36 protein-coding genes and 1 riboswitch are annotated in these 40,444 nt (G+C 50.6%); of the genes, 9 read left to right on the top strand and 27 right to left on the bottom strand.

The window, feature by feature from the left end:
* Window positions 1-224: 224 nt before the first annotated feature.
* Entirely contained in the window at window positions 225-602 is a 378-nt protein-coding gene (locus BM124_RS16665) for a LysE family transporter (RefSeq protein WP_139217148.1), read from the bottom strand.
* A 105-nt stretch (window positions 603-707) separates the two neighbouring features.
* Between BM124_RS16665 and BM124_RS16670 the strand changes: the two genes are divergently transcribed.
* Entirely contained in the window at window positions 708-887 is a 180-nt protein-coding gene (locus BM124_RS16670; RefSeq protein ID WP_093339215.1) for a hypothetical protein, read from the top strand.
* Between the two features lie 36 nt (window positions 888-923).
* Here the strand turns inward: BM124_RS16670 and BM124_RS16675 are convergent, their stop codons facing one another.
* The 12 genes from BM124_RS16675 to BM124_RS16725 form a co-directional block, all read right to left on the bottom strand.
* Window positions 924-1,976, bottom strand: a complete 1,053-nt coding sequence (locus BM124_RS16675; RefSeq protein ID WP_342028647.1) for a galactitol-1-phosphate 5-dehydrogenase — start codon at window positions 1,974-1,976, stop codon at window positions 924-926.
* Window positions 1,973-2,137: a hypothetical protein gene (locus BM124_RS19065; RefSeq protein ID WP_170841197.1), complete on the bottom strand. Its 165-nt coding sequence runs from the start codon at window positions 2,135-2,137 to the stop codon at window positions 1,973-1,975. The genes BM124_RS16675 and BM124_RS19065 overlap by 4 nt, the downstream gene beginning before the upstream one ends.
* Window positions 2,134-3,189 carry a zinc-binding dehydrogenase gene (locus tag BM124_RS16680; RefSeq protein WP_093339217.1) on the bottom strand — a complete coding sequence of 352 codons (1,056 nt, stop codon included), beginning with the start codon at window positions 3,187-3,189 and terminating at the stop codon, window positions 2,134-2,136. Before BM124_RS16680 ends, BM124_RS19065 begins: the two co-directional genes overlap by 4 nt.
* 21 nt (window positions 3,190-3,210) lie before the next feature.
* Window positions 3,211-4,473, bottom strand: coding sequence for a PTS galactitol transporter subunit IIC (locus BM124_RS16685; protein WP_093339218.1), 1,263 nt, complete (start codon window positions 4,471-4,473; stop codon window positions 3,211-3,213).
* 115 nt (window positions 4,474-4,588) lie between these two features.
* Complete coding sequence (locus BM124_RS16690) at window positions 4,589-4,870, bottom strand: PTS sugar transporter subunit IIB (protein WP_093339220.1); 282 nt, start codon at window positions 4,868-4,870, stop codon at window positions 4,589-4,591.
* The gene (locus tag BM124_RS16695) at window positions 4,867-5,355 is read right to left on the bottom strand and encodes a PTS sugar transporter subunit IIA (protein ID WP_093339221.1); all 489 of its coding nucleotides are present in this window, start codon (window positions 5,353-5,355) and stop codon (window positions 4,867-4,869) included. The genes BM124_RS16690 and BM124_RS16695 overlap by 4 nt, the downstream gene beginning before the upstream one ends.
* A 26-nt stretch (window positions 5,356-5,381) precedes the next feature.
* Complete coding sequence (locus tag BM124_RS16700) at window positions 5,382-7,433, bottom strand: BglG family transcription antiterminator (protein WP_093339223.1); 2,052 nt, start codon at window positions 7,431-7,433, stop codon at window positions 5,382-5,384.
* A 173-nt stretch (window positions 7,434-7,606) separates the two neighbouring features.
* Window positions 7,607-8,602: a Gfo/Idh/MocA family protein gene (locus tag BM124_RS16705; protein ID WP_093339225.1), complete on the bottom strand. Its 996-nt coding sequence runs from the start codon at window positions 8,600-8,602 to the stop codon at window positions 7,607-7,609.
* 330 nt (window positions 8,603-8,932) lie between these two features.
* On the bottom strand, window positions 8,933-10,654 hold the full coding sequence (gene atzF / locus BM124_RS16710) for an allophanate hydrolase (protein WP_244504385.1): 1,722 nt from the start codon (window positions 10,652-10,654) through the stop codon (window positions 8,933-8,935).
* Window positions 10,655-10,668: 14 nt separating this feature from the next.
* A complete protein-coding gene (gene uca / locus BM124_RS16715) occupies window positions 10,669-14,304 on the bottom strand; it encodes an urea carboxylase (protein ID WP_093339229.1) in 3,636 nt (1,211 codons plus the stop codon).
* Between the two features lie 23 nt (window positions 14,305-14,327).
* On the bottom strand, window positions 14,328-14,975 hold the full coding sequence (locus tag BM124_RS16720; protein ID WP_093339231.1) for an urea amidolyase associated protein UAAP2: 648 nt from the start codon (window positions 14,973-14,975) through the stop codon (window positions 14,328-14,330).
* A gap of 22 nt (window positions 14,976-14,997) precedes the next feature.
* Window positions 14,998-15,705 carry an urea amidolyase associated protein UAAP1 gene (locus tag BM124_RS16725; protein ID WP_093339268.1) on the bottom strand — a complete coding sequence of 236 codons (708 nt, stop codon included), beginning with the start codon at window positions 15,703-15,705 and terminating at the stop codon, window positions 14,998-15,000.
* 55 nt (window positions 15,706-15,760) lie between these two features.
* Window positions 15,761-15,860, bottom strand: a riboswitch (guanidine-I (ykkC/yxkD leader).
* 329 nt (window positions 15,861-16,189) lie between these two features.
* Here BM124_RS16725 and BM124_RS16730 point away from each other — a divergent pair.
* Window positions 16,190-17,530 (top strand): APC family permease, encoded by a 1,341-nt coding sequence (locus tag BM124_RS16730; RefSeq protein WP_093339233.1) that lies wholly within the window; start codon window positions 16,190-16,192, stop codon window positions 17,528-17,530.
* A gap of 79 nt (window positions 17,531-17,609) precedes the next feature.
* Here the strand turns inward: BM124_RS16730 and BM124_RS16735 are convergent, their stop codons facing one another.
* Together BM124_RS16735 and BM124_RS16740 are read right to left on the bottom strand one after the other, a co-directional pair.
* Window positions 17,610-19,940, bottom strand: coding sequence for a CBM35 domain-containing protein (locus tag BM124_RS16735; protein WP_093339235.1), 2,331 nt, complete (start codon window positions 19,938-19,940; stop codon window positions 17,610-17,612).
* Between the two features lie 220 nt (window positions 19,941-20,160).
* Window positions 20,161-20,643, bottom strand: a complete 483-nt coding sequence (locus BM124_RS16740) for a metallophosphoesterase family protein (RefSeq protein ID WP_093339236.1) — start codon at window positions 20,641-20,643, stop codon at window positions 20,161-20,163.
* A 142-nt stretch (window positions 20,644-20,785) separates the two neighbouring features.
* Here BM124_RS16740 and BM124_RS16745 point away from each other — a divergent pair, with 142 nt between their 5' ends.
* Window positions 20,786-21,445 (top strand): type 1 glutamine amidotransferase domain-containing protein, encoded by a 660-nt coding sequence (locus BM124_RS16745; RefSeq protein ID WP_093339238.1) that lies wholly within the window; start codon window positions 20,786-20,788, stop codon window positions 21,443-21,445.
* 71 nt (window positions 21,446-21,516) lie between these two features.
* Here the strand turns inward: BM124_RS16745 and BM124_RS16750 are convergent, their stop codons facing one another.
* From BM124_RS16750 to BM124_RS16770, 5 genes are all read right to left on the bottom strand, one after another.
* Complete coding sequence (locus BM124_RS16750) at window positions 21,517-22,254, bottom strand: hypothetical protein (RefSeq protein ID WP_093339240.1); 738 nt, start codon at window positions 22,252-22,254, stop codon at window positions 21,517-21,519.
* Between the two features lie 14 nt (window positions 22,255-22,268).
* Window positions 22,269-23,087, bottom strand: coding sequence for a carbohydrate ABC transporter permease (locus tag BM124_RS16755; RefSeq protein ID WP_170841198.1), 819 nt, complete (start codon window positions 23,085-23,087; stop codon window positions 22,269-22,271).
* Window positions 23,088-23,100: 13 nt separating this feature from the next.
* Window positions 23,101-23,976: a carbohydrate ABC transporter permease gene (locus BM124_RS16760; RefSeq protein WP_093339243.1), complete on the bottom strand. Its 876-nt coding sequence runs from the start codon at window positions 23,974-23,976 to the stop codon at window positions 23,101-23,103.
* Between the two features lie 63 nt (window positions 23,977-24,039).
* Window positions 24,040-25,326, bottom strand: a complete 1,287-nt coding sequence (locus BM124_RS16765; protein ID WP_093339245.1) for an ABC transporter substrate-binding protein — start codon at window positions 25,324-25,326, stop codon at window positions 24,040-24,042.
* A 15-nt stretch (window positions 25,327-25,341) separates the two neighbouring features.
* Window positions 25,342-27,279 carry a glycoside hydrolase family 127 protein gene (locus tag BM124_RS16770; protein WP_093339246.1) on the bottom strand — a complete coding sequence of 646 codons (1,938 nt, stop codon included), beginning with the start codon at window positions 27,277-27,279 and terminating at the stop codon, window positions 25,342-25,344.
* 217 nt (window positions 27,280-27,496) lie between these two features.
* On the opposite strand from BM124_RS16770, the gene BM124_RS16775 reads away from it, so the two are divergent.
* Window positions 27,497-28,387 (top strand): helix-turn-helix domain-containing protein, encoded by an 891-nt coding sequence (locus BM124_RS16775; protein ID WP_093339248.1) that lies wholly within the window; start codon window positions 27,497-27,499, stop codon window positions 28,385-28,387.
* A 110-nt stretch (window positions 28,388-28,497) separates the two neighbouring features.
* Entirely contained in the window at window positions 28,498-29,607 is a 1,110-nt protein-coding gene (locus BM124_RS16780) for a 5-methyltetrahydropteroyltriglutamate--homocysteine S-methyltransferase (protein ID WP_093339249.1), read from the top strand.
* Between the two features lie 385 nt (window positions 29,608-29,992).
* On the opposite strand, the gene BM124_RS16785 is transcribed toward BM124_RS16780, so the two are convergent.
* On the bottom strand, window positions 29,993-30,415 hold the full coding sequence (locus BM124_RS16785; RefSeq protein ID WP_093339251.1) for a hypothetical protein: 423 nt from the start codon (window positions 30,413-30,415) through the stop codon (window positions 29,993-29,995).
* A gap of 380 nt (window positions 30,416-30,795) precedes the next feature.
* Between BM124_RS16785 and BM124_RS16790 the strand changes: the two genes are divergently transcribed.
* Window positions 30,796-32,190: an L-cystine transporter gene (locus tag BM124_RS16790; protein ID WP_093339252.1), complete on the top strand. Its 1,395-nt coding sequence runs from the start codon at window positions 30,796-30,798 to the stop codon at window positions 32,188-32,190.
* Window positions 32,191-32,522: 332 nt separating this feature from the next.
* Here BM124_RS16790 and gltC read toward each other — a convergent pair whose 3' ends face one another.
* Window positions 32,523-33,413, bottom strand: a complete 891-nt coding sequence (gene gltC, locus BM124_RS16795) for a glutamate biosynthesis transcriptional regulator GltC (protein ID WP_093339254.1) — start codon at window positions 33,411-33,413, stop codon at window positions 32,523-32,525.
* Window positions 33,414-33,558: 145 nt separating this feature from the next.
* On the opposite strand from gltC, the gene BM124_RS19070 reads away from it, so the two are divergent.
* The gene (locus tag BM124_RS19070; protein ID WP_170841199.1) at window positions 33,559-33,726 is read left to right on the top strand and encodes a hypothetical protein; all 168 of its coding nucleotides are present in this window, start codon (window positions 33,559-33,561) and stop codon (window positions 33,724-33,726) included.
* 201 nt (window positions 33,727-33,927) lie between these two features.
* Window positions 33,928-35,310, top strand: a complete 1,383-nt coding sequence (gene gdhA / locus BM124_RS16800; RefSeq protein WP_093339255.1) for an NADP-specific glutamate dehydrogenase — start codon at window positions 33,928-33,930, stop codon at window positions 35,308-35,310.
* 490 nt (window positions 35,311-35,800) lie between these two features.
* On the opposite strand, the gene BM124_RS16805 is transcribed toward gdhA (BM124_RS16800), so the two are convergent.
* Entirely contained in the window at window positions 35,801-36,679 is an 879-nt protein-coding gene (locus BM124_RS16805) for a TatD family hydrolase (protein ID WP_244504386.1), read from the bottom strand.
* A 29-nt stretch (window positions 36,680-36,708) separates the two neighbouring features.
* Here BM124_RS16805 and gdhA (BM124_RS16810) point away from each other — a divergent pair, with 29 nt between their 5' ends.
* Window positions 36,709-38,088, top strand: coding sequence for an NADP-specific glutamate dehydrogenase (gdhA, locus tag BM124_RS16810; RefSeq protein ID WP_093339257.1), 1,380 nt, complete (start codon window positions 36,709-36,711; stop codon window positions 38,086-38,088).
* A gap of 169 nt (window positions 38,089-38,257) precedes the next feature.
* On the opposite strand, the gene BM124_RS16815 is transcribed toward gdhA (BM124_RS16810), so the two are convergent.
* The 4 genes from BM124_RS16815 to BM124_RS16830 all read right to left on the bottom strand — a co-directional run bounded on the left by BM124_RS16815 (window position 38,258) and on the right by BM124_RS16830 (window position 40,051).
* The gene (locus BM124_RS16815; RefSeq protein ID WP_093339259.1) at window positions 38,258-38,527 is read right to left on the bottom strand and encodes a hypothetical protein; all 270 of its coding nucleotides are present in this window, start codon (window positions 38,525-38,527) and stop codon (window positions 38,258-38,260) included.
* A gap of 204 nt (window positions 38,528-38,731) precedes the next feature.
* Entirely contained in the window at window positions 38,732-39,052 is a 321-nt protein-coding gene (locus BM124_RS16820) for a nucleotidyltransferase domain-containing protein (protein WP_093339261.1), read from the bottom strand.
* Window positions 39,045-39,452: a nucleotidyltransferase substrate binding protein gene (locus BM124_RS16825; RefSeq protein WP_093339263.1), complete on the bottom strand. Its 408-nt coding sequence runs from the start codon at window positions 39,450-39,452 to the stop codon at window positions 39,045-39,047. The genes BM124_RS16820 and BM124_RS16825 overlap by 8 nt, the downstream gene beginning before the upstream one ends.
* A gap of 107 nt (window positions 39,453-39,559) precedes the next feature.
* A complete protein-coding gene (locus tag BM124_RS16830) occupies window positions 39,560-40,051 on the bottom strand; it encodes a hypothetical protein (RefSeq protein ID WP_093339264.1) in 492 nt (163 codons plus the stop codon).
* Between the last annotated feature and the right edge of the window lie 393 nt (window positions 40,052-40,444).

Here is a 40,444-nt window from a genome sequence, read left to right on the forward strand (position 1 = left end):
ATATCCCGCACCGCCGAAGACTGCATGTGGTTGACCCGTTTTGCAAAACCGTATTTCATGAGCGTTAGCCCCTTTGTCTTGGATTATTACGCTCACTTATTATAACACAGCTGCCCGCCGAATCCGATACGAAGACAGAATGTTCAGCCATCCACTCTCTCAATACCCTCTGTGCTGTATGTTTGGGAAAAGAATTTACTTTTCATTTTCAATATACGTTGACTTTATAAGAACTGTTTAAGTTCCACAATAAATAAATATCCAAAATAGGCACTGAATCCAATGAACAGAACCCCAGCTGTAATAGAGGTCCATTTTATAAAAATCTGATTAACAAATTTGCGGGTGTAACTGACAATTCCCATTAAAAGCAGATCGTGAGTTAATATACCTACTAAAATCCCCGAAGCTACAAGAAAGAATTGAAATCCGCTAACCTGATTTATAGCTGCTGTTAAGGCGGTTCCAAATACACCTATCCAGAACACAATGTTCGATGGGGTCACAGCCATGACAAGGCCTCTAGTATAAGATTTAGTCAATGATTTTTTTGCTTCCGGTTCATTGTTCATGGATAAAGGTTGATTCACCTCTCTACTCACAATTCGATTAACACCTCTATTCTTTGTAAATTTTTCACCGTCATCATTTAAGTTTATGCCACTTCAGAATGATGATATAATCGGTGGACGGAGGTTGAGAATATTATGAGAAATAAGTATACTGTTATGTTTTTAATGTTGTTTGCTGCATCCATTGCTGGTGGTTCCGCACTGAATCAAGTGTTTGAGTATGCCATGCTTGTCGGAATGGGGGCAGGAGTGATTTTTCTCCTATGTTCGGCATATACTCTAGGCAAAAATGAAAAGAAGGCAGAGCCGCAGTAGTAAAACGCTGCGGCTCTGTCTTTTTTATGAAGTGGTTCAGCCATTCGGATGCAGGATGACTTTGCTGAACGGCTCTTCCTGGTTGATGATGTTTTCAAAAACGGCGGGCCCTTCCTCGAGAGGCAGGCGGTGCGAGATGACCGGTTCCATTTCGATCGTCCCATCTGCCAGTGCCGCGGCGGTTGCGCTCCATTCACGGCCGGGAAACGGGGCAGAGACGGCGTTCCAGCCGCCGAGAACACGGAGTTCATTGCGTACAATGCGTTCAAAGTAGTAGCGTTCAAACGTGATATCATTGTACGGAATGCCCATGTAGATGACATCGCCGCCTTTCTTCGGCAGGGCGAGCACCTGAACGGATGTGGCAGGAGAGCCGGCCGATTCGACGGCGGCGTCCACCCCTTCCCCGTTGTATGCAAGCAGCGCTTCTTCCACGTTCTGTTCTTTTGGATTCAGGCAGACGTCGGCGCCGAGACGGGCGGCGCGTTCGAGCTTGGACGGATCGATATCGATCGCATAGACGTTATCTGCCCCGAATTGTTTCGCCCACTGGATGCTGAGCAGCCCGATGTTGCCGCAGCCAAGCACGGCAGCTGCTGCGCCCGGTTCCAGAGCCGAGCGGTACAGGGCGTGCAGGGCGACCGCGGACGGCTCCATCAGCGCCGCTGCGTCCATCGTTACTCCTTCCGGTACCGGCACGACGTTGGCAGCGGGTAGTTTCGTCTGTTCGGCAAAAGCGCCCGGCCGGAATGCACCGAGCACGGTCAGCTCCCGGCACCGGGCCGGATTTCCTTTTTCGCATTCCCGGCACACTCCGCACGGAAAGGCGGGGCAGCCGGCCACCCGGTCGCCCGGCTTCACGTGGATGACGCCTGTTCCGGTCGCAAGCACCGTACCTGCGAATTCATGGCCGAACGTCATGCCCTTCACATACGGGCCGAGCTTGGCGTACCGGGACAAATCCGACCCGCAGATGCCGGCGGCCGCCACCTGGATCACGACGTCATCCGGCGCGGTCACTTCCGGCAGCGGCACCTCTTCCATCCGGAGGTCCTTCTGCCCGTGCAGCGTCAACGCCTTCATCGTCATGACGATGATTCCTCCGTGTTCCCGCGGCCGAATCGGCGCCGGAAGATACCGACGGATGCCGCTGCTACGAGAATGGTGTTAATCCACGTCTGGTTGGCCGTATACATATCTAGCACCGGATTCAACGGACCGAGCATCGTTTCCACCATCGATTGAATCATGTGTTATCCCCTCTTTCTTCCATATTGACAGGCGTTAAGGATACTTTGATTCCTCCGCCGTTTTTAATGGCATCATACGCCTCGTCCCACTGGGTAATATCGAATTCGTGGGTGATCAGGGCCTTTGTATCAACGGTTCCGCTTCGGATCAGTTCCAGGCTCGGTTCCCAGTCCGCCGCCTTCTGGCTGCGGGTGCCGGTCACCTGGATTTCTTTTTGAATGATATCGCTTGCATTCAGCAAGACTTTCTCCTCCGGAAAAATACCGACCTGGACGTACTGTCCTTTTTTCGTCAGCAGATCGAGCCCCATATTGGCCGCCGGTGGAGCGCCGGTGCATTCGAAAACAAGATCGGCGCCGTATCCGGACGTACGCTCCAAAACGATTTCTTTCACGTCCTCTGTTTCAATGTTGACCTGCTCATCGATGCCGAGTTCCTCTGCCTTGGCAAGCCTCGTCTTGTCGTGGCTGAGGCCGGTGATGATGACCGATGCACCTCTCGCCTGGAGCACCTGCGCGGTCAAGAGTCCGATCGGGCCGGGACCGAGAACGACCGCAGTGTCCCCTTTTCTTACCTCTGCTTTTTCCATCGCGTGGTACGCGCAGGCGAGCGGTTCGGTTAACGAGGCTGCTTCATAATCGACTTCCTCCGGCAGCATGTGGATGCTTTCTTTGCGTGCGATGACGTAATTTGTCCAGCCGCCGTCCTGTTTGGAGCCGAGGCCGATGCGGCGGGGACAAAGGTTGTAGTCCCCGCTTCTGCAGTACCGGCACTCCCCGCAAATATCGTATGTCGTCTCGGTGGTCACCCGGTCTCCCGGGCGGCATTCGGTGACATTCTTTCCCGTCTCCACCACTTTTCCGGAAAATTCGTGCCCGAGGATGACCGGTGTTTTTACGTTATAATGCCCTTCATAGGCATGCAGATCCGACCCGCAGACGCCGGCATATTTCACTTCGATTTTCACCTGGTCCGGTCCGGGAGCAGGTTCCAGTACGTCCTTTACGATGAGATGGCCGTACCCTTTTTGTTCTTTCACAAGCGCCTTCATCACGCGTCCCTCCTTTTTTCATTAATTAAAGAGCGAGAAGAATTTGTAGATGACGTAGTTGATCATGTTGCCGCCCTGGTCGAGACTCGAAATCAGACTCGTTCCTTCCGGCATATCAAACTGGGCTGCTTCACCCATCTGTGTATGAATCTGGGCGACATCGGTAGCCATGTAGAGCGTGAGCGCGATCATGACGGTGCCGACAATGACGGAGTGAATGATATTGCCCCGTGCGGCTCCGACAATAAAAGCGACGATGAATGGAATCGTGGCAAGGTCCCCGAACGGCAGTACACTGTTCCCCGGCAGCACAATCGCAAGGGCCACTGTAATCGGGACGAGGATGAGCGCCGTCGCGATAACCGCCGGATGGCCGATCGCGACCGCCGCGTCGAGGCCGATGTAGATGTCTTTCGCTCCGAATCTGCGCTGCAGCAGGTCACGCGCCGACTGCGATATCGGCATGAGCCCTTCCATCAGAATCTTCACCATCCGCGGCATCAACAGCATAACCGCCGCCATCGTAATCCCGATGTTGAATACTTCTCCGAACGGGTAACCGGCCAGAATACCAAGCGCGATACCAAGGAACAGTCCGATGAAAATTGATTCGCCGAAGACGCCGAAGCGTTTCTGGATCGTATCCGGATCAGCGTGGAGCTTCTTGATCCCCGGAATCCGCTGCACCAGCCATACGAGCGGGATGCCAAGCGGCGCGTACGAAGCTGTGCTTCCGGTTGCGACTGATACGCCAGGCAGATCGAACTCGCGCTCGAGAATCGGTGCCGTCCAGTCCGCGATCTTGAGACATGCGATTTCAAACAGAATCGCCGCAATCAGACCTTGAATGATGCTGCCGCTCATCACATAAACCATGCCTGCCATAAACGCGAAGTGCCAGAAGTTCCAGATATCTACGTTCATCGTTTTCGTTGTTTTTGTAACAAGCATGATAACGTTTACAAGAAGGGCCAGCGGAATAATAAACGCGGCGATTGGAATCCCCCAGGAAATCGTGGACGCTGCCGGCCAGCCGATATCAATGACGTTCAGTTCGACCCCGAGCCGCTCCACCATTGCCTCTGCCGCCGGCCCGAGATTATCGACGAGCAGTCCGACGACGAGGTTGATGCCGACAAACGCCACCCCGATCGTCAACCCGGAACGAAAGGCTTTGCCGGGTTTCTGACCGAATCCAATACCGATGATAAAAATGACAACAGGCAGAATAACCGTTGGACCAATATCCAAAAATGCCTGAAATCCATCTATAAGTCCCTGCACTATTGTTTCCCCCTTTATTTTTATTAATTTCCTTTTATAGTAATAAATGTATAATTGATAAATAAAAGGTCACCCCTCCCGGACGCCGGCCGTTCCGGGAGGTTTTATTTCTGTTTTACTGCTTCAGCGCATGCAAAATTTCCTGCTCTGTTTCTTCGGTACCGATACCGGTTAAAAATGCGCGGGCGTTGATGACCGGAAACGGATAATCCTTTTTCGTCACGGTTGTTGTCACAAGCAGATCAGCTGAATCTTCATATCCTGCGATTTCGGAAATTTTGCATTGAATGATTTCTGCTTCAATGTTGTGGTTCTCACACATGTTTTCAATGGCATCGTTCACCACCGTTGACGTGGCGATTCCTGTACCGCATGCCACAAGCACTCTTTTTTTCATCTCGTTTCACCTCCTTGCCGGGATAATGAGAGCGCATCTATCAGCGCCTCTTTCTGTTTCGTTTTGTCGTTCGTATTTTTGAAAAACGATAACTGCTGTTCATCCTGAAAAATAGCCATCAACTGCTGCAGCATCGACAGCTGCGAGTGCTCATCATCCATCGCCAGCATGAACACCAGCTCCACCGGCACCGTTTCGCTTTCTTCTCCCATAATGCCAAATGGAACAGGGGTGGCCAGCACGCCGATGCTGAGTGTTTTTTGGTGGACATGTTCTTTGTTCGTATGCGGAATCGCCACAGCCGGTCCTTTCGTCGGCAGACCGGTCGCGAACTCCTGCTCCCGGTTGATGACTGCCTGAATATAGCTTTCTTTTACCAAGCCGTGGTCGTACAGATTCAAAGCCATCGTTCGAAGCGCCTCGTCGGCGTCTGCTGCGTGCAAATCATTCAGTATCAACGTTTCATCGATGTATAAATCGCTCAAGGCCGGCACTCCTTCTGCTCATAGTCTTAGAATGCATACTGCTGCAGAATAGTTTGGATTTCTCCGGAAGATTCTGCATTCCTTACTTTTTCAATATCTTTCGGGGTTTGTGACAGTTTCATAATCTGACGAAGTGCCTGCAGGTGGTCATGTTTATCCATCGCGGCAATCACGAAAATGAACTGCACATCGTGGCTTTCATCAAACGCGACGCACTGATCCAGTTTCAACAGGCTCATCCCCACCTGCTGCACGCCGTATTCCGGGCTGGCATGGGGAATGGCAGTCTGGTTGCCGAGCATGAAATACGGATCCTCCTGCCCCTCGGCCAGCATCGCGTTTACGTAATCTTCTGTGATGCTTCCGTCTTCCACAAGCGGTCGGGCCGCGGCTTGAAGCGCTTCTGTCCAGTTTGGTGCTTCCCGCTGAATCCGGATGCGGTCCGTGGTAACCATTTCATATAACTGGGGTTTACGCTGGACGGCGGGATCAGCGGCAACCGCCCCCGCGTCCCTGTGCACGTATTTTTCAAGCTCCTGCTGCAGCGTGTCTTCATCAGTCACAGATGCGTGTCTGCGCACGATATCCATCATCGTTTCGACATTCAAGTGTTCCGGGGTATACCCATGAAGTTCCGACATCACCTGCCGCCGCAGCCGTTTTTTCTCATCAGATTCCAGCACTTTGCCTACCAGAAACAACGTCGCATTCGTTTTGACAAAAACCGGGGAAAAAACAATATCGTAGTCCAGTTCATATTCGCGGAAATCCCGGACGGACAACGCGTCCAGAAAAACGAGTTCCGGAAACAGATCCCGAAGTTCTCCGAACAGAAGCCTCGATACCGAGACCCCGTGCGGACAGACGACGAGCGCTTTGGTTTTGTCATGGATGCTTTCTCCCTGTCTCGTGAGCCAGCCGCCGATCAGCATCGTGATGTAGGTCGTTTCGCTGTCGGGCACCGGGTCGCCGATCAGCGACTCCAGCGGCCCGATGGACTGCTTCACCAGGTGGTGCAGCTCCTGAAATTCCTCACTCAGCCCAAGCTCCCATTCATTGATTTCGGTCAGCTTGTATTTCACCCGGTAATAGGCGGGTTTCGCGTGAAGCATCAACCGATGCAGAAGCTGTTCTTTATGGTGCAGGTGAATACACGAATACGTTTCAAACAACCGCACCATCTCCTCGAGCGCCTCCAAAAGATCCGGAATGGCATCCTCGGTGAGATCGTCCGCCCAGTAGACGTTTGCCGTCAGCAGATGAAGGGTGATAAAGAGACGCTCCTCCACCGGCACATCGGTCCGCCCTTCGAGAATTTTTTCCGTCGCTTTCCACTCTTTCGTATCCATCACTTCTTCATAATGAATATAAAACGGATCAATACAATAGCCCTGGTTCACCCGGCGCAGAAGCAGCGACAGCACATACGGCATCGACTCCATTTTCTCGTCGGTGAATTTCAGCTGCAGGCTGTGCTCAATGTCCTGAATCACATGCTGAAAAAACGTCACCTCTTTTTCGCGAATGTCGGTCATTTCCAGAAACCGCGTCCCGGCCCCGGCATGTTCCATAAGGCGGGCCACGGTGTGGAGCAGCACCTGCCGGACGGCGAATTCCTTTCCGTCCAGTTCATAGCCGGACCGCCTGGAATAGGCGACACTGACATCATAAGGCTCGAGCCGCTCCTGTACTTTTTTCAGGTCGTTTAAAACTGTGTTTTTGCTGACATCCAGCGCGCTGGTGAAATGAATCAGCGACAGGTCTTCCGTTTTGCCAAGAAGCAGCAGAAGCAGAATATCTTCTCTTTCTTTTTCTGAAAGAATGCTGTCTTCATAATGGTTCCCGGCTTCACTTTCAAACAGCGTGGAAGAAACGACCGGATCAATCAGGAACAGCCCCTGCTTCGTCCGCTCGATACGGGGCAGGTTTTTCGTCTTCAGCCAGCCGTTGATTTTGTCAAAACTGTATTTCAGCTGGCGCCGGTTGAGGTTGTATTTGGTCTCCAGATCTTTGCTTTTCAGACCGGGGTTGACAGCCAATTCATTCAACAGTTCACTACTCCGCTGGTCAAGCTGCATCGTCTTCCCCCTTTCCTAATATTCATTCTATCACCTGCCAACGGCTTAATGTATACGCTTTCATCCCAGTCTCTTGCGTGTTCGATTGTCACACACTGTGACGTGTAGCAAAGGAGGGAGGCGTTTCCCGGGACAAAAAAAAGACAGCAGAGCGTGTCTGCTGCCGGGGTGCGTTATGCTTTGGTTTCGTCTTCCTGATTGGTAATTTCGACGACCTGGCCGGTTTTGGCGGATTGGAGGGCGGCGGCGGTGATCTGCTGAGTTTTCAACGCGTCACTGTAGTCCGACTGGATTTCGGAGGGGTCGCCCGTTTTCAAGGCTTCGATGAAGGTTTCGTTTTCTTTTTCATATGGATCGTCGCGGTCGTTGTATTCTTCCGTGACGGTGCCGCTGTCGTGTTCGACGCGGTCGGGCTGCCAGCTTAAGATGCCGTCATCGGTATAGAAGGTGATGCCGATGTCGTGCACATGCGGGGGCAAAACGCACGTGTTGGAGAGATTGGCGATAATACCGTTTTCAAGCGTCAGCGTGACGGTCCCGACATCGGCGATGGAGACATGGTCCTCCCTTTTTTCAAGCACCGTGTTGGCAAATACCGCATACACCTGTTTCACTTCCCCGGCGGTAAACCGCAGCAGATCCACAAGATGAATCGTCTGTTCATTGAACTGCCCGCCCGATTTATCCTGATCGGCCCACCACGCCGTCTGCGGAATGCCGCTCATCCAGCGTCCGGTAATCATGCCGATCTCCTGCAGTTCGAGAAAGTTCTTCATCGTCTGCGTGTTCTGCTTGTAACGGAAATGGTAGCCGACCGAGGTAATGAGCGATTTTTCCTCGATCTGCCGGGCAAAATCCGCCGGCATGTCTGCTTCATTGCTCAGTGGTTTTTCGACAAAAAACGGAATACCGCGGTCGATGAGCTCCTGTTCAATCGAGCCGTGCGACATCGGAGGCACGCAGATGTAGGCGGCGTCCAGCTTTTCAGTGTCGAGCATTTCCGTCAGATCGCCGTAACCGGCGGCTTCGTAAGGCTTGGCCATCCGCTCCGCCTTTTCCTGACTCGTCCCGTAAAACGCCGCGATGTTCACGTCACGACGGTTGGACAGAATATCGGCGTGCTTCTTGCTGAAATTCCCGGTTCCCATGAATCCAATATTTATTGTCATGTCCAGTCTCCTTTTCGTGCTTTATTCTTATTCTACCACTTCTGCCCCTGTCCCTTCATCTCCTTTGTAGATTCGTGATTTTTTACGAAGCAGATGCTGCGGTGGTTATGGACATGTCAAGCGGAAGAATGTCCAGTCTATGCCGGTTGCGGACATGTTGGATGGAAAAGTGTCCAGTATCCTGAGGTTACAGACATTTTCACGGCCTTCGTTTCTATTTTTGTCCGTAATATCTGCGTTACAGCCATTTTTCCCACCAATGTGTCCGCAAAAACCCGGTACATGACAAAAAAGCAGCGGACCATGCTATCCGCTGCTCTCTTTCCATCTCTATTTCAACGCAGACGCCCAGCTTCCTGCGTCCGTGATATCTTCTGATACATGTTCTGCGTACCCTTCGCAGACAAAACCGGGTACTTGTTCTCCGCTCTCAAGCTCCACATTCCCGATAGCAAGCGGGGCAGGGATGCCCGTTGTGAACGAACCCAGCTGGTCCAGCGGTATCTCCCATACTTCCACGTGAATGGACGCACCGCCCTGCTGCTTTCGTACCAAGCCCGGTTTTGCCGGATTACCCGGCAGTTTCAGCATTTGATACACCGGAGCGGTCCGGTCTTCCCGGAGAAAAGAAGCACCGTGTTCTCTCATCTGGGATTCGAGCTCAAAACCGCGCATGTGAAGACCGCAAACCGCAATCGGCGCTGCTTGGCGCAGGTTCTTCTTTTCTTTTGGTACCGGTGTACCGCTGAACGCAGCTGCTGCACCGGCAGCCAGCCCTTCCTTATCCGATCTGCCGAAAATGGTTATACCAAACGGCAGGTCTTCCGCTGCGTTCCCTGCCGGCACGGCAACGGCACTCAGATCCAGCAGATTGCAGTGATTCGTGAAACGGCCCATATCGCTGTTCGTCTGAATCGGATTCCTGCGTACGTCTTCGCGGTACCAGGTGCCTCCGCATGTCGGCAGTACGAGCACGGCCTGGTCCAGAATCTGTGCGGCCTGCTTTTTCAACCGCTGCAGACGGTGCATGGCGTGAAACACAGAAGCCGCGTCATAGCTGGTTCCGGCACCGGAACGAAGCACATCTTCAGTTACAGGAAACGTACTCCCCGGGTTCGATTCCACAAAATCTCCAAGCGCTGCCCATCGTTCAGCAATCCACGGCCCGCCGTAAAGAATGGCGGCTGCTTCGGAAAACAGGGAGGTGTCGATATAGGATACAGGAACGCCGCTTTTCTTCCATTGTTCCACCGCCGTATTCCAGGCCTGGCGGTAGGCGTCGGCGAACGGTCCGTAGAATGCCGGCTCTTCCTCGGGAAGCAGTATCGTCTCCGGTGTTTCAAGCACCGGCGATTCCCATGCTTTCGACCAGGGATCTTCTGCTTCTTCACCGCGCACCGCCTGATCTACGACCAGTGCCTCCGAAAGCGTGTGGGCAAAGACGGTGACGCAGTCAAGGCTCTCGCACGCCGGAACGACACCTTTGACGGGCCAGGCTCCACAGTTTGGTTTCCAGCCGGTGATTCCATTTAAAGCCGCGGGAACCCGCCCGGATCCTGCCGTGTCGGTGCCGAGGGCAAACACAACCTGCCCTCGTCCGACAGCTGCCGCCGACCCGGCACTGGACCCGCCGCTGATCAATTCCGGACGCAGGCTGTTATGCGTGTCCCCGTAAGGACTCCGCGTACCGACAAGCCCCGTCGCAAATTGATCCAGATTGGTCTTGCCGACCGGCACCGCCCCGGCCCGGATCAAGCGCTCCACGACCTGTGCGTGTTCCTTAGGGGTATAAGCGTAATCCGGGCAGCCGGCGGTTGTTGTCATACCGGCAGCGTCTATATTGTCTTTGATGGCAAAAGGTACACCCCACAGCGGGAGCTCTTCCTGCCCTATCTCGTTAAGCTTATCGAGATACGGACGGATCCTTTCCATTTTCGGCGGCGTGATCCAGATATTTTTTTCTTCTTCAGTCTTTGCCTGTCTGACCAAGTTTTCCATGACTTCTTCCGGTGTTGTGCGGCCGTCCCGGTACGCGGTTTGAAGCGAATCCATCGTCCATGCCTCCATCAGACCGACACCCCGCTTTGCTGCGCTTCCTGCACGCCGGCAACCAATTGGCCGGCCTGAACTTCATCACCTGGTTCCACCTGCACCGACGTAATATAACCAGTGCACGGCGCGTGCTGCGGAAATTCCATTTTCATGCTTTCTTCTATGAGAATGGTTTCGCCTTCTTCGACGTACTGCCCCGGCCCGACAAGCACTTTCCAGACACTTCCCGGCATCGAGGTACGCGCAGCCGTTTCTCCTTCCGGCAGTTCCTCTTCCATCACCGAAGCACCGCTGTTTTCTTCGCCGATATGTTCGGCGATGCCGAGCTCTTTCCACCGTTCGCGTTCCGCGTTGAAAGCGGCCAGCTGATTTCCTCTGAACGTCCGGGCGCTGTCTTTAATGGATTCCTGAAATTCAAGATAATCCCCGAGTTTAAATGTCGTTTCTTCCATGTCCGCTTCAAACCGGCCGCGCAGAAAATCTTCCCGTAATTCATTCAATTCTTCGTGCGATACCGGGTAAAACTGAATCTGGTCAAAAAAGCGGAGCAGCCAAGGTTTGCCGGGTTCAAAACTTTCGGTGGACTGCAGTTTGTTCCACATCTGAATGGTGCGGCCGACAAACTGGTAGCCCCCGGGACCTTCCATGCCGTATACGCACATGTAAGATCCTCCGATCCCGACCGCGTTTTCCGGCGTCCACGTCCGGGCCGGGTTATATTTCGTTGTCACCAGCCGGTGGCGCGGATCGGTCGGAACGGCAAGCGGGGCACCGAGATACACATCACCCAGACCGAGCACAAGATAGTTCGCGTCAAAGACTATCTTTTTTACGTCTTCAATACTGTCAAGTCCATTGATACGGCGGATGAATTCGAGGTTATCCGGGCACCACGGGGCATCCGGACGGACATTCTGCTGGTAGCGCTCGGTGGCAAGCTGTACCGTCGGATCGTTCCATGAGAGCGGCAGCTTCACAATCCGCGACGGCACCTCGATCGACTCGAGCGGCGGCAGCTGTTCATCGATCCGGAGCACGATGGAGCCGGCTTCATGGACAGTCATCTCAAGAGGATTGATATGAATCTGCAGGGAACGCACGCCTGGTGTCATTTCAATAACGGGGATTGCCCCGTCTTTTTCCACCGCTTCCATAAGTACCTGAACCTGGAACCGGTACATTAAGTCGAGTGACATTTCACCGTACTCCACCAGAAGATATTCGTCACCGCTGCTGCGGACCGCAATCGGAAAACGACGTCCCGTTTCTTCATATATAAAGATCGGGTAATCGGCAGCTAATGTCTGCTCGGTTTCCGGAAGGCGGAGCGGTTCAAGGTTCTCATGGTCTCCGGACGCGGCGGCTTTCAGATTCTCTTCCTGGCGGCTCCGCATATCCTCGGCTTCCTCGATAGTCAACAGCTGAAACCGGACGGTATCCCCCGGATGAAGCTGTCCGATTTTCCAGAATTCCGCAGAGGCCGTCGTTACCGGGCAGACAAAGCCACCGAGACTGGGGCCGTCGGGGCCGAGCAGAATCGGCATATCCCCGGTGAGATCAAGTGTCCCGACCGCATAAGCATTATCATGAATATTGGATGGATGCAGCCCGGCTTCCCCGCCGTCTTCCCTCGTCCAGTTCGGCGCCGGGCCATTCAGACGTACACCGGTGCGGGAGCTGTTGAAATGAACATCCCAGTCGGTGCCGGTGAGCTGATCCAGATAATCCTGCTGCAGAAATTCCTCTGTGCAGTGAGGCCCCGGAATCACGCCGATCGTCCACGTATTTGATATACCGGGACGCACGGACTGCGGAACCGGTGCGGCATTTTCCGGCACTGATCCTTTCCGCACTCTCTGCACATCGCCCGGGCGAAGCTCCCGTCCGCCGTGGCCGCCGAAACCACCCAGGGTGAACGTAGCGGAACTGTCCAGAATTTTCGGCATATCAAGACCGCCTTCCAGAAGGAAATACGTCCGCATCCCTTCCGAAGCCTGTCCGAACGTAAGCACCTGATCTTTTTCCGCTTTTACCGGCTTATACAGCGGTACCGCTTCTCCGTCGAGCTCTGCTTTCATATCGGCACCAGTGAGACAGAAATACATGTTATCCCGGAAAAGGTAAGATCCGCCGCGCAGTGTCAACTCCAGACCTGCCGCATCACTGCCGTTTCCGAGAATGGCATTGCCGAACCGGAACGAGTACGGATCCATCGCTCCGCACGGCGGCACCCCGACATCCCAGTGCCCGGTACGTCCGGGCCAGTCCTGCACGGTCGTCTGCACTCCTGCCTCGATCACTTCAAGCGCCTGCTCCGGCGGCGCAAACTCTTTCAACAGCTGCGTGTACACATCACCACGTGCGACTTCATCATCATAAAGCAGCTGTTCCAGATACTGAAGATTCGTCGTTATGCCGTAAAAGCGGGTGTCGGAAAGAGCTTCCGCCAGATTCCGGCGCGCCTCATCGCGGCTGCTGCCGTGGACAATGACCTTTGCCAGCATCGGATCATACAACGTGGTGACAGAAACACCATCCTTCACCCACGTTTCATTGCGTGCATCGTCCGCCAGACGAACATGATCGACCGCGCCGGCACTCGGACGGAAATCATGCCGGCAGTCCTCGGCATACACCCGCGCCTGAATGCTGTGTCCCCGGGGTTCGGGAACAAGAGAGGACAGATGATGAAGTTCTCCGGCTGCCTCCTTCACCATCCATTCCACCAGGTCAATGCCAAGCACTTCCTCTGTTACTCCGTGCTCCACCTGCAGACGCGTATTTACTTCGAGAAAATAATAGGCTTCGGTATCCGGGTCATATAGAAATTCCACCGTGCCCGCGCTCCGATATCCGGCTTCAGCCGCAAGCCGCTCGGCGGCCGAAGCCATTCCCGTACGGACCGCTTCACGCAGGTTCGGGGCCGGTGATTCTTCGATGACTTTCTGGTTGCGGCGCTGAATCGAGCAGTCCCGTTCACCGAGGGCCGTGACTTCTCCGGCTGCATTGCCAAATATCTGCACTTCCACGTGCCGGGCTTTACCGATGTATTTTTCAAGAAACAGCCCGCCGTCGTTAAAGTTTGATTCAGCCAGATGTTTCACACTGTCATACGCTTCGTTGAGCGCTTCTTCGTCTTCACAGACACGCATTCCGATGCCGCCGCCTCCGGCCGTACTTTTCAAAATAACCGGATACCCGATGCGGGACGCTTCTTCTACCGCCTCCTGCCGGCCGGTGACCAGATCCGTTCCGGGAAGGAGGGGAACATCTGCGTTCTCTGCCATTTCCCTGGCGGAATGCTTCAATCCAAACACTTCCATCTGCTCCGGATCAGGACCAATGAATGTGATACCCTGCTCCGCGCAGGCTCTGGCAAAGTCTGCGTTCTCACTGAGAAATCCATACCCCGGATGGACAGCGTCGGCTCCGGTGTCGAGTGCGGTTTGTAGAATTTTTTCGGTATTCAGATAACTTTCCTGCGCCGGTCCCTCCCCGATCAATACCGCCTCATCCGCGTGATCGACATGGAGGCTGTCCTGGTCGGCTTTCGTATACACCGCTGTTGATGCAATCCCCATCCGCCGCAGCGTTCGCTCGATACGGACAGCGATGGCTCCGCGGTTGGCAATGAGTACTTTCCTGAACATAACAATCTCTCCTTATTCTTTATTTATTCGTCCCAGATCAGCACGCGGAGCGGTGTTGGATTAAACCCGCTGCACGGATTATTCAGCTGCGGGCAGTTGCTGATGAGCGCCATCGTACGGGTGCAGGCTTTCATTTCCACGTAATGTCCCGGACCGGAAATTCCATCGTCAAATTCCAGACCGCCTTCCGGGCTGAGCGGTACATTCATAAAGAAATTAAGATTCGGGGAAATATCCCGCTTGGTGCCAAAACCATTGGTGGCCAGCTGCATCATGAACGTGTCCCGGCAGTTGTGCATCGGCAGCCGGTCATGTGCATAACGGACGGTGTTGCTTTGGGCCGAACACGCGCCGCCGAGGGTGTCGTGGCGTCCGACTGTGTCCGCGGTCACTTCAAGCAGATCTTTTCCAGATTCGGCTTTCAGCACCGTACCGGTCGTGACGTATACATTCTGCTGGGCGTTGATGGTCTGAACGGCACTGTAGTGGTCCTCCGGATGATCCGCGTCAAAGAACAAGGTATCGGCTGCTTCATTGCCTTCCACATCCTCTATCCGGAACACCTGGCCTTCCCTGATTTCACGCATCCAGCCTTCGCCGGCGGGAATCCATTCTTCATACACGGCATCTTCTTTTCGGCGCGGGCTTTTAACTGTTGTTATGGTTGTCATGATTTCGTCCTCCTTCTATGATTTAGACCGTTAAGGCATGATAGTTCCATGTGTTTTCAAAGGCACGTTTGTTTTCCGGCCGGAAGGTCACGCAGTAATCCGTTTCATCCGGTGCCTGGGTATCAAACACTTCCAGTTTTACCGGGACAGACGGATACGACAGCCCGTGGTCCTGCGGGTTCGGGGTGTTGGAAAGAATCAGCAGAGTATCCATTTCCATGCGGAGGGTGACGCTGTCTCCTTCTTTTGCATGCCCCTTTTCAAACTGCATCGACCCGTCGGGAGCGGCGGCAATTTTCGAGAAAAAATTCACGTTCGGCACGATATCACGCATCGTCAAACCGTTTCGGACCAGTTCCTTGATGAAATTCTCGTCCCCGCTGCGGAGATAGTCATTCAATACTTCCTGAAAGCTCGTTTTTCCGAACTGCTCATCGACCTGGCCGCGGGATATAGAACCGCCGACGGGATCATGCCATCCGAGGGAGTCCTCCACGATACTGGAAAGGACTCTTCCGTTATCGCTCATTAATACATTTCCTTTTGTCAGCTTTGAAGTGTGCTGGGCCTTGAGAGTATCCGGCATGTTGTACCGGTCCGTCGTATTACGGCTGTTATACAGGAGAGCGGACAGATTCGCCCCGTCCCCAAGTGCCGTAAAGCGGACCGCTTTTCCTTTCGCAATCACATTCGACCATTTCGCTCCAGGTTCGAGTATCGTTTCAAACATGAAAACTCCTCCTTCAATTCCTTGATAATAAATAAAAGCCCGGGAGATTTTTGAAATCTCCCGGGCTTTTGTCCCTCCGTGTATACAGCTGCGGCTGTATGCTTTCTCTTGGACCAGGCCCGGCTTATGCCGGCGGAACCCTAGAAAGCTTTTCGTTTCCGGTGAACGGAAACCGTTATGCATTTGTTTTGCTGTTGTTGATTCATAGTCTAGCCGGGATCATTGTTTGTCTGCAATACTTACGTCATATTTCCTGACATGGTTTTTGTTTTGTTTTTCTTATTTTCTGAAAAACATTCCTTAATCTCTGCCGCTTTGGTATTTTTCAACTTTTAGAAATTTTATGTGTTAGATTCCTTTACACTTTTATTGAAATTCCAATCGTTTTTTCAACACAATAAACACCATCAAAAGCTGACAGCAGCTGTTATTGTTCAAAACATACGAATCATTATTTCAACATAATGAAAGGAGCTATCATGTCATGAATCAAAATGGACAATTACAAAAGACTTTAACCCTGCCGCAGGTTGTTTTTCTAGGTCTTGCATGGAACACACCGATGATATACTTTTCCGTGTTCGGCGTGGCTTACAGCGGATCCAATGGATTTCTGACGTCCGCCTACTTTCTCGCTGTCCTGGCCGTGCTCTTTACCGGAGCGAGTTACGCGGTGATGGCCAAAAAGATTCCCATTTCCGGATCGGCGTATACATTTGCCAAAAAAGCGATTCATCCGAATGTCGGCTTTCTCGTCGGATGGGTCCTGCTTTTAAACTATTTATTCGCCCCGATTATCGCTGCGATAACGTTTGGAACCTTTATGCACGCGGAATTTCCGGCCGTTCCATCGTTTGTATGGATTATTGGTCTGATCGTCCTACTTGCAGTGATTGCATCGGCCGGCGTCAATTCCTCCGCCAACATCAGCAGTTTTTTTGTTATGCTCCAGATCATCTTCATCATTGGATTCACGGCGTTTCTAGCCTACGCTCTTGCTACCGGCGGTGGTGCAGCCGCGCTTCTTTCACCGGCTCCCTTTCTGGATGTCGATCTGAACCTGTCCGTTGCTCTGGCCGGCGCTTCCGTGGTTGTGTTCTCTTTTCTCGGGTTTGATACGATGACCACCTTGTCCGAAGAAACCAAAAATGCCACCCGGACGATTCCCAAGGCTATCTTCATTATGATCGCGGTCGTCGGGGTGCTTCACGTCACGATGTCGTATTTTATTGAGCTTTCCTATCCCGGGTTCACGATCCAGAATCCCGATTCTGCCGCGCTTGAGCTGATGGGACTGGTCGGGGGAAGCGTGCTGCGGGCGCTCTTTATGACCGTTTTGATTGCCGCCATCTTTACCCAGGGACTGGCTTCTATCACCAGTGTTTCGCGTCTGATGTTTGTGATGGGGCGCGACGCTATTCTCCCGAAGAAGGTGTTCAGTTACGTGCATCCGCGTTTTCATACACCGGTACTTAACATCGGAATCGCCTCCGTGCTGTCCCTTGCAGCTATTTTCATTACCGTCGATGATGCCATCCGCTTTGTGAATTTCGGTGCATTAAGTGCGTTCTTTTTCGTCAATCTTTGTGTGATCAGCCTTTATTTTAAAAACGGCAGTCCGAAAACGATCCGCTCCACCATCACCAATCTGATATCTCCTTTTATCGGAGCCGGTTTTATTATCTGGCTGATCGCGCTGCTCGATGTGCCGACTTTAATAGGCGGTGCCATCTGGATAGCCGGCGGCGGCCTTTATCTTCTGTATCTGACAAGCGCATTCCAGCGTCCGCTGCCCGACTACAACGCAGAGCAAAAAACAGCATAAATTATTATACTATTAAAACAAGTCACGTAAAGGAACTGCCCCGCATAGCACAGGGCAGCTCCTTTTACGTGTTTTCTTCTTACCGCGTCATCTGTTCTGCATCCCTCAGTAATGAATCAGCGGCTTTTCTGGAAATATGCTTTTCCCGCTGCGCGTGAAGATGATTCATGAAAGGCTGCAGGTTATCTTGTTTCAGTTTCGCCTGTAAGCTGTCTGCTATTCCTTTGTTGTTTATCAAACCTTCGTCCGCAAATGTCGTTACATCCCGGCGGAGGGTATCGAGGGTGATGGATTTGGTGAGGGAGATATAGTCTAGTTCGGCATAGTTGCTCCCCTTTTCGAACGTGATTGTATTATCCCCTTCGTTTAACTCAATCTCGGTCGTTTCCAGGTTTCTTGTACCGAAATTGGGAACATCACTCATCCATCCACCCGAGTTCTCGTACGTTATCTCCGACGTCTGCCCGCCGTTCACCGAAAGAGAATGGGTGCTCTCGGCATCTGTTCCGTCCGCATAGCCGATTTCCATCGTGTACGCGCCGCCCGCCAGCACTTCGACATCAAAGGTCACGCTGCTGTTATCATAATCAATATTGCCGACGAACGCTCCATCTGAGGCATAGCTGGAATCATGTGTAACAGCATTTTCTATCGCAGCATCTTCTGCTTCCGCGCGGAGTTGAAATGGTCCTTTAGGCTTCATGCCAACCTGAAGGTAATCGACGTCCACCGCTCCGTCCGCGGCTAGACGTATGGTGTTGGTGCCGGCATCTAAATGAGCTGTCGTCCGGTACGTCTCGTAGCTGGAAGACCCTGTTTCCGAAAAAACCACATCCCGGGTGTCTCCATTTATCTTCAGCTGCTGGTTTCCGTTGTCCGTCGTTACATTGGCGTACCGCAGCGCTATGTCATACTCTCCATCTTCCGGAGCGTTCACTTGAAAATCCAGGCTGTCATCCTGCAGTCCCACGTATTTGTTGTTGGACACATGGGCATCAGCATCGGAGACCTGATCCGGATGTCCAGCGGCATGTTCTGCTTCATAGCGTGACATACCGTCTCCAGAGGCGGTGATGGTCAAGTTGTAACCGGATGACTTTTCCATATCCGTCACCGGAATGGTCAGGCTGTCATCGGTGATCGTAAATTCTCCCTCAAACACGGTCGCCGGTTCGCTTAACGGCGTGTCTACTCCGTGCCACGACGCTTCTTCCACCTTCACGTGTGCGGTATCATCCAGAAAAGCAGCCTCATCCAATCCGTCGATGGAAAGCACGCCGTCTCCATTATGACCGCCGAAGATTCCTTTTATTTCTTCTTTGTCCGGACTGATACTCACCACCCCGTCGAGTCCAGCTGCGTCTGTGGCGGCAGGTTCTGTCATCACCATGTTTCCTGACATGTCACCGTACCATTTGTACGTCCACCATGCACCGTTTGGTTCCATGTCACTCGTTAATAAATTACTGAGACGTCCCGGTCTGTACCAAAAAGCCAGGTTGGCCGTATCCACACCGGCTCTTTCAAATGGTGCGATGTACTGGATCATCGCACCCGGCACCGCCTGCTCGGACTGGACACCGTACTCATTTATACTAATGCGGAGCGGCTCAATACCAAGTTCTTTCTCAAGCGCCCTGTAGTTCTCTACGTGCGATTCAATCGCCCATGGCGCCGGGCCGTTTTCATGATTGCCTTCCGGATTCCCTAGCTCATGCCAGCTCATAATATCGGGAAGCGTATTCGTATCTCTTGCGTGAATTAAAAATTCCCGGAGCAGCGATTCATTATACTGGGTGAAACTGGGGCCGATAATGTCTGTTTCTGTGTCCATTTCTTTTATCAGATTGTATGTCCGTTCCCAGCCTTCCAAAAAAGGTCCCGCCGCTTCTTCATCCCACGTCCATTCCGGTTCATTCCATATTTCGTATCCATAGATATTGTCTGATCCCGATTCCTTTGTGTCCTGAACAATTTCTCTCACCTTCGTCTCCCAGTCACTCCATCCTTCCCATTGATACGGAAAATCCGGGTAGATATCAGGCATCCGGATCGTCACAGATGCTCCGGCCTCTTCCGCCATTGGCGCTACTTCCAGGGAATCCCCCAGCACCCTTGTTTCTCCGTTTGGAAAATGAGTGCCTCCCGGGGCCATCTGTGTAAACATTTTAGGCTTTGTCGGATTGACGAGTTCCTGCGGCGGATATCCTGCTTCGCCCAGCCCGTAAAGAGCACCCGACGCCACCTGGGTGACCGGCCGGTATTCATTCCCGACATCCACCTGCAGTGTCTCTACTTTACCGCTCCCGTTCTCCTCTGCCTGTACGTCGCCGGAATGCGCCGGAACGCCTGCACCGGTACCGGCCACAATGAAAAATCCCACAGCCGCCAACCTCAGCTTTTCCTTCATCCACTATTCCTCCCTTATGAAAATAGAATGGTAAAGACCCAATCTTCCAGATAAAAAACCTGTCCCCTGTGTTCTTACATTGTTTGTAAGCGCAACCATTTTTGTCGTTAAAAAAATGTCATGGTTCCGCCGTTACTTAAAGGTTACCATTCTATATCGATGAAATCGGTAGCTGGAACAGAAGAATAGGTGGAACATTCTTACTTTATTTCATAACCTGTCACAAAAAAACATGGGAAGCTTCTATGGTGTCTTCGAGATGGAGGATGCCGAAGGAGCAGTACGGCGCTCTGCGCCGGTATAAGAGGGATCCCGGGTTAAACAGCAGCGTTTTGCCGCTGTACCGCAGCAGCGGCAGGTGGGAATGGCCGAAAACGAGAATATCAGGCGGATCCTGAAACGCTTCAAGCGCGCGCTGTTCGGTTGTTTTTTTCTCCCCGTGGCCGTGGACGACACCGACCGCCCAGCCGTTGATGTCGAGCAGCTGTTTTTGAGGTGCGAGGTCCCGGATGTCTTCACCGTCCACATTGCCTTGTACAGCGGTCATCAGGGCGTACCGCTCCAATGTATGCAGAACTTCTGGAATCTGCACGTCTCCAGTATGAATAATATGGCCGCTGTCCCCAAGCTCCCGCAGGAGCCTGTCCGGAAGCGGTTTGTCCGTTTTTTTGATATGGGTATCCCCAAGAACAACAATTTTCACCGGAAACACTCCTTTCCTATGTTTACCGCCGCCCCAAAAGAGGAATGACTGGAGTGGACGCCGGTCCGTGAGCAGTATTTTTTACGCGGGGTGGAAATTCATTATAAGATGTACCCGCACATTCATAAAGGAGGTCGATTGCATGGCAGATAAAAAAGTACTGATGGTCGTGACGAACCACACCACCATCTCCGACGATCACAAAACAGGATTATGGCTCGAAGAATTTGCTGTACCTTACAACGTATTTAAAGAACAGGGATACGATGTGAAAGTAACAAGCATTGAAGGCGGCGAAGTTCCGCTTGATCCAAACAGCATCGAAGACCGTGCAGAATGGAAAGAAGCAGAAGGTATTCTGAAAAACACCGTCAAGCTGAGTGAAGAAGACAAACACGGCTATGACGCTATCTTCCTTCCAGGCGGCCACGGCACGATGTTCGACTTCCCGGACAGTGACGTTCTGCAGAATGTTCTGCAGCATTTCGCGGAAGAAAACAACGTCATCAGCGCCGTCTGCCACGGTCCGGCTGGTCTGGTGAACGCCACCTACGCCGACGGCACACCGGTTGTGAAAAACAAACGCATGGCAGCATTCACCGATGATGAAGAAATCGAAATGCAGCTGGATGCGCACATGCCGTTCATGCTCGAATCCAAGCTCCGCGAAAAAGGCGCCAACATCGAACGCGGCGAAAGCTGGAGCGATTTCTCCGTTGTAGACGGCAAGCTCGTCACCGGCCAGAATCCGCAATCCAGTAAAAGCACCGCCGAAAAAGTCGTCGAAACCCTCGAAGCCTAAAACATTTTCTTTTTACGAACGAACCATATATGAGTTGAAATCGAAAAATGTTGAATAAAAAAAGGGTCCGATTATCCTGCATGGATAATCGGATCTTTTTTATGAGATGACAATGCGTTTATTGATGAAACGGCGGGGTCCCGGCGGTGAACGTTTCCAAGTTTAACATCAGCAGAGTTAATTTGAACTTTTTCCATATTTTTAACCATTTCTCTATCAAGTTTTATGACAAAGGTTTTTGGTATTCCCATTTCTAAACAAGGTGTATTATTTTCTTCCAGTGTTATATCTATAACATTATCATCAGGATTAGATTCAATATTTTCTATTTCTTTTGTACAGTTTTTTGATTCAATTGTTGCTATAAAGATAACAGCATATTCTTCCCAATCTACATTTGAAGCGGTGTTCCTAAAATCAAACTGATTCCATCTGTTTTCGAAATCATTTTGATGAAACACTGGGTAATATTCAGCATCTTCAGCCCCGTGAGTGCTACTCTCGGCTATCAGCTCCCCATTATCGAAATTGGCGCACGAAGCTATCAGTACAAAAGGGGCTGATGCCAATACTATTAACGAAAATTTTATCAACTTCTGCTTGTGCTTGGTATTCAATGTTATTGTCATCCGTTCTCTTGTCATAATGGAATGCTCAAGGCTGGCTTTGTTCATTTCCTTTTTGTTTGATAATTCAACTATAACAAACGAACCGCTTTTTGTTTCTTTCGTTTCGAAAAAAATGCAAAAAATAAGGGCGCGGCTGTCAACAGACTGATCAGAAGCCGCGCCCTTATTTTCTGTATTCACCCCGGTATCGTATGTTATTCTTTCACCGCTCCGGCAGTCAGGCCGCTGATGATATAACGCTGGAGCACGACGGATATGAGAACAATGGGAATCGTTGCGATCACGGCGGCGGCTGTCATCTGTCCCCAATCGAGGGAATGGACGCCCTGGAACTGCGAAATTGCCACTGGTACGGTTCTCGCCGATTCGGACGATGTGAAAATCAAAGCAAACAGGAATTCATTCCACGCGAGCGTAAACGCAATGATGCCCACCGTCAAAATGCTGGGGATGGAAAGCGGCAGAAATATTTTGACAATCATCCGGAACACCCCGCACCCATCCATAATCGCCACCTCTTCAATCGACGGGTGAATCGTCCGGAAAAATCCGGTCAAAATCCATACGACAAGCGGAGTGAAATAGGCAACATACGGCAGAATCAGCGCAAAGTACGTATCAATGGCGCCGATGCTGCGCAGGAAGTCAAACAACGGACTGATAATAAATATCCCCGGAAAAATCGTAATAAACAAAACCAGCATAAACAGCGGGTTTCGGAAGCGGAAACATAGTCTTGCAAACGAATAAGCAGCCGGCACGCCTATCAGCAGGCAGACTATCGACGTCACCCCGGATACGACAAAACTGTTCCAGATATTCGACAAAAATCCGCTCTCCAGAATAACCTGCACGTAATTATCTATAATGAAGGGATCCGGAAAAATCCCCGCGTCAAAAATCTGGTTTTGCGATTTGAATGACGTCAGAACCGTCCATACATACGGAACAAGATTAACGAGCACGATGAGAATAAAAAATATCCAGAATAACGGTCCTAATTTCCTGTTCATATTTCCCCTCCTTTCAGGCATCCATATTTTTGCTCATGCCCCGGACATAAAATGCTATCAATATGCCGACAACAATGACTCCGATAACGGCCATCGCTCCACCTAAACCGAAGTCCAAATATTGAAAAAACACTTTGTAGTTATACAGGGTGAAAATTTCCGTCGCTTCTCCCGGTCCGCCGCCGGTCATCACGTACACGATATCTATCACATTGATCGTCTGCAGCGTCGTAAAGATAAGTCCCAGCATGATAAACGGTTTAATCAGCGGCAGGGTAATATGAAAATACTTCTGCCATGCATTCGAACCATCCATATCCGCGCTTTCATATAAATCTTTGGATATCGTCTGCAGCCCTGATATAACGATCAACGTTAACAAGGGAGTGGTTTTCCATATATTTGTCGTTACGACACTGAGCATGGCAAGGTTATCCGACACGAGCCATGGAATATTCCGCTCAATAAGACCGATACCAGATAACACTTGGTTTATAATGCCAAAATCCGCGTCATACATGAACTTCCACGCCTGAGCCGCCACAACCGGAGCCACTGCCCAGGGCAGCAGGATCGAAGCACGAAACAGCGACCGCCCTTTAAACGACTGATTCGCCAGCTGTGACGTGATCAGAGCAAGTATTAACATGCCGCCCACGCTGCCGAGAATATAAATGAGGCTTGTTACAATCGAGGAACGGAATCTCTCACTCTGAAACAGCGAGATATAGTTTTCCAGTCCGACAAAGCCTCTGTCCGCATTTGGATCAGACAGCTGATACGACTGAAAACTGTAGGTCAGCGTTGTCAAAAGTGGTATAAACACAATAACGATAATCATGACGAACATAGGTATCAACAATACATAAGGTAAATACTTATACCGCATGTGACAGCCCCCTTTCCCGCCGAATGCCGGACATCCGGCGGTTTATTTTTTTCTTCCGACTGCTTAGTTCAACTCTTTCAGTTCCGATGCCAGGGCATCCAATGCTTCCTGCGGGGACACGTCTCCATTCAATGCTTCGTGAATATGAGACTGCGCGATATCGGACACCTGGGCATACTGCGGGTGGGTTGGTCTGGTTGAAGCATGCTCAAACACCGTCAGATATTCTTCAAGATAGGGATTGGCTTCCAGAACTTCTTCATCTTCATAAAGATCAAGGTGGGTGCCGACCTGGCCGCCTCCGAGTAATACTTTTTTCTGGTTTTCAAAAGAGGTGAACCATTCTATAACCTGCCACGCTTCTTCAGCGTGCTCGGTGTGCTTGGCAATCGCGAAGTTCCATCCTCCTACGGCGTTGGCTTTTTGTCCGCCTTCAAAACCAGGATTGCTCGCGACCCATGTTTTATCTTTCACGGGAGAATCATCGGCCTGATTCACGCTGTATACATACCCCCAGTTCGGGTGGAAGACGGATTGCCCCTGCGTAAACGGAATCCGGGCGTCATCCGGCGTGGAATTGCCTATTGCGGACGGGGAAACGACTTCGTACTCTTCAATCATGTCCACCATAAACTGCAGGGCTTCCACCGCTTCCGGACTGTTTATCGTGACGTTCCCCTGCTCATCAAAGAAGCTGCCGCCCTTCGAGTGAAGGAATTCGGTAAAACTCACAATCAGCTGCTCGGAACGTCCCCAGTGCATGGAGAATCCCTGCATTCCTTCTTCTTCCTGAATCAATTGAGCGGTTTCCACTGCTTCGGTATACGTTTCCGGCACATCACGATTGTATTTTTCCAACAAGTCCTGTCTGTACCATAGAGGATGAAGATCATTAAACCAGGGGACCGCCCAGATGTTACCATCGTATTTCATCGCTTCCACCTGACGCTCGATATAATTGGACTGCATGTCTTCGGTGAACAATTCATCGAGCGGTTTCAGCCAGCCTGCTTCGGCGAATTCCGCCACCCATACGACGTCCAGGTTCACAATGTCCAGATTGTCGGACTTGGCTGTCAGCTGCGTCACGGTTTGGTCGTGCATTTCCGACGCGTTATTCGACATTTCCACGTATTCCACCTGGATATCGTCATGTTGTTCGTTGAACCGCTGCCTGGCTTCTTCCATCATGCCGTTCGGATCGCTTTCCAATTTCGCCATATGAAGCGTCACGGCGTCACTGCTGTTTTCTCCTCCTTCACTTCCCCCGTCGTTTCCAGCACCTGAAGAACATGCTCCTGCCACCAACACTACAGCAAGAAAGATAACAACCATTTTCATTGTACGCATGATAACCCTCCTTTTTTAGTCGTCCTTCGCTTCCCGGAGCCAGACTCTCATCTCCCCCGGCGTTCGGTTGGCCCATGAAAAATAAGGAACAGCTTTGAACGTAACCGGCTCTCTATGAGGACGGCGTGTCGTATACAATGCATCGCCGTGCAGTGTTTCCCGGTACCCCCGCCCGGTGATCACGGCGACTCCTCCCAGCTCATTTTCTTCAAACGTCACGTCACACGGGCTTTCGTCCGACACAAGAATTTCCTGTAGATTGCTGCCGTTGTCCTCTTCTTCCAGGCAGTACACCATCGGTCCCCTCTGCAGCGCTGTTTTTCCGATGTTTTCCCGCACCCTTGTGTCGGCACGGATCCATTCCACTTCCATTGGCAGAAACAGCGTCACGTCATCTTCTTTTTGCCAGTATCTGTTCACTTTGGCGTACCCGTTTTCTGTGATGTCCTCAAGGTTCACCGTTTCGCCATTCACTTTTAATTCCGGATTCCGGCACCAGCCCGGTATACGCAGGGCAAGCGTCAGCTCCACACCCCCTTTGTCCGAATCTATCGTAAAGGATACGTGTTCGCCCCACGGATACTCCGTTGTCTGCCGGACACGGATGTTCTCCGTATCCGTTGAAAATACTGCGTCCCCGGCGGCATACAGGTTAACCTGCAGTTCCTTTCTGTCCTGCTTCCAGGCGTAGACATAATCCCCGAACGAACTGATGAAACGAGCGATATTAGGCGGGCAGCACGCGCACACAAACCAACCCTGGCGCTCCAGTGCCGTGTCGGATAAATCATTCCGGGTTTTCACAGCTTCGGGCCACACCTCAAGCGGATTCACGTAGAAATACTTCGTACCGTCCAGCGACATGCCGGAGAGGAGACCGTTATAGATGGTTCTCTCCATCACATCCCCGTAAGAGGCATCCTCTGTCAGTTTCAGCATCCGGTCGGCCCAGAAGACGAGCCCCACGGACGCGCACGTTTCGGTATAGGCTCTGTCGCTCGGCAGGTCGTAATCAAACGAAAACGATTCATGATAATGGGACGAACCGATCCCGCCCGTTACATACATCCGCTTACTCGTCATATTCCTCCAGACGCGTTTACTCGCTTCCACCAGTTCAGGATCCCCTGTTTCCGCCGCCAGTTCCGCTACCGCTGTATAAAGATAAACGGCGCGGACCGCGTGCCCTTCTATGCTCGACTGCTCTCTGATTGGCAGATGGGACTGGGAATAAGAAGGCGGCGTCCCTTTGTTGTCGTTCCGCTGCGCGGCTTCCCATTCAAAATAGTGCGGCTGTTTCCCTCTTTCATCAATGAAAAATTTGCTACTATTCAGATATTTAATGTTGTCCGTTGCTTTATACAGTTTCAGCAGCGCAAGCTCTATTTCCGGATGGCCGGGGTACCCTTTCATTTGGTTTTCACCCGGTCCGAACAGGTCTGAGATGAGATCGGCAAACCGGCAGGCAGTGTTTAAAAGTACTGTCTTCCCAGTGGCATCAAAGTAGGCAACGGCCGCTTCCATCAGATGTCCAGCGCAGTACAGTTCGTGATCATCGCGGAGATTCGTCCACTTTTTATCAGGCCTCACGCACTGGTGATACGTGTGGATATAGCCGTTCTCCTCCTGAGCGGCCGCGACTAAATCAATCGCTTCATCCGCCTTTTTTTCCAATTCCTCCGTCCGTTTCATCGATAACGAATACCCGACCGTTTCCAGCCATTTGTACAAATCACTGTCCTGAAACACCATGCCGTAATACGTCCCGTCCGAAAGCCCTGCTGCTATCCTGAAGTTTTCGAGCGTATGACTCGGTTCCACCCCGGGAACATTGTCATTCAATGTGTCCCACTGATAAGGAATGACCGATTCTCTAACGAGCTGCTGTCTCTTCTTCCACAAATTATCTGAAAATGTTATATTTGATATTGATAGCGCTGTCATTTTTGTCATTGGGCAAATCCCCTTTCTAGTAATAGATAAAAGAATAAGTGGAATATAATGACCCGGACATTCACCGGATTCCAGGCGCCGCCGTACCTGGAACCGCCTGATATGTCATTGCGGCTTATCCTTCTAACGAAATCATATCACTACCGTGTGACGGTGTCGGTAGTTCATATGGAAGAATAGGTGTATTTTTCTTACTATATGTGCAAAGGAGAATACGATGCATATCAAAACAAGCACAAAAAAACCACTGGAATTTATTTCAGCCGGGCAGTTTATCTCAAGTAAACCGTGGACGCATGAAAAAAGAGTCATCGACAGTTATGAGCTGATTATCGGTGTGAACGATACGCTGTATATGAAGCAGTCGGACCAGAAATACAACATCGAACCCGGACAGGCGATGCTCGTGCTGCCAGATCAGATCCACGAAGGATTCTGTCCGTGTACCCCCGGTCTTTCGTTTTACTGGGTCCACTTTTTATCCCCCTCGCCGGTGTATCACATCAGCAATGAAGAAATGGATCAGGAGATATCCCGGTTAAGAAAAAACCCCGATACCCAAAGCGCGATTTCCGACATTTACCTGCCGCAGTATTTTCACGGCGCTGTATCGGACCGCGTCAATATTTTGTTTCAGCAGCTGCTTCACATTGACAACTCCAATTACTACACCTCGACAAGCGTCCATTATTTACTGACGTCGCTGCTCATTGAGCTGTCCGAGCAGAATATCACCAATTTCTATTATGATTTGAAAGACAATCAAATGGATCATCACCTGGTTAGAATCATGGAATGGACGCGGGTTCATGCGTTTGAAGATATCACGGTGGGAAAAGTGGCGGAGCAGTTCAACTACAACAAAAACTATTTGTCACGGTTGTTTAAATCCAAAATCGGGATGAATCTGAGTGAATACATCCATCTGCTTAAAATTTCCAAAGCGAAAGAGCTGCTGACCCGCACGAACAACAGTGTGAAAGAAGTAGCGGCGGCGCTTGGCATCGAGGATGAGAAATATTTCATGAAGATGTTCAAAAAATATGAAAACATGACACCGACTGAATTCCGAAAAGCATTCTATCGCACGCATATGAACAATACCTGATCCGCGGGACATTTTTTCTCCTTTAAATATGGTTCTGATTTTTCGTACGATTTTCGTCTTTAACGTGTTACAATAGGGTGGAAACTTTTCAGGAGAAGGAAGGGATAGTCATGAGTATTACATCAACAAAGCCTCCGTTCCGCGCCGATCATGTCGGAAGTCTGCTTCGGACGGAACCTATCAAAGACGCGCGGGAGCGTTTTGAAAACGGGGATATCGATAAACAGGCGCTTCGTGATATCGAAGATCAAGAGATTACGAAAATCGTAGAAAAACAGAAAGAAGCCGGTATTCCCGCTGTGACCGACGGCGAATTCCGCCGCGGCTGGTGGCATTATGATTTTCTCGCCGAACTCGACGGGGTGGAAGAGTATGAAGCCGAATCCGGTATTCCATTTAAAGGGGTCGAGACGAAAGCACGCGCCATCCGGATTGTTGGAAATATTGATTTCAACGAACACTCCATGATTGACGATTTCCGTTTTCTCAAAAGCATAGCCGGTGACCATGAGGCGAAGATGACGATTCCAAGTCCGAGTATGCTTCATTTCCGCACCGAATTCGCCGAAAGTGCGTATGAGGACCTGGCGTCGTTTTTCCATGATCTGGCCCAGGCTTACAAAAAAGCGATCCAGGCGTTTTACGACGAAGGCTGCCGTTACCTGCAGCTCGACGACACGTCCTGGTCGCATTTCTGCTCGGAAAATCATGACGCAGAGATTTTCGGGGAAGGCGTAGATCCGGAAGACATTAAGAGCTGGTACGCCAAAACCATCAATGACGCCATCGCGGACCGCCCGGATGATATGACCATCACGATGCATATCTGCCGCGGCAACTTCCGCTCCGCCTGGATTGAGTCCGGCGGTTATGAACGAGTAGCGGAGACTATTTTCCAGAAACTGAACGTGGACGGGCTGTTCCTTGAGTACGACACCGACCGCGCCGGCGGCTTTGAACCGCTCCGCTTCGTGAACCGCTCCGATCTCTATATCGTGCTCGGTCTTGTCACGTCGAAATTCGGCGAGCTCGAAGATCCCGAGGATGTAAAGAAACGTATCGACGAAGCGGCCGAATACGTGAACCGGGATCAGCTCTGCCTGAGCCCGCAGTGCGGCTTTGCCTCCACCGAGGAAGGCAATATTCTGAGCGAAGAAGAGCAGTGGGAAAAACTGCGCCACGTCAAGCGCATCGCCGACGACGTGTGGGGCAGCAAGTAAAATATAGTGACAGGGCAGGAGAAAGCGCAACGCTTTCCCTGCCCTTTTTTATGTGCGGGGTGGGCTCTACGCCACATCTGCCCGCCGGAACCATTTAGTAGAGTGATGGGGCGGCTAAAGTGCTTTATGGGTGGTTCATGATGACGTTTAAGAGTGCCCGGTGTCCCCTAAAGTGCTTTATGCATTATTCATAATAACGTTTAGGAGGACGCTGGATTATCTAAAGTGCTTTATGAGCCATTCATAACGACGTTTGGCCGCCTCCCCCGTGGCTTAAACGTAACTAATCCCACATCTGCCCCACTGCACACAAAAAACACCGCTTCAGCGCAGGACACGAAGCGGTGTTTTCCATTTTCTTTTATCACAGTCAGTACGGTATCCATCACTCTTCTACAACTCGTTTCCCTATACAGAATATATTGATGAATAATAAAAAGATCGAGGAAAAAGCGAATATGCCAATAAGAATAAATCCACCGCCCGGTCCTGGTTCAAATCCTTCATTCGTGATTGGAAATATCCAACCAAAGGTTCTGAGAATGACAAGACAATAAGGAAACCACAGCAGCACCGCCCACATATTGATGACACGGTTCTTCAGCCATTTGGCTGTAAGGTAAATGCCTGAGACGGCTCCCAGAATATATACAATCAAAGTGACAATGATGAAAAGGATCTCCTGCGTTCCGGTGTTGAGTCCAATGAGATCATTGATCCGGTATGTGTTGTATAAAAGTAAACATGGTACTGCTGTCATGCACCCATACAGCAGGCTTAAGATATTTAATTTGAAAAACGTGCGCATCTCTGCCATCCTTTTGTTTTTCGTTTACCACAGAGACGAGATGGTTACTGCTTATGTTTCACGTTCTATATGTTCGATTTGTATCGTGCCGTTCCTTGCTTTTTCCACGACCAGCCGAATAACTATGTTACCACTGTTCCACCGGGATAAATTGAATATCGTTTCTTTTTCCGCAATATGTGCCTTTAGAGTATTGTAAAAGATTTTATTGACATTTTATCGTATGGAATATATTTTGAAAAGCAGACTAAATTTATATGATTTATAAGTTTAAAGGAGGAGATATAAGATAGTGATATGGAAATGTACTTTTACGCATACTTTTAAATGTCATGACCGTTAAGGACTTGGATCCAACATAAAAAAAGGGGGAAATGATGATGAATACATTCTATATTATTTTAAATGTTGTTGTTCTTATTGCACTTATTGGACTTCTGATACGCATGCAGCAAAAACATTATTCATTCAGTAAACGTGTCTTTACAGGGCTTGGCCTTGGAATCCTATTGGGTATCATTCTGCAGGCTGTATATGGTACAGGATCCGATGTGCTTTCCGGGACAATAGGATGGTACAACATTGTCGGCAGTGGTTATGTGCAATTGTTGATGATGATTGTTGTTCCACTCGTAATGGTTTCTATTATTCAATCGATTATTAATTTGGAAAAAACATCAGATCTGGGCAAAATGTCGGCCTGGATTATCGGATCTCTCGTCTCCACTGCTATGGCGGCCGCTCTCGTTGGAGTCGGAAGTGCTGCCGTTTTTGACCTGAATGCAGGCGAAATTGAGGCCGGCCAGGCTGAACAGGAACGGGGATCGGTATTAGAATCAACATTGGGAGATATTGAAGATGAATCCATGCCTGAAAGGATTCTAAGCTTTGTTCCCTCCAATATTTTTCAGGATATGACCCAGGATCGTCCAACGTCTGTTATAGCCGTTGTTATCTTTTCTATCATTGTCGGCATTGCGGTATTAGGATTGCGCCGTAAAAATCCAGAAGAAGCAGAGCGGTTTACTAAAGGGGTCAATACCGTTTTTTCCGTTGTCATGCGTATCGTTACATTAATTCTACGCTTAACACCATTCGGTATACTGTCATTAATTTCCACAACTGTCGCCAGTACAGAGATGGCAGGAATCCTGCAGTTAGGTAAATTTGTTATTGCGTCATACGCAGCCCTGCTTGTTATGTTTTTGATTCATTTAGTGCTTATTGGTGTATTTGGACTGAACCCAGTGACTTATTTTAAAAAAGTACTCCCGGTTTTAAGTTTCGCATTTACCTCCCGTTCCAGTGCCGGAACTATTCCATTAAACATCCAGGCACAGAAGAATTCCCTTGGTGTTGATCAGGGCATTGCCAATATGTCGGCCTCATTTGGAGCAACCATCGGGCAAAATGGATGTGCAGGAATTTATCCAGCCATGCTTGCTGTTATGATCGCACCTTCTGTTGGAATAGATCCTTTCACACCAGGTTTTTTGATTCAGTTGGTATTAATCATTGGAATCAGCTCGTTTGGTGTTGCCGGAGTCGGTGGTGGTGCCACATTTGCAGCATTGATTGTACTCTCGTCCATGGGGCTGCCGGTTGCTCTGGCCGGGTTATTAATCTCCATTGAACCACTAATCGATATGGGGCGCACCGCATTGAATGTTAATGGTTCTATGCTCACAGGTACACTGTCATCACGTATCTTGAAAAAATTAAATTGGAATACCTTTAACGACAAAACAGCAGTCGAACACGAATCAACACTGTAAGATGAAATAACCGCTCCTGTAAGGGGGCGGTTGTTTGTAATTTTTTTGTATTTTCAGCTTGGTGCCCCGGCGGCATACGCTCTATACTGCGTTTGTCCGTTCCCTTTTTCGCTGAACGCAGCCTGGATTCATTCATGATGACGTTTAAGAATGCGCTCAACGCCTTAAAGTGCTTTATGCATGATTCATGATGACGTTTAGACGGGCGCAGAACTCTCTAAAGTGCTTTATGGACTATTCATAACGACGTTTGGCCGCTTCCCGCGCAGCCTAAACGTAACTGATCCCGGGACCGTCCTGGATTTTCCATGCACCGCCGTCTCCTCCCTTTCTTAAAAGGATGAGAAAAAATCATGGAGAAAGTCGAAGAAAATCCGTTCCGTCGGCAGAAGCTCCCGTTCCTTCGGTGTGATCAGGCCAACGGTGCGCGTCACATCCGGGTTTCGGATTTTCTTTTTTACGGTGTAGCGCGGCGTTGTATCCACCAGGGTGACTTCCGGTATCAACGCTATGCCAAGACCTGCGGATACAAGCCCTTTTAACGCATCCACATCATCCCCCTCAAAGGCCGTCTTCGGTTCAAATCCCTGCTTCCGGCACGCTTCAATCACCAATTCGCGGAAATGCATCCCTTCCGGAAGCAGAATAAACGATTCTTCCCGGAGCTGATGCAGCGTGACATATGGTTCACCGGCAAGCGCGTGGTCCTGAGGAAGCAGCACTATCACATTTTCGGTGAACAACACGTGTCCGTATACGTGGTCGTGATCCTCGGGAATCGGGGCAAGCAGTCCCATATTGAATTCGCCGCTCATCACTTCTTCGATCACATCATAGTAAACATTCTGTTTCAAATGGAAATTTGCATCCGGATAGGTTTGGCGGAACGAGGAAATCGCGGTCGGAAGCGTATACGCCGCCATGCTGATCGGATACGTGATCCGGATGGTACCGCGGTGCGGATGCAGATACTCCTGCACTTCCTGGGTCGCGTTTTCCAGCATCTGAAGGGACTTTTTGGAGCTTTCCAGAAACACTCTTCCCACCGGTGTTAAACGCACCCGTCTGCCCTGCCGGACAAACAAATCAACGCCAAGTTCCGCCTCGAGATTACCGATCTGGCGGCTCACCGCAGACTGCGCGACATGCAGTTCCTCAGCAGCTTCTGTAATGTGTTCCCGTTTGGCTACTTCCATAAAATATTTCAACTGTCGTATTTCCACGTTGGACTCTCCGTTCATCGCATTTTGATATAGGTTCTATCTTTTATTTATATTGATTAGAACAATCCTGCTCTTTTACAATACACCTGAATCGTTTCCTTTACAATGATTCAACATAGTACTGTCTGGGAAAGGAGAAATTCTTGTGAACAAAGCATCCTGGAAATTATGGCAGAAACAGGTCATACGAGAAGATTACACGAAACCGGAGATGTCGGAGTCCCTCCGCAGAAAACGGATAGAACAGGTAAACCGGAAATACGGGGCGAACCATGTGCGTCCTGTGGCTCAACCTGCATCTGACAACCAGTAACCCTCCCCCCTCTAAGCCGGCCGGCTGTCTATTACATAAATACCCCATTTCCTTTATTTCATCCTTATCTCAAAAAAGCATGAAACCAATCTCTACTTCGTATTGTTTTGATTGAGCTATTACGTATAAAATATTTTGTAACAGATTTTTCAGAATACACACATTATACTGTCTTTGTTGAAGAGAGGTTGGGATAGTGACATGGTGACTGCCGTAAATACGACGCAGACTGACATAAACCGTGCACAGCAATACGTGGACAATGTATTTGACACCGTGACAAAACGTAATCCAAATGAAAATGAATTCCACCAGGCCGTGCGTGAAATCATTGATTCTCTCGTTCCGGTCCTTGCTGCCAACCCGGCATATATGGACCATGGAATCCTCGAACGAATGGTGGAACCCGAACGAACGATTTCCTTCCAGGTTCCCTGGGTCGATGATCAGGGGAATGTGATGGTCAACCGCGGATTCCGGGTGCAGTTTAACAGCGCGATCGGGCCGTATAAAGGGGGACTGCGTTTCCATCCGACCGTAAACGCAAGCATCATTAAGTTTCTCGGCTTCGAACAGATTTTCAAAAATGCCCTGACATCTCAGCCGATCGGCGGCGGTAAGGGCGGGTCTGATTTTGATCCAAAAGGAAAATCGGACGCCGAAATCATGCGCTTCTGCCAAAGCTTTATGACCGAACTGTCCCGTCATATCGGACCGGATACAGACGTACCGGCCGGTGATATCGGCGTCGGCCCCAGAGAAATCGGGTATATGTTCGGACAGTACAAAAAGCTCCGCGGGCGTTTTGAAGCCGGTGCGCTGACCGGGAAAGGACTCCCGTACGGCGGAAGTATCGGCCGGACAGAAGCCACCGGCTACGGCACGGTCTATTTCATGCAGGAGATGCTCAAAGATAACGGACTATCCTTTGAGGGACAGACCGTCGTTGTATCCGGTTCGGGAAATGTATCCATTTATGCAATGGAAAAAGCGGCCCAGCTCGGAGCATACGTTGTGGCATGCAGCGATTCAAACGGGTACATTTATGATCCCGGCGGCATTGACCTGCAGACCGTCCGGGACATCAAAGAAGAGCGGAAAGAAAGCCTTGCCGAGTATGTGAACGAACATCCTGATGCCGAGTACGGCGAAACAGTGTCCGGCATATGGTCTATCCCCTGTGACATCGCCCTGCCGTGTGCGACCCAGAATGAACTGGATGAAACATCGGCGAAGCTTTTATCCGCGAACAACGTGAAAGCAGTAGGAGAAGGAGCAAACATGCCCTGCACGCTGGATGCCATTCATACCTTCCAGGATAATCATGTATTGTATGGACCAGCCAAAGCTGTCAATGCAGGCGGCGTCGCCGTATCCGCCCTTGAAATGGCGCAGAACAGCACAAGGCTTTCCTGGACATTTGAGGAAGTGGATGAAAAGTTACAGGACATTATGAAAACCATCTATCAGAACAGCGTGGAGGCTGCGGAGAGATACGGTCAATCCGGGAATCTGGCCGCCGGTGCCAACATTGCCGGTTTTCTCAAAGTCGCCGATGCCATGATTGACCAGGGCGTAGTGTGATTTTTCAAGATCATATAAAAAAGCCGGATGTCTTTTTAATAGACATCCGGCTTTTTTACATATGCCGGGAACAGACGGTTTATTCGCTCTATGTTACGTCTGCCCGTTCATTTTTCCGCTATACGTAACATTGAATCGTTCATGATGACGTTTACGGGAGTACGGAACCCTCTAAAGTGCTTTGGGAATCTTTCCTGACGACGTTTAGGGGGACGCTGGATCCTCTAAAGTGTCTCATGAGCCATTCCTAACGACGTTTTAACTGCTGCGTGCTTCCCTAAAGTGCTTTATGGACTATTCCTCGCACTGTTCACGCAGCGACACGAGCCCCGGGTTACGTTTAGCCCTTCATTTCCGGGCTGAACGTAACCCGGATTCGTTCATGATGACATTTATGGAAGTGTGGAACCCTCTAAAGTGCTTCATAAGCCATTCTTGACGACGTTTGTCCGCTTCCACGCATCCTAAACGCAACAAACACCCTCATTCTCTACCTGCCTCCGTACATCCGCTCCGCATTCTTCTGAGTCCGCGCTGCCAGATCTGCTTTCTTTTCCCCCGTTATACCGGCAAGCGTCGTGATTACATCACGGAGCAGCTCCGGGGTGGTTTCGATTCCGGCGAACGGTCCCTGGAACGGCCACGGTCCGTCAGTTTCGATAAGCAGCTGGTCGGGCGGCACCGCAGCTGCGAGCCGCTGGTCCCGCTCCCGGTAACAGACTTCGGGTGTGACCGACACCATGTACCCTGCCTTCGTGATTCGTGCCGCTACGTCCTCCGGTGCTTTCAGCCAGTGAAAGTGGGCGGGGACAGCCGGCGCTTCCCGGCGCAGAATGTCAAATGCCAGCTCAGCTTTGTCATGCACCGCGTGCAGCGCAGCCGGCAGCTTCAAATCCCGCGCCAAGAGCAGGCACTCCGCAAGAAATTCCTGATAGGCTTCGAGCGGCGACGGGAGATGCCCGAGTTCATAATGAGGCAGTCCGATTTCACCGATGCAGGCGATATGCTCCCGCTCGAGCTTCACGAGATGCTTCCACTCTTCCCGCTCCGACGTCTCAGGAAGCGGCTGTTCCGGGTGGAATCCGCACCCCGCCCTGACAACATCAGGATGACGCTCCTTGATTTCAAGCGTCCTGTACGACGAGGCGAGGTCGTTGGATACCGCGGTCACCTGCTCCACCCCGGCTTCGTGCCATCGTTTTATCCGTTCATCCAGGTTATCATACTGTTCCAAATGAATATGCGCATCAAACACGGCTCCCGCCTCCCGTTTCTTTTTATACTCAGTATTCCCTCTGCTGTCTGCGGCAAACCTTTCCCCGCTGTGTTTTTCACCAAGGCAGAAAGGGTATACTTCTTCCGGCAGCACAACTTTCAATAGAAAGGCTGGAATCCATCATGACAACCACCCATAGAGAAAAAAACGAACAGACCGAAGCCGGCGCCTACATAGACCGCGTGTATCAGCAGGTGGTCGAGCGCAACCCGGGAGAGGATGAATTCCACCAGGCCGTGCGGGAGATTTTTAATGCACTGGAACCTGTGTTTGAAGCTTATCCGGCGTACAGGAAGGAAAATATTCTCGAGCGGATGGTGGAACCGGAGCGGATGATCACCTTCCGTGTCCCGCGGGTCGACGATGAGGGGGCCGTGCACATCAACCGCGGGTTCCGCGTGCAGTTCAACAGCGCCCTCGGGCCGTACAAAGGCGGCACACGCTTTTATCCATCGGTTAACGCCGGAACGATTAAATTTCTCGGATTCGAACGGATTTTGAAAAATGCCCTGACGGAGCAGCCGATCGGCGGAGCGAAAGGCGGCGCTGATTTCAATCCGAAAGGACGGTCCGACCGCGAAATCATGCGGTTCTGCCAGAGTTTCATGAATGAACTGCACCGCCATATCGGGCCGGATACCGACATTCCGGCCGGTGACATCGGTGTTGGTCCGAAAGAAATCGGCTATATGTTCGGGGAGTACAAAAAACTGCGCGGCCGCTTTGAATCGGGCGCTTTCACGGGTAAAGCGATCGAACACGGCGGTATTCTCGGCCGCTCGGAAGCTACCGGCTACGGTGCCGTTTATTTTATGAAAGAGATGCTGAAAGATCACGGGCAGTCGTTCGAGAATCAAACCGTTGTCGTGTCGGGTGCGGGTAACGTTTCGATCCACGCGATGGAAAAAACGGCTGAACTCGGCGCGCACGTCGTGGCGTGCAGTGACTCGTGCGGGTACATTTACGACAAAGACGGCATAAATATCGAAACAGTGCGGGATGTGAAACAGAGACAGGGGAATAGCTTGTCCGCCTACACCTCCTATCATCCGGACGCCGAGCATCACGACAATCCGACGGCGATCTGGCAGACAGCCTGCGACATCGCCCTGCCCTGCGCGACACAGAATGAAATTGACGAAGAAGCAGCGAAGACGCTGACGGCGAACAACGTCAAAGCGGTCGGGGAAGGCGCGAATATGCCGTCCACCGTGCAGGCGATCCGCACGTTCCAGGAGGCCGGCGTTCTGTTTGCCCCGGCCAAAGCCGTCAACGCAGGCGGCGTCGCTGTGTCCGCTCTCGAAATGGCCCAGAACAGCAGCCGCCTGGCATGGTCCTTCCAGGAGGTCGACGATAAATTACAGGACATCATGAAAACCATCTACCAGAACAGCACTCAGGCCGCCCAGTCCTACGGCCGTTCCGGCGACCTGGCCTCCGGCGCCAACATCGCCGGCTTCGTCCAAACAGCCGACGCCATGATCAAGCAGGGGATTGTATAATTGGTATGAAAAAACGGAGCCCGGTCTCCGTTTTTTTATGTAGGCAGCTTAGGCCCGCGGTGCGTATTTTTTATCATTCGGCATGTATTGCTGCTGGTTTGGCATGTATTCGACACTACTCCGCCTGTATATAGCATTATTTGGCTGGTATCACGTGCTGTGTCCGGTCCTATTTGACTCTGAACGTCATAGACAGGTACACCTGCCAGATGACGACAGCCATAAACAGAACCGGGTACAGCAGAGGCTGCGGCCCCAGAAAGAAAACAATAATATGCGGCACGTTAAACATCGCAGACAACCCCATGATGACAGAACTTCGTTTCACCCACGCAATGATGAATAGAATCAATGCAACAGACAGCAGGACCCAGAGATAAATGACAAAATAGTTATAGAAAAATAGATCGACCGGTCCGCCCGGTTCCACCTCCAGCATAAAAAGACCTCCTGATATATTGGCGAAGTGCTGCCGGCCCGCGGTGCGTATTTTCTATCATTCGGCATGTAAGTCTGCGCGTTTGGCATGTATTCGACACTACTCCGCCTGTATGCAGCACCAATTGGCTTGTAACGCGCCCCCGGAACCGTCGGGACGATTCGAAACAACGACAATATAGTTCTGCCAAATGGTTTTACATCGTTAAATCAGGATTTTTTCATAGAAAAGCTTCCCCTCTTGATCAACATGCTTCTGAAGCGCCTCTTCGGTAATCATCTCGTAATGAAGGACATCGACAAAGTAAGGAATCGGAATCTCTTCATTCAGCACCGTGCTTAACCGCGCTCTTACCGCTTCCGTCACCGCGTCACCCGTTACAGCCAAATCAATATCCGATCCTTTCTTATGAAACCCGAGCGCCCGGCTTCCGAAAATATACACCGTTTCTATTTCCGGAAACTTCTGCAGCGTCTGCTGAATCAAAGTATAACTTTTGTCTGTTATGCCGAATGAATTATTCATCGTATTTCTCCTTCAAGATTTGAAATGTTTGAGTCATGGCAGGGGAAAAATCGTGTTTGATTTTTTCTACCGCTAAATAAAATCGTTCTTCATTATACGTATGTGCCAGAATATTTCTGCTTTCCAGCATCTCCAACCAGATCTCACCGTTATCTATCAGGTCATGTTGATAAGCCGTTTTCAGCACTTCTCTGGGAAATGTAACGTCTATCCCTTGGGATTCCAAATAGTCCTTCAGTGTTTTCCAGGCTAATTCAAAGGTATACTCAAACCGCTGAATCATCCCTTCTTTTTCCAGAGTGCTTAACACAGGATACTGTTCTACCGCTTCCATCAGCGTGCGGTATGCCTTGTTGAAGTTCTCAAAACGCTGACGCCATCTTACGCCCTCCCCTCTCATTCATCATTCTCCTTCAGGAATGTCTTTTCCTTTTATTATAGACGAACGGCCGCAAAGAAAAAACGTGTCCATCCCTTAACATGACAGTTTAGAACATTTCATGCCGCCTACCACCTGGAGTGCTCCATAGCATAACAGCGCCGATTTCGGGGCTCGGCTTCCTGTTTTGGCAGAGGGGCAGGTTCCGGCAGCAATACGTGCAGCATAAACATGAATGGCACGGAGAAAAAAGCATGCCGGAACGCATGGATCGTTTTAGAAGCGCTACTCGAACCAACGGGAGCCTGATAGTCTATCCATACTAATGGAAGCATGACGGCAGTAGTGAATAAATCACCTTGAAACAGCTTAGTCTTTGGAATAGTAAAAGAATAAAAAGCCACAGGAAAAATCCATATCACATAAGCATATATAACACCTGGAGGGAGTATCATTCCCCCGTCATATGCACCACCGTATCGGGATTCGTAAAAGTTTTGTAACGTTGGCAGGGTATTGTCTATTACCACTTGAAAAATAAATCCGAGAAATACAATCCCTGCAATACGAACCGTCATCGAATCCGGGTATACTACAGGTTTCAGGCTGCTTTGTTTCATGTTTTACCTCCCTCTTTGTAATTAATTATTCTCCCACATGCTCTTGTTTTCTCCGTATTTCTATCCTATCAATGATCACCAGATAGGTGCGTTCCCACCTCACGGAAACATAAATTGTTATCTATAACAATTTGATCCAGTACAGAATCCTTCCATCTGTCCAGACAGGAATTTGTTGGTAAATTAGTGTATGACCGTGCTCTTGGAAATCACCCACATCGCACATGGTCGCTAACCCTCCCATATATCACTGGCTGAAGGTCCATACATTCCTTCGTCCGGCGTATCCATGTGGTGGGGGGGGCGGCTAAGCTCCCTAGCTGGGTCTGGGCCCGAATGGAAAAAATGAACGCCGCCTCGGCACTATTGGTGTTTGTTCTATAGGCACAGAAG

The organism is Salibacterium halotolerans (assembly GCF_900115625.1).
GTDB classification, from domain to species: domain Bacteria; phylum Bacillota; class Bacilli; order Bacillales; family Marinococcaceae; genus Salibacterium; species Salibacterium halotolerans.

Coding starts and splice junctions, on each gene's coding strand:
- BM124_RS16670 (WP_093339215.1), top strand. CDS start 708: ATGAGAAATAAGTATACTGTTATGTTTTTAATGTTGTTTGCTGCATCC.
- BM124_RS16675 (WP_342028647.1), bottom strand. CDS start 1,976: ATGACGATGAAGGCGTTGACGCTGCACGGGCAGAAGGACCTCCGGATG.
- BM124_RS19065 (WP_170841197.1), bottom strand. CDS start 2,137: ATGATTCAATCGATGGTGGAAACGATGCTCGGTCCGTTGAATCCGGTG.
- BM124_RS16680 (WP_093339217.1), bottom strand. CDS start 3,189: ATGAAGGCGCTTGTGAAAGAACAAAAAGGGTACGGCCATCTCATCGTA.
- BM124_RS16690 (WP_093339220.1), bottom strand. CDS start 4,870: ATGAAAAAAAGAGTGCTTGTGGCATGCGGTACAGGAATCGCCACGTCA.
- BM124_RS16700 (WP_093339223.1), bottom strand. CDS start 7,433: ATGCAGCTTGACCAGCGGAGTAGTGAACTGTTGAATGAATTGGCTGTC.
- BM124_RS16705 (WP_093339225.1), bottom strand. CDS start 8,602: ATGACAATAAATATTGGATTCATGGGAACCGGGAATTTCAGCAAGAAG.
- atzF (WP_244504385.1), bottom strand. CDS start 10,654: ATGGATTCGCTTCAAACCGCGTACCGGGACGGCCGCACAACACCGGAA.
- uca (WP_093339229.1), bottom strand. CDS start 14,304: ATGTTCAGGAAAGTACTCATTGCCAACCGCGGAGCCATCGCTGTCCGT.
- BM124_RS16720 (WP_093339231.1), bottom strand. CDS start 14,975: ATGACAACCATAACAACAGTTAAAAGCCCGCGCCGAAAAGAAGATGCC.
- BM124_RS16725 (WP_093339268.1), bottom strand. CDS start 15,705: ATGTTTGAAACGATACTCGAACCTGGAGCGAAATGGTCGAATGTGATT.
- BM124_RS16730 (WP_093339233.1), top strand. CDS start 16,190: ATGAATCAAAATGGACAATTACAAAAGACTTTAACCCTGCCGCAGGTT.
- BM124_RS16735 (WP_093339235.1), bottom strand. CDS start 19,940: ATGAAGGAAAAGCTGAGGTTGGCGGCTGTGGGATTTTTCATTGTGGCC.
- BM124_RS16745 (WP_093339238.1), top strand. CDS start 20,786: ATGGCAGATAAAAAAGTACTGATGGTCGTGACGAACCACACCACCATC.
- BM124_RS16755 (WP_170841198.1), bottom strand. CDS start 23,087: ATGAACAGGAAATTAGGACCGTTATTCTGGATATTTTTTATTCTCATC.
- BM124_RS16760 (WP_093339243.1), bottom strand. CDS start 23,976: ATGCGGTATAAGTATTTACCTTATGTATTGTTGATACCTATGTTCGTC.
- BM124_RS16765 (WP_093339245.1), bottom strand. CDS start 25,326: ATGCGTACAATGAAAATGGTTGTTATCTTTCTTGCTGTAGTGTTGGTG.
- BM124_RS16770 (WP_093339246.1), bottom strand. CDS start 27,279: ATGACAAAAATGACAGCGCTATCAATATCAAATATAACATTTTCAGAT.
- BM124_RS16775 (WP_093339248.1), top strand. CDS start 27,497: ATGCATATCAAAACAAGCACAAAAAAACCACTGGAATTTATTTCAGCC.
- BM124_RS16780 (WP_093339249.1), top strand. CDS start 28,498: ATGAGTATTACATCAACAAAGCCTCCGTTCCGCGCCGATCATGTCGGA.
- BM124_RS16785 (WP_093339251.1), bottom strand. CDS start 30,415: ATGCGCACGTTTTTCAAATTAAATATCTTAAGCCTGCTGTATGGGTGC.
- BM124_RS16790 (WP_093339252.1), top strand. CDS start 30,796: ATGAATACATTCTATATTATTTTAAATGTTGTTGTTCTTATTGCACTT.
- gdhA (WP_093339255.1), top strand. CDS start 33,928: ATGGTGACTGCCGTAAATACGACGCAGACTGACATAAACCGTGCACAG.
- gdhA (WP_093339257.1), top strand. CDS start 36,709: ATGACAACCACCCATAGAGAAAAAAACGAACAGACCGAAGCCGGCGCC.
- BM124_RS16815 (WP_093339259.1), bottom strand. CDS start 38,527: ATGCTGGAGGTGGAACCGGGCGGACCGGTCGATCTATTTTTCTATAAC.
- BM124_RS16820 (WP_093339261.1), bottom strand. CDS start 39,052: ATGAATAATTCATTCGGCATAACAGACAAAAGTTATACTTTGATTCAG.
- BM124_RS16825 (WP_093339263.1), bottom strand. CDS start 39,452: ATGAGAGGGGAGGGCGTAAGATGGCGTCAGCGTTTTGAGAACTTCAAC.
- BM124_RS16830 (WP_093339264.1), bottom strand. CDS start 40,051: ATGAAACAAAGCAGCCTGAAACCTGTAGTATACCCGGATTCGATGACG.